Origin of the sequence: Phaeobacter porticola (genome assembly GCF_001888185.1) — a bacterium.
Classification (GTDB): Bacteria; Pseudomonadota; Alphaproteobacteria; order Rhodobacterales; family Rhodobacteraceae; genus Phaeobacter; species Phaeobacter porticola.
Genome location: NZ_CP016364.1, coordinates 3,179,369 through 3,236,821 on the forward strand (window position 1 = coordinate 3,179,369; position 57,453 = coordinate 3,236,821).

Genomic DNA, 57,453 nt, shown 5'->3' on the forward strand with positions numbered 1-57,453 from the left:
GGATCTGCTCACTTGGGGGCGCACTACCGATACCCAGGTCACCTTTCACCGCCTTTTGCAACCTTGCCAGTTCGCTCTTCAGTGCTTTACGCTCCACAAACTCCAGCAGGTGCAGTTCTGTCCGGCTGCTAACTGCGATCATATCGCCTAGCGGCGTGGTGATCCAATCCGCCAGCAACAAGCTATCCCGGCCCAAGCTGCCGGGTGCCTGCCCAAGCAATCTCGCAAAGGCGGCGCGAAACGCGCTGGGGGAGTCAAACTGCGCATCCAACTGCGCGTCTATGACCTTACCGCCGTCAGACAGCACAGTGAACCCTTCGCGCAGGCGGCGTTGCCGCGCCATTTCGAGAAAGGTCATACCGAACTGCCGCTTGAAACTGCGCCGAACAGTCGACAGGTCAAATCCCATGCGCGTAATGTCGCCCTCGCTCCATCGATATTCCGGGCGTTGATCCAACGCGGCCAACAAGGTGGCCACCGCAGGATCCGCGTCCGCCATAGGCTGCAAGGGATGGCAGCGTTTGCAGGCACGAAATCCCGCCTCAATACACTCGCCAACACTGCCAAAAAATTGGCAATTCTCGCGTTTCGGTTTGCGCGCAGGACAGGTCAGGCGGCAGAAGATACCAGTGGTGGCAACGCAGACGTAGGCCTGTCCGTCATAGCGGTCGTCGCGGTGCAGAAGCGCCTGATAAAGCGCATCGTGGTCAGGAAGGTCAAACAACATGAGTTCTGTTTAACATGACCACATCGGTGTGCCGCCGATAATCGGGCGTGTATTTGAAACTGATGAATTCAGTGCATCCCTTGACCGGCCCGCCAGTTATCGCCCGGTCAAGGGATCATGGAGCGGCTAGGCCTCAGCCCACTGCCACACGACACCAGACGGCATCATGGTCAGACAGCGGTCGACCATTCTCATCAATAGACGACACCAGAAGGTTCTCAGTCGAGCGCATGCCGCGGGTACAGAACCAATCCAGCTTCATCTCCCGATCCGGATGTGGCGTGATGAGGCTGGGGCGGGTGGTGATACCGTCGGGCGTGGCGCTCCAGTCATACCCATGAGAACGTGCCAGATCGAACAGCGTTTCGCGCTGCCAATCATAATCGGGCGGCAGGTGGTTGCCGGTGTTCAGATCCCCACCAATCAGGACCGGCATATCCGGCGCAAAGGCATCAATCGCGTGCAGCAGACGGTCGAACTGCGCATGACGATGGGCTGCGTCGGCGTTGCTCTCCAGATGGGTGGACACCACGCAGATCGGTCCCGTCTCAGTTGGCAGAACCGCAGCAATGGCCATACGTCCGCCAAGCCGCGGTTGTTCTGGGTCGGCAGGCACCTCATCGGAGGAAAACCAATGACCGTGATCGTCGAGCCGGATCAGCGTCACCCGTTCGAATGGAACCGTCGACAGAATGGCGTTGCCATGCCATCCAAACAAATTGAAATCATCTGTGCAAAAAGCTTGTTCGGTTGCCCCCCCGAGGTCCAATTCGTGAAATTCCACGCCAAAGACGTATGCCATATCCAGCGCCGTCGCCATCGCTTCGGTGGTGTGGCGCTGACTGGTGCGGGCCATGCCGTGATCAACCTCTGACAGCAGGACAACCTGCGGAGCGAGAGGTTGAATATGGCGCGCCGTGTCCTCCGGGAACAGGCAGCGTTCGACATTCCAGGCCACAACGGAAACCGACGAGGCCAACGTCTCCAAACTGCCCTGCCCGCCCGACTGAAGCGCCGACATCGCCGGAACCTCAGCCATTAAGGCGCGATGCGTCACCGCATTGCGCGGCGCATCCCTGATCCTCGCCTGCATGTCCGGGGTGACCGAGGGCAGTTTGTCCAGAACCCGTGTCATCTTCGTTGGCCGCTTTCGGCGTCAAACAGACAGATTGTTGCCGGATCAACTGTGATCTGATGGTGACCAGGTTGCACCGGAATGTCCTTCAACACATGAATGGTGAAGGGTTGGCCGCCCAGACGCCCATGCAGAAGACGGTGTGCGCCAAGCTCTTCGATCAGCTCCACTTCGATGGCGAGACCGCCTTCACTGACCAATTGAACATCCTCAGGACGGATACCCAGCTTGACGGCACCCGGTGCGGCGCCATCCAATGCCCCCATCGACACACCATCCGACAGGGTGACCTGACCATCCGCAATGGTGGCGTCAATCAGGTTCATCGGCGGCGCCCCCATAAAGGAAGCCACAAAAACTGACGCCGGGTTGTGGTAAATCTCGGACGGGGTGCCGATCTGCTCAATGCGGCCGCCGTTCAGAACAATAATCCGGTCCGCCATAGTCATTGCTTCGACCTGATCATGGGTCACGTAGATTGACGTCACGCCGAGGCGGCGCTGCAACGCCTTGATCTCGATCCGCATCTGATTACGCAGTTTAGCATCGAGGTTCGACAGAGGCTCGTCGAACAGGAACAATGCAGGATCGCGCACAATGGCGCGGCCCATGGCAACACGCTGGCGCTGTCCCCCGGACAATTGCGAGGGTTTGCGGTCCAGATATTCTTCGAGGTTCAGCATCTTGGCGGCTTCGGCCACCTTGCGCTTGATCTCATCCTCCGGGGTTTTGCGGTTTTTCAAACCGTAGGCAATGTTCTTGCGCACCGTCATATGCGGATAAAGGGCGTAGTTCTGGAACACCATCGCGATATCGCGATCCGCCGGGTCGACGTTGTTCACCACCCGGTCGCCGATTTCCAGCGTGCCTTCGGTAATGTCTTCCAAGCCCGCGATCATGCGCAACAGGGTGGATTTGCCGCAACCTGACGGGCCGACCAGAACGACGAATTCGCCGTCCTCGATCTTGAAGCTGGAGGATGTAACGGCCTCAACCCCGTTGGGGTAGACCTTGCGTACAGAATTCAGGGAAACCTGAGCCATAGTGTGAAGTCCTTACTTGTCGGATTCCGTCAGGCCCTTGACGAACCAGCTTTGGAAGAAAATGACGACTGCCACCGGGGGCAGGATGGCAATCACTGCCAGAAGATTTGCACGACCGAACTCTGGCACATTGGTGCCTTCGAGGGTCTGGGTGATCTGTTTGATCCCCCGCACAAGCGTGTACATGTCTTCATCCGTGGTGATCATCGTGGGCCAGAGATACTGGTTCCAGCCAAAGACGAACATAATGATGAACATCGCCGCGATCATGGTCTTGGACAGCGGTACAAGAATGTCGATGAAAAATTTCACCGGCCCTGCGCCATCAATGCGCGCAGCCTCAACCAGCTCTTCGGGGATCGAGCGGAAATACTGGCGAAAGAAGAAGGTCGCCGTGGCCGATGCGATCAAAGGAATGATCAGGCCCTGATAGGTATTCAGCATTCCCAGCTGCTGTACGACCTCGTAGGAGGGCAGAATGCGCACCTCCAACGGCAGCAGCAGTGTGGTGAAGATCACCCAGAACGCCAACGAGGCAAACCGCAAGCGGAAGTAGACGATAGCATAGGCCGCCATCATCCCGATCAGGATCTTGCCAAGGGCAAAACCGATACCCAAGACAAAGGAATTGAACAGCATGCGCGTGCCGGTGTTGGCCCCGGAAAAGCCCGATGCCTCAAACATCGCTTTTTCGAAGTTCTCGTCAAACTGATCGCCGATCTTGAGCTGCGGACCGTATTTGATGATCTCGACATCTGGGATTGTCGTGCTCAGTACTACCAACAACAGTGGCACCAGCATGAACAGCGAGCCAAGGATCAGCACTGTGTGATCCCCAATCACCCCCCAATCGAAAGAGCGGCGCGGTGCGGCGGGTTGTGTTGTATCTGCCATATCAGCCCCCTTCAGGTATAATGGATGCGGCGGTCGATCATGCGGAACTGAAAGACCGTAAGCGCGAGAACAAGAACCATCAGGATCACGGACTGGGCGGACGATCCGCCCATATCATTGCCGCGGAAACCGTCGACATAGACCTTGTAGACAAGGGTCATTGGGTTGTTACCCGGTTCGCCCTTCACCAGCGTATCGATGATGCCAAAAGTATCAAACAGCGCGTAAGTGATATTGATGATCAGCAGAAAGAACCCTGTAGGGGCCAACAGCGGGAAGGTAACATCCCAGAAACGGCCTGTGGCAGAGCGGTTGTCGATCAGGGCCGCCTCGCGCACTGCGCGCGGGATGGATTGCAGCCCAGACAGAAAGAAGATGAAGTTGACCGGGATCTGTTTCCACACCGACACGATGACCATTGCAGTGGCGGTGTCGTTGAAATTCACACCTAGGACAAAGTCCCAGCCAAGATAGCCGGCAAAGCGTGTCAGCGGCCCCCAGCTCTGGTCAAACATGATGAGGCCGATAAAGCCCGCCACTGGCGGCGCCACCGCATATACCCACATCAAAAGTGTACGATAGGTACGTGCCCCCCGCAGAACGTTGTCGGCTTTGACGGCCAGCAGCAGGGCCAGCGCAAGCGAGAAGAAGGTCACGAGAACTGTGAATACAACGGTGAACCTGGCCACTCGACGGTATTCAGAGCTACCCAGAAGATCCGTGTAATTGTCGATACCGACATAGGTCGAACCAAAACCGAAGGGATCCTGTAAGAAAAAGGACGAGTGGATCGCATGGGCTGCGGGCCAGTAGAAAAAGACTGCGATAATGACGAGCTGCGGCAAGAGCAGCAGGATCGGCATCCACTTGGTTGAGAATCCGGCGCGTTTCACGGTGTGCCTCTTCGTTGGAATGCGTGACGGCCGCAGGGGCTGCGGCCGTCACAAATTAGGGGAATCTCCCCGCGATTAACCTTGGGTCTTGGCAAAACGTGCCAGCAGCGCGTTGGCTTCGGACTCGATCGCCTTGAAGGCGTCCTCGACCGATGTCTCACCCGTCAGGATACGACCGTATTCGCGGTTCATAACGTCGCGGATCTGAACATAAAAGCCCATGCGATAGCCCTTGGTGTTGTCACCCGCGGGCAGCGAAAGCTGTTGGATACCAACTTCGGCGGCAGGCGCACGGTCATAGTGGCCGTCAGCCTTTGCCATTTCATAAGCAGCTTCCGTGATCGGAACGTAACCGGTTTCCTTGTGCCAGAAATACTGCACTTCAGCCGAGGTCAGGAAGTCGAAGAACGCAGCAGTTGCTTTGTTTTCTTCAGCATCGTGGCCGGCCATTGCGAAGAGCGACGCACCACCGATGAATGTCTGTGTCGGTTCAGTGGTTACAGTTTCCCAGTAGGGCAACATGGTGGCAGAAAAATCAAACGGTAGGTCTTTCTTGCTCAGCCCACCAAAGGAGCCGGAAGACCCCAACCACATGGCAACCTTGCCTTCTTCAAACGGCGTCTGGTTATCGCCCCAACCGGTGCCGAACCACTCGAAGTGACCGTTCTTTTGCCAGTCGGTAACAGCGGTGAAATGCGCTTTGATGGCGTCGTTATTCACCAGGATCTGGGTATCGACACTGTCATAGCCGTTATTGTTTGTCGCAAACGGCAGGTTGTGGCGCGAATGGAAGTTCTCAGTGAAGATCCAAGGCAGGTGCGATTGCGACAGGGCGGTGTACCCAGCCTCTTTCAGCGCAGGCGCGGTCACGGTCTGGAACTCTTCCCAGGTTTTGGGAGCCGTCACACCGGCTTTTTCCAGCGCCTGAATATTGTAGTACATGATGGGTGTGGAGGAGTTGAACGGCATGCCGATCATCTTGCCATCGCTATCTGCGTAGAAGTAACGAACACCGGCAATATAGTCATTGATGTCGAAATCAACGCCATTGTCGGCCAGCAGATCCTGAACAGGAATGGTTGCGCCCTTAGCGCCAATCACGGTCGCTGCTCCAGCATCAAACACCTGCATAACGTTGGGCTGTTCGCCCGCACGGAAGGCCGCGATACCTGCGGTCAGGGTCTCTTCATAAGTGCCTTTGAAAACCGGGGTGATCTTGTACTCATCTTGGCTGGCGTTGAAGTCGGATGCGATCTGGTTGACGGTATCCCCAAGGGCGCCGCCCATTGCATGCCACCAGGTAATTTCAGTTTCAGCAAAGGCAGCATTTGCAACAAATGCCAGCGTCGCAGCGGTCGTGAACGTAATACGTTTCATCATCAGTCTCCGGTCTGCCGTTGCCCGGTCAGGCGAACGGTCACTATTTTCCACGGCAGCCGACACAGCCATCCATGGTGTTTTTTCGGGTGGCCCCCCCTGGGCCTGTGCGCTCCGCTGCGGCAGCCTGCCCTGTCGTTTTTGCCAGGACCTTGTCCGTTGCACCAGAACTGCACACGTGTTCATATAGGGGCGTTATGTAACGGTTGTGTCAAGGGTTTCGGTGTTTAAGAAAAAAACATCGCGCCTGAAAGGGGCGACAGATGAAACGGCAAGGGCCAACTGGCGGCAAACGCCAAACCCGCGTGACAGCAGCGGATGTTGCTGAAATTGCGGGCGTTTCGAGATCCGCTGTTTCACGGGCCTTCACCGAAGGCGCGTATCTGGATCATGAAAAACGTGAACGTATCCTGCTGGCGGCCCACGAACTGGGCTACCAACCCAATGCCCTCGCGGCCACATTACAAGGGGCGCGCTCTAATCTGGTTGCGGTCTTTGCAGGTGAAATGCGCAACGAATATGACAAGGAGGCCACCGCCGCACTGATCGCGGGTCTGAATGCGGTTGGCAAATGGCCGGTAGTAATTGCCGGTGGCGGCGACCGGGCGCGCGACGCGGTCACACAGGTGCTGCGCTACCCGCTGGACGCCATGATCTTGCGCAGCGGGAGCCTAGCCTCCGAAATTGTGGACCTGTGCAGCAAGCTGCATATCCCGGTCATCGCATCGGGTCGAATCATTGATGCCAATGGCGTCGATAACATCTGTCTACGCAACGACGAAGCCGCACGACTGGCTGCTGACCTCTTTTCCAAGCGCAACCGGTGCCGTGTCGCTTTGGTCGGCGGACCGGGTGAGTTTGGAGCAACTGCAGAACGCCGCAACGGGTTGCTTTCGGGACTGGAGGATCACGGGATCACACTAGCAGGTGAGATCGCCGGAAATTACACCACCGAAAGCGGCTATTTCGCCACTCAAAGATTGCTGGAACTTACCAGCTTCGACGGTATCTTCTGCGCGAATGATGCGATGGCCATCGGCGCACTTGGTGCATTGCAAAACGCCGGGTGTGTCGTGTCCCGAGATGTCTCTGTTGTCGGCTTTGATGATATTGAAATGGCGCGATGGCCAACCATCCGCCTGACCACATTGCGCAATCCGATCAACGACATGGTCTCTGCCGTACTTCGCTGCTTAGATCGCCGATTGGATCACCCGCAAGCGGTTGAAGAAACAGTGCGATTGGATGCCGAACTGATCTTGCGCGATACGCACTAGGGTCACCGTCCGCATATCGCCGCCCTGTCCGTTTTCGCCTCACAGCTTGATCCCTACAAACTGGAACTTGAAAAGGCCTACGTGCGGTTTGAGCGTAAGTCTGGCGTACAGGATGACTACCGCCCAATCGTCAGCTTTGGCATTCACCATGCCGCCGTGACATGCAGGCGCAAAGCCCTTTAGCTAATGTAGTGTTTGCTAGTGAGCGGCCCCACTTGAGTGGTCCAATTTGAAAGTTAGTGCATGGTTGGCCTCTGGTCCACCGGGATGACGGCCTCGGGCGCAGGTGGGCGGTAGCGCACGGTCTTGATATCGACCAAGCGTTCAGCGATGGGGGTAATTTGGGGTTTCATATAGCGTTCCTTGCAATGTCAGGCGGAAGCTATATTTTCCGTTTCCGTGAAATCCGAAGCTCGAAATCCAATTTTTTTTCAAACAGTCTGACATGCGAGCACATTGCATCGTATCCGGAAACGCTGGATTTGGCATGTAAGCGCAAACGCCCGGCATTCAAGCCATGAAGTCGATCCCATTTCAGTTCATGATGGTTCCTGGCCGTTCCAAAACGCATCGAACTCTTCGTTCTGAATATCTGGCGGCAAATCTACTAAGATCGATCGATCGATGATGGAATACTTGTCGAGAGCTTGACGGAGGGGTTCATTTTCAATCCACTGGTTGGCCCATAGGGACTGAGACACTCCATCTTCAAGAAGGCCGCACATTGGCTCCGCGCTGGAAAAATTGATGTAGTTGGGGGCGGCGATCCGCTGCAGCCAAATCTCCATGTAGCCATTATTCGGGATGCGCTTCGTCCGCTGCACGACCAAGGAAAACAACCGCTCCCTTTCATCAGTTTCCAGATACTTCATGATCTTACTGATAGTCGTCGCTACGGCGGGAAAAACCGCTGGAGTCTTCGCTGCAATATCAAGAAGGATAGCGGAAAGCACTATTGGATTTTCAATTTTCCACGCGTTCTTGGGAAGTCGTCGTTCAAGTCGGTCTAAGAATTCTTTGATGAGGAACTTGGTAGCCCCGGAGCCGGGAGATCTGCAGCAAAACCGATGAATGATCAGCAGTTCTTTCTGAAGTGTGGTCTGACGACGAGTAAGTGAAAGAGCGTCGATCTTGTCCTGTTTCACGGCGCCCAGCACGACATTAGATGTTCGCTCAGTTTTCGAGGCCCCCAGCTTCATGCCAAACATATGGAGACATTCCGAAACCGCCTTCAAGCCACCCGCGCAATCCGCATCAGAATTGGCGAATATCCTAAAGTCATCCCTATACCTCAAAATGACGATACCCTTTTTGTCTTTGAGCTTTTCGTCAATATAAGTGTCACAATAGCCAAGGATCAGTTCGGCGAGCAGGTGCGAGAGCAACGATGCTTGAGGGATGCCATTGGTCTGACCCTCTCTTGAACTTCTAATGAGCTCGTCAATCTGGTTCCCAAGTTTCTTCTTCTCGAATCGCCACTTCTTGGCATCACTTCTACCGTAAACCGCCCATGCAATCGCGTGCGTGTAGATCGAGGGGTAACAGTTCGAGACATCAGTCAAACTTACATGGCTATACTGAAGCGACAGCTCGAGTGAGCGCTGTTCAATAGATTTCCACCATTTCAGAATCTGCTGCTTCTTCGGGTTTTCACCTCGGTCTGGAACAACAACCGGCATGGAACAGCATTCCACGATTCCGTTCGAAAAACGGGAGAATCTATCTCGGATTATTTTCCAATTTTCTTCCTGGGTGATAAGATCAATGCACTTGGCGTAAATTACGGGGTGCATTAGCTCGAATGGACGCCAACCGAAATCCCCGTCCTTATTGAACATTAAGGTGTAGTTCAGCCCTTCGTGTTTCATGGGCTTCCAATCGCATATGTCTTTGACCGACATCTCTTCCACCTTAGAAAACGCAAACTCCAGAAGTGGTTGGAGATTGAAGTATGGCGGCAACTCCATGTCGAAGTATGCATCGGTCCGACAAAAATACGATCTGGCCTCATCGGCGGCCATGTCGTTAATGAATATGTTCTCTTCCATTTACTAAGCGTGTCCCGGCGGGCTGCGGTGGCTATCAATCATGCCGCCTCAATTTCAAACCTCATGACTATCAACTAATGAGTGTATGTTTGTCTATTCTTGATGGAAACAGGACGATAGGCCTCATCGGCAACCAAAGACGGTGCGAGCAGATACAGGAAGCAGTAGTGCGCAGTGCGTTCCATCAGCAGCAGCGCCATGAATAGCCGGCATCGCGAGCGATCGACCTTCCGTTCAACCAACCCCCGCGGCCCTTGCACCGCCATGGATGAACCGTAGAATATTACTACGCAGTCCCGGCGCAGTCCTGGACAACAAACCAACGAGGTGCAATCCCGGCCAAACCGCCATCTCATTGTTTTCATTTCAGAAAAATGGTGCCCGGGGGCGGGATGCGGAAAGTTTCCTAAATCAATAACTTAGTGAAAAGTGGGACACTCTAACTTCCCATAGTTTCATTATGTTTTTTGGGAAAACTGTCCCACCTTTATTGGTGGGATTCCGACTTAGCAGGCTCCGGCACATCCTTTCAAAACTGCAAAACGAAATCACCCCCCGGCGGCGACCGAGGGGCGATTGAATTGGCGCACCGAAAGGATGAATAACGATGCCCAACAAAATTACTATCATGAGCGACACGGTGCAAGAGGCCAACCATCTGGCTGCATTAGCGCTGGTCAAGGCGGGCTTTTTTGTTTTCCCCGCTGGCCCGAACAAGCGGCCACTGGTCAAAGATTGGCAGACTAAGGCCACCTCTGCAAAGGCTCAGATTGACCGTTGGTGGTCCAAATGGCCTGACGCAATGCCAGCGCTACCAACAGGCAAGCGCAATGGTCTGGCAGTGTTGGACGTGGACCTAAAAGACGGCAAGGACGGTGGCGCGGCCCTTCGCGACCTTGGCCACGATCCAGATACACTGTCCACGATCCGCGCTCAAACGCCGTCCAATGGCCAGCACGTCTATTTCCGTTGGCCCGAGGGCATGGGCAACAGCGCGTCGGGTTTGCCCGATGGTGTGGACGTGCGGGGCGAAGGTGGTTTTGTGATCGCACCGGGCGCAATCAATGACAAAGGCGCATACGCGCTCACTAGCGGCTCACTGAGCGACGATCTGACCGACTGGCCCGAAGCCCTGTTGCCCCGCCCCAAGGTCGTAGACCACGGCGACGTGCAACCTACAGGCCTGCCATTTGAGACGATCCGCGACGCGCTCATGGCTTTGCCTAATGACGGTGACGAATTTTCGCAGCGTGACGACTGGCTGCGAATTGGCATGGCATTGCACGCCGAAACAGGTGGCGGTGACGAAGGCCGCGACGCTTGGCACGACTGGTCCGGCCAATGGCCCGGGTATGATGACACCGCAACAGACGCAGCTTGGGACTCGTTCAAGTCCGAAGGCGGCGTGACGGGCTTCACCATAATGGCCGAGGCGGAGCAACGTGGTTGGCACGACCTGTCTGCTTTCGATAATCTGGCCGCCGAAGACAAGCTGGCCGAGCTGGACGCGATCCTATTGGGCGAGCCGCAACCCAAGGCCAAGGGAAAGTCCAAACTAACGTTCCTGAGCCCGTCTGACTGTGAGCGTTTGCCAGCCCGGCGCTACGTTGTGAAGGGCCTACTTGCCGAAGGTGACGTGGCCGCCATTGTGGGCGCACCGGGGGCAGGCAAATCGCTACTGGCTCCATATCTCGGCTATGCGGTTGCGCGGGGCGCGGATGCCTTCGGACGGCGCACCCGGCAAGGTGGCGTCTTGTATGTCGCGGCTGAAGATTCCCACGGTATGCGTGCCCGCCTCAAGGCGCTGAAAGACCAATATGGCGACGCGGACAACTTCACACTAGTGGAGGGCGCATCGGACTTATTGAACGTGACCAGCGGCCAGCTCAAGGCGCTTGGCACGGCGGTAAAAGAGAGGCGGCCTGCGCTGATTGTCGTTGATACCATTGCGGCGGGATTCAGCGGCCTAGAAGAGAACGACGCCAAGAGCATGGGTGTCGTGGTGGGGGCAGCCCGTAGCCTGACCCGTTGGGGTGCAGCCGTTGTCTTGGTCCATCACGATACCAAGGCGGGCGACGGCTTGCCCCGTGGCCACTCAATCCTAAACGGCGCACTTGATATGTCGCTACACCTCAAACGTGACGGTACGGTGGTACGCGGCAAGCCAACCAAGAACCGCAACGGCAGCACCGACCAAGAGCTTGCCTTTAGCGTGGGTGTTGTTCGGCAGGGCGTGGATGAAGACGGCGATCCGATCAGCGCGGCGATCTGCGATGAAGAGGACGTTTCCGAATTGCCTGCGAGCAGCAAGCGATTGCCTGCCAGTGCGAAGGCGGCATTGGACATTTTGGGCGACCTCTTAGTGGGGCGTGAATCCATCATCAAATCCGATTGGCGGGCAGCTTGTCTTGATAGCGACGCAGTGTCGGCAGCGGAGAAACCTGACGACCGGGGCAAGGCATTCCGTAGAGCCTTGGAGGAACTGGCCCGCCGTAACCTATACCTTTCCAATGGGGACGAAATCCGTTTGGCCGTGTCCCCCGATAACCGGGCAGAGGGGTTCACCGATGATGACGTTTGAGCATCGGACGGACATCGGACAAGGCCGGACATGTCCGGGACCCGTCCGCTGGCAAGAGGGGGAACACAATCGGACGGACACGGACACACCCCTTAAAGGGTGTCCGGTGTCCGATGTTCCCATGCCCGGGCAATTAGAGAATACCAACAGTGCTGTGAGGGACACGGGTGTGGGGGATACCCGTGGGTCCTCCGTGGGCAATGGCGTCTGCGGGGGTCGCGGAGCCCCGGGCTATCAGCGCGTGAGGGTATTTTTGAATCGAGAAAACAAACCCCCGTGTGGGTTGGCTACCCCCGGTAGTCTACTGAGGACAAGAGCATGAAACTGGAAGACATCGACGCAATGCTACTGGCAGATGAGCCGGACGCCCCCACGGGGGAAACCCTGACAGCGGCGCAGCTCGCCCCATGGCTCGGGCTGACCGTTGGCCGCGTTCACGCTCTTGGCCGCGACGGCGTTCTGCCTCGGACCCCTGACAAGCGCTATCCGCTGCAAGCCAGCGTGGCCGCCTATTGTGAGTTCTGCCGTGGGTTGGCCAAGGGCAAGGCGGCGGACAATGAGCTGGCCGCCGAGAAAGTTCGGCTGGCCCGAGAACAAGCCGACAAGATCGCGCTGCAAAATGCGTCAGCCCGTGGTGAGCTTTTGGACTCCCGTACCGTGGCACAGGAATGGCGTGGCGTTGTCACCGATCTGCGGGCAGCCGTGTTGGCCGTGCCGTCACGGGTGGCCAGCACCTTGGGCTTTGATCGCAAACAGACAGCCGTGCTCGACTCTGAAATCCGCGAAGCTATGGAGGCAATCTCAAATGACCGTTGATCCCCGTTTTGGCCAGCTCCGCCGCGACGCGCTGGCAGCCTTTCGTCCACCTGCAAAACTGGCGCTGAGCGAGTGGATACAATCTGCCGTTTTCCTGCCGTCCAGCTTGGCAGCTCAACCCGGGCGGATGCGGCTCTGGCGGCCTCAAATCGAGATCGCAGACTCCATCGGTGACGATACCGTGGAGCGCGTCACGATCCTTAAATCGGCCCGTGTAGGCGCGACGCAGTTGATGGTCGGGGCCTTGGGTCACTTTGTGCAGAATGATCCTTCCCCGGTCCTGTGTGTCGTGCCCGTGGACGCAGATGCCCGTCACCTTGTCACCACCGTGATTGAACCGACCTTTGGAGAAAGTCCCGAGCTGCGCGCCGCGCTCACCACCGACAAGGGCGGACGCGATACGATGCTGCATCGCCAATTTGCCGGGGGCAGCCTGTCGGTGATCGCCGCACGTTCCCCCCGGGCACTGCGTGCCCGCACCGCCCGCATTCTGTTTGCTGATGAGCTGGACGGCTGGGAAACGACCCAAGAAGGCGACCCGCTGGAATTAGCGATCATGCGGACACACACCTTTGGCAATCGCAAGATCGTACTGGCGTCCACTCCGATTGATGCGGAGACCAGCCGGATTCTCCGGTCCTATGAGCAATCGGATATGCGCGTCTTTGAGGTCCCATGCCCGGGCTGCCATGATCCGCACGAAATCCTCTGGAAAGACATTCGCTGGCCAGCCGACAAACCCGATGAGGCCTATTGGTGCTGCCCGTCCTGTGGCAGCGTGGTAGAGGATCGCCAAAAGCCCATGATGGTGGCAGAGGGTCGCTGGCGTGCCACACGCCCCGAAATGGAGGGGCACCGGGGCTATAAGCTGACAAGCCTGACCAGCACCTTGCCCAACGCAGCATGGCCCCGACTAGCAGCCGAGTTCTTGCACGCTAAGCGCAGCCCGGCCACCCTCAAGCCGTTTCTCAATACCGTGCTGGGCGAGCCTTGGCGGGGTGAAGGCGACGACCTAGACGCCGCCAACCTGCAAGCGCTGGGGCGGCCATTCTAGCTAGACGCCATTCCAGCCGATGTGCTTGTCCTGACCGCTGGAGCCGATGTGCAGCAAGATCGCGTGGAGATCACGTTCACAGGCTGGACCAAAGACGACGACATGCGCGTGCTGGCCCATGAGGTCATCTGGGGCAGTCCAACTGAAAATGAGACGTGGGCCGAGGTAGACGACGCCTTAAAGCGGCAATTCATGCATCCGCTGGGCGGCGTGTTGATGGTGGACGCCGCGATCATCGACTCCGGGAACTGGGCGGATCAGGTCTATGCGTTCTGCCGTCCACGGGCAGCACGTCGCATATTGCCGGGGAAAGGCATGGCCGGGTTCGGTCGCGCATCTCTGGCCTTCTCTGCCAGCCGGAAAGTCCGCCTTGGCCTAATCGGTGTGGACGGAATCAAGCAACTACTGCACCAGCGCCTTTCCCACGATGAAACGATCCTCTTTTCGGATCATCTCGGCGGGGATTACTTCGACCAAATCCGCGCCGAGCGGCTTGTCACTAAGTATTCGCGCGGGCACCCGGTGAAACGCTGGGAAATCACCAGCGGGCGGCGGAATGAAGCCTTAGACACGCTCACTTATAGCTACGCTGCCCGTGGGTTAGTTGGGACGGATTTGGTCCGCCGCGAAGCCGACCTCGCGCGAGTGACAGGTTTCTTAAAACCCGCTATGGTCGCAAGATCAAAGTGGCTGGAGAATTAACTCGCATTCAATTTAAACGAAGAGGTTAGTAAGTGGCAAAAATTGTAAACCCTATTCTATTTTCAAATTACTTTGGAATTGATCCTAACGAAGTCGATAAAGCTGGCTTGATTGATCCTTTTTTGAATGTGGATTTAGAACTGTTCATAGACCCAATTTTGTTAGAGCAATGTAGTAATAGTGAAATTTCGAAATCAGGGTTGAACGATTTTCGCAAGCATTTTTCGAACATAATTCGTCTGCTTGCAATTTCGAAATCTGAAAACGACGCGGCGTGGAATGCCGCCAAAAAGCTTCTAGATTTGGATGAGCCGTCGGAAAATGGTTTAGGTTATGGAGGTGCATCTCGCTCAGGTAGCTCTAGACCAGACGAAATTCAGACGATGATTCTAAAAACTTCCAAAGAGGTAGTTGATCTTGGGTCAAACGACCCTGAAATGATTTCGCTCATGGGCTTTTTTGAAGAAGGTGTTGGGCCTGATACAATTAGTGATTTCACAACCCGAGTGATCTACGGGAGTTTGTCGAAGATCACTTCGGACTTTTGCAAATCTCAGGGCATCAAAACTAAGGTTATTGATGTGGAAAATCCGGGGATCAGTTTACCGATATTCGTCGACACAAAAGGAAATGAAAAACCATTTTTGTTGGTTCCAAAGGATATAGTGCGAAATCTCCCGATTGCCAACGATTGGTCTGACGTTCGCGAAGCGGCTATGAAAAACGCTCAAATCCGCGACAAAGTAAATCAAATGCTTGCTGGCATTGCGCAACCGACGGTTACTGATACCAAGCACGCGCTGCGCGGAGCAGCACTTTCATCTGCTCAAGCATTCGAGCATTTTCTTACTTCGGTTAAGGACAATGCAAGTAGTTATGATCCTGCGGAGGATGCTCTGGGTTATTTCAGTTTTATAAAGATGCTGTCATCTGACATGACAGGTTACGTGGACACATCGAAAGTCGATCTAAGCATTGGTCCAGAAGCAATTAAGCAGGTTGTTCTCGATGCGATTGCTCTATTTGCAAGACATGTTGAAGTGGGGGACTTGTGGCGCGAACTCTGGGCGGACGGAAAACCAAAGAAAGAACGCGCGGCACAACTCATCTTCCAAGCAATTGCGGATGCATATTGCAAAGCCAACGACATTGATATGTCTCCAGAAGCGAACATGGGAGGTGGGCCAGTGGATTTTAAGTTCTCTACTGGCTACGAAGCGCGGGTTCTCGTTGAAATAAAAAGAGACACGGGTACGGTAAAGCATGGCTACGAAACACAGCTAGAGCACTACAAGAAGGCTTCGGAAACGTTTTTTGGGATATTCGTTGTTATTGACTATGGCAAGATGGGCAACAAGCTTGACACTATAAATCAGATTCGAAACCGTCGGGTGGCCGCTGGTGAGCGTGCCTCAGATATTATTGTCATCGACGCTACTCCGAAAGAATCGGCGAGCAAACGTAAGCACTGAAATACGTAAGAAAACGCCCCGGGATTGTTGGGACCAACCAAAACCTCGGGGCGCTTCACAAAGGCGTTCATCGTTCTGACCCGATGAGGCCTATTCCGGTTGTCGTGGGCTTGTGGAACCGGAAAGCACTCACAAACCCACGACGGTTCACCAACAGGGCTGACACTCCCCGCGAATCAATCAATATCCGATTTATCAAATCGGAGTCAACATATTGAATATATGTGACTTTTGGTTGTCGGTGACTTTTAGTTGACCTTGTGAATTATTCCCGAATCGGTAGATTTCTCGCCAACAGAACCTGACAAGGGAGTGGCGAGATGTGCGATTCAGAAAGTACATATGGCGGGGCGCAGATGGTCCCCGAGATTGATGGTGAAACCAAAGGACTGACCACGGGCCAAATAGCCCGAGCGCTGGCAGAACCCGGTTTCCCAGTGAGAAACGCAACCGCGATCTTTCGTGCGCACGCCCAAAAGGGGCTCGTGCATCCATACGGCAAAGAGCGCTCAGGCACGAAAAGCTACCTCTACCGCGCGGACCAAGCTGTGATCGCAGCGGTATTGCACCGTGTTGCCGAGGCAGCCATTGGCGACAACCGATTGCGCCACAAAATCTCTAACACCCTGCACATGTGGGACGCCAGCGAGTTGACCCCAGATGCACCGCGCAGTCCCGCAATGTGGGCACTGGTGGAATATTTGAATGGCAAACGCGGTTTTGCTTTTGAGATCAGGACAACACGCAATGAGCGCGGCACGGTTGATTACGATTGCCGCTTGCGTCATGCGAAATCAGCCACGGGCACCAACTTCCGGTTGGCTGACAATTGGCACGTTCGCTCGGCCTTTGTCCTGCATATGGACGATGTGCTGGCACACCTGACCCGCGCACGCGAATTGGCAAACTAATGTCTATTCTCGCCCGCCTCTTTAATCGCACCGACGCCAAGCCCCGGGTCCGCCAGCTTGATGCAGCAACAGGTGGCCGCCGTGGTGGTGGTCTCGGCTCATTCGGGCCTATCAATCCCGAGATTGGCGCGGGTGCGGCGGTTACACGGTCGCGGGCGCGGTATCTGGCCCACAATAACCCATTTTTGAATAATGGCGTGTCTAACTGGGCCGCCGCTCTTGTCGGCACTGGAATCCGCCCAACGGCGCGATCTGACGACGCCGGGACGCGGGCGCTTGCGGGTGGTCAGTTTGAGACATGGGCGGATGACGCAGACCATGCGGGCCGCACCGACTTTTGGGGAATCCAGAGAGACATAGCCCGGCACCTTGTCATTGATGGCGAGGCGCTGGTCATTATGCACGACACCGACGCAGGCTTGCGCTTGCAAGTGGTCCCACCTGAGCAACTGGACGAGTCCAAGTCAGGCGTATTGAGCGATGGCCGCGAGATCGTGTCTGGTGTGGAGTTTGACGTCCAAGGTCGCCGCGTGGCTTATTGGATTTTGCCACAAAAACCCTCTTCGATTTATGCAGAATATGCGCCCCCGGTTCGGGTAGACGCGGCGGACGTATTGCACGTCATGCAGCCCTTAGCCGTTGGACAGGTGCGCGGGCTTTCATGGCTTGCGCCTGCCGTGCTGTCTGCATCCGAACTGGACCAGCTTACAGACGCGCTCTTGGTATCGGCCAAAGTGGCCGCGATGCACGCCGGATTCGTTAAGGATCAAACCTCTATGGGTGGCGCGGGTTCTGCCTTTCCCGAAGCTGACGGCCTGTCAGATATTAGTTTGGAGCCCGGGGTGGTTCGCGTGCTGCCCGGCGGCACTGACATCTCATTTAACAACCCCGAACAACTAAAAGACGCGCCTGCCTTTGTGCGGATGAACCTGCAAGCCTTGGCCGCTGCTCTTGGGTTGCCAGAGCATTTGTTGAGCGGCGATCTGACCAATGCCAATTTCAGTTCCCTCCGCGCTGGCCTGATCCCGTTCCGTGCCCGCGTGGAGCAATCCCAATATGGCACGTTGACCCCCCAATTCTTGCGCCCGATCTGGCGGCGTTGGCTGGCCCTTGAGGTCTTGTCCGGTCGCGTTGAGCTGAGCCCCGAGATTGGGGCCGAGTGGATCATGCCACGACCTTTGCAGGGCCTTGACCCAATCAAGGAATACGGCGCGATCAAAGAAGCCTTGGCGCTTGGTCTTATGAGCCGCACGCAAGCAATCAATGAGTTCGGCTGGAACGCAGACGATATGGACCGCGCTATTGCGGCGGATCGTGCCCGGGAAGCTGACTTTGGCCTCAACTTCTCAGCTGGGGAGTCGTCCAATGAGTGAGCAAGGCAAATTTCACGACAAGTACGTGCAGCAGTTAATCAAGGGTGCCTCTGACAAGATCACCGGCCCGCGTGTGACCGCTAATATCCGCAACGCCAACTGCGTCCGCTGCCCGCAATCTGGCGAGCTGGCAGGGCGCAACTCCGATCAATTCAGACGCATGGAGGTGCGCTTTGCCCCTAGATGAGACGCTGATCCGCGCAGCCACAACGCGGCCCAACTCATACGATCCCGAAACGCGCAGGGTATCCGCCGTGATCGCAACTGCAAACCCGGTCCAGCGCCGGGATGCCCGTGGAACGTATCTCGAAATTCTTACCGCTGACACGCTTGATATGTCGGCAGTTCAAGGCTTGCCCGTCCTTGATAGTCACCGCACGGCGTCCGTGCGGGACCAAATTGGGCGGGTCAGGTCCATCACTCTGGAAGGCGATCAAGTGATCGCAGTTTTGGAGCTTACCTCTGCCGAAGATGCCGCACCAGTGGTGCAGCGGATCGCAGACGGGACCGTTAGCGGGGTGTCCATCGGATACCACGTTGCGGGGTGGACCGAAAAACAAACCGCGCAAGGCCGGGTCAGAACCCCGACTGCATGGCGGATTACCGAAACGACCCTGACAAGCAACCCGGCGGACCCCGCCGCACGTCTAAGGCAACAAGAGGAGTCCCCTATGCCTGATCCTGTAATTGATCCCCCCGTAACCCCAAGTGCTGAAGAGCTGGAAACGCAGCGCCGTTCCGACATTCGCGGGCTTGTACGCAGTGCGCAGCTCGGCGATGATCTGGCCGACCAGCTCATTGACCAGAATACGGACATGAACGCAGCCAAGGCCGCGATCTTTGACGCAATGCAGACGCGGCAACGCTCTGCCCCAGTGATCCGTGTCCATGGTGCAAATGACGACCCGGCCACGATCACACAACGGCAAGCCGACGCTCTGCACATCCGCATGGCGGGTGGCGAACCTGCCCCCGCGGTCCGGCAGTACATGGGCGAAAGCCTCTTGGACATGGCCCGTGGCAGCCTTGCCCGCTCTGGTGTGTCCACCCGAGGCATGAGCCCCGATGAGACGTTCACCCGGGCCGCTGAGCATACCACCAGCGACTTCCCCAATCTGGTATCCAACGCCATGAACAAGACGGCGTTGCAGTCCTATCAGGCAGCCGCGTCACCGCTCAAAACGCTTGGCCGCCAACGGTCTTTGTCCAACTTCAAAACGGCGTCTTCGATCCGTCTGGGCGAAATGGGCCGCTTGGAAGAGCTGAGCGAATCTGGCGAAATCACGGCCACCAGTCGCGCCGAAAACGGTGAGTCCATGAGCCTGACCACCTACGCCCGGGGCCTTACGGTTTCCCGTCAGCTCTTGATTGATGATGACCTTGGGATACTTGGCGACATGACGGCTGCCTTTGGTGAAGCCGCCGCACAAACCGAAGCGGATATTCTGGTGGACCTCATCACCAGCAACCCAAACCTGAGCGATGGCACGGCGGTCTTTGACGCAAGCCGGGGCAACCTGTCCGGCACGGCAACCGCCATTGGTGACGCTGGCGATCAGGCGGCGGTGGAAGAGGCTCGCAAGGCTATGCGTGGCTACAAAGGGTTGGACGGCAAGACGCTTATCAATGTTGCGCCCAAATACCTTTTGGTGGGTCCTGAGACAGAGTCGGCAGCCGAAAAGCTCTTGGCTCAAATCTACCCGGCCACCGTTGGCAACGTGAACGCCTTCGCATCCAAGCTCAGCTTGCTTGTGGAGCCACGTATCACCGACTCACGTTGGATGGTCTTTGCCGATCCGGCCCGATTGGCCGCAATCCAGTATGGTTATCTCAGCTCGGCGCAGGGTGTTCAAATCCAGCGCAGTGAATCGTGGTCCACCCTTGGCATGAAGTTCCGGGCGTTCTTGGACTTCGGCGCAGGCTGGCTGGAAAGCCGTGCCGCTTATCTGAACGAGGGCAGCTAATGGCCCTGACGGTCGCAAAACTGACCCAAGCACGGGACGCCTTGATGGAGTCCCGTGCAAACGGTGCCCGGTCTTTCACAGACCAGAATGGCGAGCGGGTGGAGTTCAAATCGGACTCCGAAATGGCCAAAGCTCTTGCCGCCCTTGATCGTGAAATCGCGGCGCTGTCCGGACGAGCCGCGCCCACAACCCTGCACTTCGCAACCTCGAAAGGAACAACCTAATGCGCAATTATATCCAACCCGGCGATTCCATCACCGTGACCGCAACAGCCGCTGCCAGCTCTGGCGACGGCGTGCTTATGGGCTCGCTCTTTGGCATTGCCTCTGGCGACGCCGCAATCGGCGACAATCTGGTGCTCACAACTACGGGTGTCTTTGAAATGCCAAAGCCCTCTACTGATGACCTTGCCGTGGGCGATGACCTCTACTGGGATGATGCCAACGGGCTGGTCACGAATGACGACGACACCGGAAGCAACCCGTTTATCGGACTCGCAGTATCGGTGGCGAGTAATCCGTCCGGCACCGTCAACGTAAAGCTGGGCTAAGATGATGTCCGCCGTCTCCATACATACGCGCACTGCACTACCGCTGCCCACACGGCGGGGGCTGTCGCGCGTGGAGGCGGCGGAATACATCGGAGTCGGAGCGTCTAAATTTGACGCTATGGTGACGGATGGACGGATGCCAAAGCCCAAGAAAATAGACGGGCGGCGGGTCTGGGATGTGCGTTTGCTGGACCAATTTTTTGACACCTTGCCGGGTGGGGACGATTCGGACCACAATCCTTGGGATAATTAGATGTCCGAGGATTCTATGCAATTCCGTTTGAAATATGTTGTGGAGGATGTGGACAGGCACGGAAACGTGCGTCTCTATTTCCGCCGCAATGGCCGGAAGGTCCGCTTGCGCGGCCCTGCCGGATCACCCGACTTCCTTACCGACTATCGCCGCGCGGCGAACCCGCCCAAAGAGGCTGAGGCCCAAACTGCAAAGGTGGGCCGTGTTGTGCCTCGCAGTATTCGCTGGCTTTGCGTCCAATACTACAAAAGCGCAATGTTCACCGAACTGGACCCCCGGACTCAGAAGGTCCGCCGCTCGATTATGGAACGCTTTTGCCAGAATAAGAACGATGGCGACAAGCCTTTCGCGCTTTTGCTGCCCCGTCATATCCGCGTTCGCCGCGATGAAATGGCCGACCGCCCCGAGGCGGCCAACAGCATGGTGAAAGCCTTGCGCCAGCTTTACCGCTTCGCACTCCGCTATGACCTTCACGATGACAACCCGGCGGATAAGGTGGAATACCTGAAGGGCAATCCCGACGGCTTTCATTCGTGGTCTCTAGCCGAAATTGAGAAATTTGAGGATGCCCATGCGATTGGGACACCAGCCCGCCTTGCGCTCGCTCTGGCACTCTACACGGGGCAACGTCGCGCCGATTTGGTGATGCTAGGCAAGCAACACGTCCGCGACGGCTGGCTGATCTTCACTCAGCACAAGGGCCGGAACAGTAAGCCAGTGCGGATGGAAATCCCGGTCATTCCTGCATTGCAGCGAGTTATCGACGCCACGCCCACAGGCGATCTGACGTTCCTTGTGACTGCCTTTAATCGCCCGTTCACGTCCAACGGCTTTGGCAATCGCTTCCGCAAGTGGTGCGGCGAAGCCGGGCTTAAGAATTGTTCCGTTCACGGATTGCGCAAGGCCGCCGCTGCACGACTGGCCGAACTTGGCTGCACGGAACAGGAGATCATGGCAATCACTGGTCACACCACCAGCAAGGAGGTCACCAGATACACCCGAGCAGCGAGTCAAAAAGCACGAGCGGAAAGCGCTCTTCGCCGTTTCTCAGGAGAACAAAACTCGGACAAAAGTGTCCCACTTTTAGCGGGGATAATATCTGGTGGGACAAAAACGTAACCTAACTATCTGATAAGAAATACCAAAAAGAAAGGATGGTGCCCGGGGGCGGAATCGAACCACCGACACGAGGATTTTCAATCCACTGCTCTACCCCTGAGCTACCCGGGCACGGGAAGGCTGTTCGCCTTGGGTGTGGGCCTTCTATGACGTGCACATGACCGTGTCCAGAGGCTTTTTCAAAGAAAATAGCTAATGTTTGATTTCAGGCGATTTTTGGAACTCTTCCAGAGCGTTTTCAATATCTTCCGGGTCAGTGCTAGGGGTTGCGTATGCGCCGGTAAACCATTTCGCGAGGTCGATGTCTGCGCAACGGCGCGAACAAAAGGGACGATAGTCGACCCGTGTATTCTCGCCACATATCGGGCAACTCACGCGAACACCTCGGACAAGGGAATACGGCCGCGTTTGCGTTGCAGTTCAAAATGCCCAAGCGTAGTCCAGCCGACCAGAACTGTATCCTCGCTGTCGGTGCGAAAGCTGGCGCGCAGCGCCGTTTCAAACGCACGGCGGTCCTTTTTGGGCATTGGAGCGGGGTCTATCACAATTTGGCCGCCAAGACCACGCACCCGCAGCGCGCGGGCCAGTGATTTTGCGCAGGCCAAATTGGCCTTAACACCCGCTGCAAGCGAAGTATCCGCGCCAGTATTCACATCCACAGCAATCAGCGCACGGGTTTGCTCAATAAACAGAAAAGCGCCACTGGCCATAGGCTCACGAATACCCTGAGCGATCTCTAGCGCATCCAACACACCCGACCTTTCAAAGCCCCCGGAATCGCGCTCTACGTCCGCAGGGCCGGTCCAGTCACGCCAAGCGAGCAAATGAGGCGTATCCCCTTCTGCGAGCACCTCAGGACCGCTGCCAGTATCCTCTATCACCTGTTTGGCCAAGGCGACCATGGCAAGGATGTCATCTTCGATCTCATCTCCATCCGCGCCTTCGCAAGCAGAGCGCAGGATCAAACCAAAGCCACAGTCACCCATACCTTCATGAGCAATTTCCAACAAACGATCACGTTCGCCCTCATCGCGGATGGACCGCGAGATATTTAGGCCAGGCGCCTCGGGTGTGACGATCGCATAACGGCTTTTGAAGAGAAGTTTTTGCGAGACTGGCAGCGCTTTGCCAGGTTCCGCGTAACCGGTCAGCTGAACTAGCAAGTCCTGGCCCGGTGCCAACCCCTTGACCTGTCGCAAAAAAGCAGGGCCATCAGGGGTCGTCAGAAACATGCCCCCCTGCCCCTTGACGGGGCGGTCGGCACGGGCGCGATAAACAGTTCCCGGTGCAGGCGCATCGCTGTCGACCAGGAAATCCTCGAGCACACCATCCACCATCAGAGCCGCGGATTCGCGCCCCTCGATATGATCCAAAATGATCGTTTGGCCCTTCATGCCGCGTTCTCCTTGTTCTGTACCCAGCCGGCCCCGTGTAGCAGGGTGGCGGTTTCGGCCAATGGCAGGCCAACAATTCCAGTAAACGACCCGCTGATCCAAGGAATAAGCGCGCCAGCTGGGCCTTGAATAGCATAGCCACCAGCCTTGCCACGCCAGTCATCAGTGGCCAGATAGGCATTCAATTCTTCGTCCGACAGCCGCTTCATCTTGACGGCGCTGATCACATCGCGCGTCCAGATCCGGTCACCTCGACGAACCGCCACAGAGGTAATGACCCGATGACGGCGCCCTGAGAGTGCGAGCAGAAATTGCGCGGCCTCGGCGACATCCGCAGGTTTGCCCATGATACGACGTCCAAGCGCCACTGTCGTATCAGCGCAAAGGATCAAATCGTCAGGGCCCGCAGTGATCGCTTCAGCCTTCTGACGCGCGATGCGAGCACAATAAACGCGGGGCAACTCACCCTTTTTGGGGGTTTCGTCTATATCCGGCGGACATACTGCATCTGGTGTGATTCCAAGCTGCGCCAGCAGATCGCGCCTGCGAGGGCTACCCGAACCCAAAATGAATGCCATATCCGACCCTCTCATTTGCGCGCGGCGGATCTCAGCCGCTACCGTCATGCTTTGTCGCTGTCATACCGGCTTCACCCTGTCAGAAAAACCCTGACATCGTGATCGACAGAAATTAACAAAACAAAAGCCCGGCAAAACGGCCGGGCTTTGGTCATTTGGTGGATACAGCGCTTACTTGAAGCGGTAGTTGATCCGCCCTTTGGTCAAATCATAGGGGGTCATCTCGACCTGCACCTTGTCGCCAGCCAGAACACGGATGCGGTTTTTGCGCATCTTGCCTGCCGTATGTGCGATGATCTCATGGCCGTTTTCAAGCTCGACCCGAAACGTCGCATTCGGCAGGAGTTCCTTCACGACACCGGGAAATTCGAGCGTATCTTCCTTGGCCATGTTGTCTCCATTTTTGCGTTTTCCCACCACTTTGCGGGACGTGCGCCTAAATGAGCGCTTTTTCCCTGATTTTCAAGGGCGCAATCACCGCAAGGAGAACATTGTGATAGAATTCTGCGGCTCGGGGCGCTCATCCCAATGGGTTCGATTGCGCACAACGCCGTTGCGGCGAACTTCGGCGATGGTCTGGATGTTCACGTCTGCATATGTCCAACCCGCCTGATTCAACACCCCTTCGGCCAACACACCAGTGGCTGGAAAACCGGTATCGGGCGGGCCAAAAACCCCACCCATTCCGGTGTTTTGGTCCACGGCCTCTGACCAATCTGCCGCCCCGACGAGAGAGGCCATAACGGAGACGCATTGGTTTTCAAGCGCCCGCGCCATCGCCCCGATCCGAACCCGCCAATAGCCGGCCAAAGCTTCGGTACAGGACGGAACCAGCAGGATATCTGCCTCGGCCAGTGCGCGGGCCAGTAAGGGGAATTCACTGTCATAACAGATCAGAATGCCGATCTTGCCCAAGTCAGTTTCAAACAAGGTCAGCGGCCCCCCCCCGGTGATGTTCCAGGGGGCGCGTTCAAACATAGTCATGATTTGCTTGTCTTGTGCACCCATCTTGCCATTCGGCGCATAGAGCACCGCGCGGTTGACCGGACGCAACCGACCCGCAAAGACTGGGGCCGAGGCACCTAAAATATGGACGCGATAGTCCGCAGCAAGACGCAGGTGCAGGGCGTCAACCTTTGGCATCAGGTCTGACACCGCGTATAGCGAGCGCTCGAGATCACCGGCCACTTCTCTCCCTGCCAATGTCGCCAATTCCATCGCGCCATATTCCGGAAAGACCAGCAAATCGGCGCCCTGCCCTGCCGCATGACTAACCCAGCGGGTCAACTTGGCCTCATAGGCAGCCCAATCATCGAACCAATCCAGCGGATAGGCCGCCGTTGCAATTCTCATCTCAAACCCTCACAGATCCCGCATCCAGAAACGTAGTTTTTTGCGGCTTTCACGTTCATCCCCTACATCCCTCCAGGAAAACTCAGCCTCAACATCCGGCATGGGCGCATAGCCGCGCTTGGTCCAGAACACATCATGGGAACGGTAGTCAGCGGGGCGCAGCGGATGGGTATCGGGGCGAATCACAGCGCAAAAAGCGCTTTTGGCAAAGCCTAAGGATTGCGCGTGCGTTTCTCGATGATCGAAGAAAGCATGTCCCAAACCCTGACCACGATACTCAGGCAACAAGACACTCTCGGCGCAGTAAAACACCGCCCCCATGTCGCCAGCGAAGCCATGCAATTGGCTTGCATCACCGTGATCGACTAGTGGCATGCCCGTCGCCGCGCCGATGATCTTGTCGCCATCATATGCCGCGACAAGAATCGCATCCGCTGTGTCACGGTAGGCGCGCAAATACTGCTGCTCATATTCCGCGTCCCCCTCATAGAGATAAGGAAAGGCACGAAATACCTCAATCCGAAGCGCCGCGAGATCAGGCAGCGCCGTCTCTAACGCAGCACCGGTGAGAGAGCGGGCTTCCAGCATCATCAGGCTGAGACCTGCGCCATCCAGTCAGCAAGATTATAGTAGGTCGTCACGCGGGTGATCTTGCCATCTTTGAGGTCAAAGAATGATCCGGCAGGCAGGCGATAGCTCTGTCCTGATGCTTTGGGCAGGCCCTCATCGCTTTGCAGATAGGTGCCGTTTACAATATATTCGGCCGCCGCACGGGTGCCGTCTTCGATCGAGAAAATCGCCATATCGGTCAGTGTTTCTCCGTAGCACAGGCTCATGTGTGCACAGAATTCAGCAAACAGCGCTTTGCCATTGCGGATTTTGCCTTCGTTCACATGATGCGCCACATCATCTGACAGACAGGCCAACATGGCCTCGGTGTCATTGGCGTTGAACGCCTCAAAATAGCGGGTGACAGTGCTGTTCATTTTGTCTCCAACGGATTCCCCCAGCGCTCTGTGAGGCGCCGGATGATCTGGGTGCGGGTTTGCCTATAGCTGTCTAGCTTGGCCTCCCGCGTCTCGCCCAGTCCAGTTGGGTCCATAATTGGCCAATATTCGACATCGAGGTGAAAAAAACGGGTCAGTTCCAGCGCTCGGCGCTGACTGGCGGGGGATAGCGCCACAACCAGATCAAAAGAGGACAGATCATCGCCCCATTGCTCCATCTCATCAAATGATCGCGAACGATGACGAGACAGCTCCACACTGATTTCCTGGCAAACGGCGATGCAGAATCCGTCGATCTCCATGTCATTCTTAACGCCGACCGACTGTACATATGTGCCAGAGCCGTAGAATTGCTTCATGATCCCCTCGGCCATGGGGGATCTGACCGCGTTGTGGTCACAGCAGAACAAGATCGACTGTGGCAACTTGCTCACGCTTCAGACCCCAAAATGCAGGACGCAAATCAGGGTAAAAAGGCGGCGGGCAGTGTCAGTATCGATTTCTGCCTTACCCTCCAGCCGCTCTTGCAGCACACGGCTGCCCTCGTTGTGGATACCTCGACGGGCCATATCGATGGTTTCAATCTGGCTGGGGGGCAAGGTTTTGACAGCGGTAAAATAACTCTCGCAGATCTGGTAGTAATCCTTCACCACCTGACGAAACGGCGACAGGGACAGGTGAAATTCCGCGGCCTTCTCTCCGGCTTCGGAGGAAACATCAAAAACCAAACGTTTATCGCGGATCGCAAGACCCAGATGGTAAGGTCCCCCCGGCACATCACGTTCTGCATGTCCCGGCAGCGCAAAGCTGTTGTCTTCAATCAGGTCAAAGACCGCGACCCGGCGCTCTTGCTCGATCTCGGGGGTCGGCGGTGGCAGGTTACGGTCGTCGAGGTCGATTTGGCTGATGCGGCTCATGGGTCAGATCTCTGTGCGCGGGACATATTGATAACTGACTAGCCGATGGCAGATGCCACGGCAATCCAGCCGACACAGAACTGCCGTAACGATGGGACCTGTGCCACAGTCAAAGTCGCCCATCTTAGCGTAGCGAACACCAAGGCAGGCCATACGCATTAGTGGTTCAGGCGATCAAGCCGCGCACGGATCGACAGGCCATGGGCCTCCAGGCTCTCGCTTTTGGCCAAGGTCTCTGCCGCGGGGCCGATGGCGCGCAAGGCTTCGGGGGTGATTTCGCTCAACGTGGTACGTTTGAGAAAGTCCATGACTGACAACCCTGATGAGAACCGAGCAGATCGTGCAGTGGGCAACACGTGGTTTGGCCCACCAATATAGTCACCGATGGCTTCAGGCGTGTACTGTCCCAGGAAAATCGCGCCAGCATGCACTGTCTTTTCGCTCAAGGCGCGCGGATCCGCAACGCAGAGTTCAAGATGCTCGGGTGCTATCCTGTTAGAGAGGCGCGCGGCCTCGTCCATGTCCGCCACCGTGATCACCGCACCGTAGTCGCGCCAGCTAGGGCCCGCGATGGAGCGACGTTCCAATGTCTGCAACCGGACCTCAACCGCATCAGCAACCGCACGTCCAAATTCAGCATCATCGGTGATCAGGATCGACTGCGCGCTCTCGTCATGCTCCGCTTGGCTCAGCAGATCCAGCGCAATCCAGTCTGGATCATTGTCGGTGTCTGCAATCACCAAAATCTCGGAGGGGCCCGCGATCATATCAATGCCAACCTTGCCAAATACCCGCCGTTTTGCTGCGGCGACAAAGGCATTGCCGGGCCCGGTGATCTTATCCACGGGCGCGACGGTTTCGGTACCATAAGCAAGCGCAGCAATGGCCTGTGCTCCACCGACTCGGTAGATTTCATCGACTCCGGACAATTGTGCCGCCAGCAAAACCAGCGGATTGATCTGACCGTCTGGCGTCGGCACTACCATCGCCAAGCGTTCAACGCCGGCAACCTTGGCTGGCAGCGCATTCATCAGAACCGAAGATGGATAGCTTGCCAATCCGCCGGGCACATATAAGCCCGCTGCAGAAACCGCCGACCAGCGCCAGCCAAGCGAGGCGCCAACATCATCTGTCCAGGCGGAATTTTCGGGCATCTGGCGTTGATGATAGGCACGGATGCGCTCTACTGCCAATTCCAATGCGACGCGTTCGTCGTCCGAGACCTGCTGTGCGGCAGCCTCAATCTCAGGGTCCGATATTTGCAACTCATCAGCCGTCAGCGTCAGACGGTCAAATTTCGCGGTCAGGTCGATAAGGGCCGCATCGCCACGGGCGCGCACATCCGCAATGATATCAGCAACAACCGCATCCACATCAGGGCTGTCTTCACGCTTCGCTCCCAGAAGGGCTGCAAAGGCCTGGTCGAAATCCGCGTCGGACGCGTTCAGAAAAACGGGCATTATGGCTCTCCTTTGAGCCTGCAATATAGCCCCCTGTCCGCAGTCTCAAGATGCTTGCTCGGTTCAAGTGATCAGCCCAGCACCTGCTGCGCAAAGTTTGCCACGTCATCCGGCGCCAGCATGTCGTCCAGCGGGCAAAGCATCAGCACGTCATGGCGCGGCCTGCCATCGACCACAACCGAGCGGGGGCGCACACCAAACGGCCGAAAGCCAGCTTGTCGATAAAGCGCTTGAGCGGATGTGTTCTCCAGGTCAACGCAAAGCTCTACCTGCCGCAGCCCCTGCTCCGTTGCATGAACCAGCATGCGCCCCAGCAATGCCTTGGCCACCCCCTGTCGCTGAAAACCCTCTGCCACATAGAACGGCCCAAGATCCGCCGTATGGGACATCCGCATCAGTCCATTTTTTCGCAAGGCTGCAAAGGCCACCAGCTGCTCCCCCCAAAAGGCGCCCCAGTAATCTCCGCGCTCACAACCATTGATAAGGACCGCGTCCGGTATCCCGTCGGCCTCTTCCGCGGTCAACAGAAACGACAGCGGAAAACGAGTCAGCCCCTCGCGCCAGAGGCTCCGAAGGGCTGCAATATCCGCAGCCGTCAGGCTGCGCAGTGTCGCGGTCCGGGTCATACACCGTGGTGGGGAGCACTGCCCGACGGGGCATGATAGGGGCGTGTCACATCGCGCAGTGTGACCTCCAGCGCCTCAACCGAAAGACGAATAGCCCCATCACCGGCAAGGGTCAGGACGATATGGCCGTCACCGTCAGCCCCCGGCTCAAACGTCAGCGACAGCAGCGACAGCACCAGATCCTTTTCTTTGCGGTCGATCCCTTGCGAGGCAACCGATAGAACCTGATCAATAACCAGAACGCTTTGCACCCGTTCATAAGGGCGGCCACGCTGTTCGGCTGCGGCCTTATCCTCCCAGCGGAACCGGTTCAGAAGCAAGGCAAAGCGCCGCTCGGCTGGACGCCAGGTTATTTCCGTCACCGGGAATACAGCATCTTGGGCCAGGCTGGCGATGATCTCCAGATCCTCAGCACTCAGCGCCCCGAGGTTCAGCGGCGCCTCCCGGCCGTCATGAAAGGTTGCATCTGCCATCACTGATCCTTGATACGTTCGATCTTTGCGCCGACTGCGGAAAGTTTGCCAACGACATGCTCATAGCCGCGATCCAGATGATAAACACGGCTGACCGTGGTTTCACCTTCGGCTGCAAGACCCGCCAGGATCAATGAAACCGACGCACGCAAATCTGTCGCCATCACAGGTGCACCTTTTAGAGTTTCCACACCTGTGACCTTGGCGTGCCCGCCCTGGACATCAATCTGCGCACCCATACGCATTAGCTCTGGCGCATGCATGAACCGGTTTTCGAAAATTTTCTCTTCCAGAACGCTAGTGCCTTCGGCGGTGCACATCAGCGCCATCATCTGCGCCTGAAGATCTGTAGGAAAGCCGGGGAAGGGCTCGGTCACCACATCAACTGCCTTAACGCGATTGCCGCCGCGGCGCACGGTCAGGCTGTTCTCATTTTCTGTGATCTCAACACCTGCAGCCTCCAGTTTGTCGCAGAAGGCTTCGATCAAAGAGCGTCTGCCGCCCAACAACTCGACCTCTCCCCCGCAGATCGCCGGGGCCAGCATATATGTGCCCAGCTCGATCCGGTCCGTCACAACCGGGTGCGTCGCGCCATGCAGGCGATCAACCCCCTGGATCACGATGGTCGAGCTGCCTTCACCTTCGATCTGTGCCCCCATTTTGCGCAGGCATTCGGCCAGATCGACGATCTCTGGTTCGCGTGCGGCATTGTTGATCACGGTGGTTCCCTTGGCCAGCGTTGCCGCCATAAGGGCATTTTCGGTCGCGCCAACAGACACCAGTGGGAAATCAATAGTGCCCCCTTTAAGCCCCCCTCGCGGAGCTTTAGCATGCACATACCCATCCTTCAGCTCTAGCTCTGCACCAAGCGCCTCAAGCGCCTTCAGATGCAAATCCACAGGGCGCGCGCCAATAGCGCACCCGCCAGGCAACGACACAACCGCATGACCATCCCGCGCCAGCATCGGCCCCAGCACAAGGATAGATGCGCGCATCTTGCGCACAATGTCATAGTCCGCTGTGTGGTTGTGAATATCATGGCTGGACATGGCCAAAACCTGACCGTCCTGCAATGTCGAAACCTCAGCCCCGAGCGATTGCAGAAGGGTTGTCATAGTGCGAATGTCTGACAGACGCGGTGCGTTTGTCAGCGTTAGGGGATCTTCGCTCAGCATGGTTGCCGGCATCAACGTCAGGCAGGCGTTCTTTGCCCCTGCGATGGGAATCTGCCCCTTTAGCGGGCCATTCCCCGTCACCAAAATCGAATCCATCTGCCCTTACTCCTTGGGATTGCCTGCTGTGCCGTCGTCGCCGCCGTCTTGGTCCGCCCGCGCTTTTGCCTGAGCCTTGCGACGGCCCATATTCGCCTTAAGTGCGGCCTTCAACCGTTCTTCCCGCGTCGGCGCAGAACGGCTGCTTTTTGCTGTTTTCTTTTCTGCCATACCCCTTCTGTATCGGAGTGCGAAAAAACCGTCCAGAATGCTCTTGCACCCCCGAGAATTTAGTCCTAAAAGCCCCTCACCGGCGCTGCTGTAGCTCAGAGGTAGAGCACTCCCTTGGTAAGGGAGAGGTCGAGAGTTCGATTCTCTCCAGCAGCACCAGAAAATTCCCTCATAGATCAGCGCCTTAGGCCGATACCTGACAAACGGTATATTGCCCGGCATACAGTTATTTGGGCGCGTTTTGCGCGCGCATGTCGTGCTGCAGGGTTAAACCGGATCAGCCCAAAAGCCCGCCGCCGAATAGCGCTTCTCGCCGCCTCTGATTCGCGGCCTCTCAGCCCTCGACCTTCTGCCGTCGGATCGGCGCTGTGAATCGGCATGCGAAATTGACCCACTTAGGTGGGTTATGAGCGAGTAAAATTGACCCACCTGTTTCGTTAACATCCGCGCTTCAAGTGCGGAGGAAAGAGCAGGTGTTATTGATGGAAAGTGTATCGAAGATCCGTCTGTGGGTGCTGGTTGAAGGGCGCAGTATCCGGTCTGTTGCGCGGGCGACGGGATTATCGCGCAACACGATCAAGAAGTATTTGAAGGATGAGAGCCCGCCGAGCTACCAGCGCCAGGCTCCACCGGTTCGGCACAAACTGTGCAACGGGTTTGATCTCCGGCTTCAGGAACTGTTCGATCAGGACCAGAAGCGACCACGTCGGGAGCGGCGAACGGCCCAGAAGCTTTATGAGCAGCTCGTGGTGGAAGGCTACACCGGGTCCTATTCTCCAGTTCAGCGATTTGTCCGCGATCTGAAGCGGGCTGGCGCCGGTTCTGGCGATGCTTTTATCCCCCTGCATTTTGCTGCTGGTGACGCCCTTCAGTTTGACTGGAGCGAAGAACGGGTTGTCCTGGGCGGCGTTGAACAAAAGATCTAGGTTGCCCATTTCCGCCTGTGCCACAGCCGCAAGCCTTTGGTGATCGCCTATCCCGGCGAAGCCCAGGAGATGGTTCTGGATGCTTTTGTGCAGGCACTGTCTTTCTATGGCGGGGTTCCACGACGGGTGATCATTGATAACCCCAAGACCATGGTGACCTATGTGTCCCGCTCGAAGGACCGGATATTCCATCCCCGGTTCCTGGCTCTGATGAACCACTATGTGATGGAACCTGTTGCCTGCACGCCCGCAGCGGGTTGGGAGAAGGGGCAGGTCGAGAACCAGGTCCAGTTTTTGCGCGGCCGGTTGTTTGTGCCCAAGCCTGCCTTTGAAGATCTTGATGCGCTGAACAACTGGTTGCGCCTGCGCTGTGAAGAACTGGCCAATCGTCCCCATCCCGAACAGCAGGATCGCACGATTGCCGAGGTGTTCGAAGACGAACGCGCCGAGCTGCGCCCCTTGGGTCGGCCTTTTGACGGCTATGTTGAGAAGACGGTTCGTGTCCGATCCACTTGCCTGGTTCAATATGCCAGCAACCGCTACAGCGTCCCGTCCCACTTTGCCGGTCAACATGTGTCGCTGCGCGCTTATGCGGGCCGGATTATGCTGGTGTCGGGCCAGGATATCATCGCCGAGCATAAGCGCCGCTTCACCCGCAACGTCAGCTACTTTGAACCCTGGCACTATGTTCCTCTGCTGGATCGCAAGCCCGGCGCCCTACGCAATGGCGCACCCTTCGTGGACTGGCAACTGCCTGAGGCCATGCACCAGATCAGGGAACATTACATGGCAGACAAGGGCGGGGATCGGGAGTTCGTTGATCTGCTTCTGCTCGTCCAGGATCACGGGATCGAGGTTGTCGAGATGGCTTGTGAACTGGCCGTGGCACAAAACACCCTCCGCCTGCCCGCCATCATCAACCTGATTAACCAGTTGGTGGAGCCGGTCATCACGCCGCTCAGCGAAGCCTATGCCTATCCGCAACTGACCCTGCGACCCGAGGCCGACTGCAAGCGCTATGAGATCCTGTGCTCGACTGAGGAGGTTGCCGCATGAACGCCCTGATCGACCAACTGACCGCCCTGAGGTTGCACGGAATGGCAGCTTGCGCACATGATTTGCTGTCCGCGCGCAAGCCACCAAGTCTGACCACAGCGATAAAGCAACTGATCGACGCGGAGACTGTAGAGCGGCGGGCGCGCTCTATCCAGTATCAAATGAGGATCGCGAAGTTCCCCCATCATAAGGACTTCGCCACCTTCGATTATGGTGCTGCCGCCATCACCCAGACCCAGATCGAACCGTTCTGCACAGGGCAGTTCACCCAAGAGGCGCACAACCTCATCCTGGTGGGCGGAACCGGCACCGGCAAAACCCATATCGCCATCGCTTTGGGCACCACCCTGATCACCAACGGCAAGAAGGCACGCTTCTTCAACGCCGTCGATCTGATCAACGCCCTGATCAAGGAACAGGCCGAGGGCAATGCCGGGAAGATCATCCGGCAACTCTCGGCTCTGGATTGCGTCATCATCGACGAGCTGGGCTACATCCCGTTCCCCAAGTCTGGCGGAGCATTGCTGTTCCATCTGATCAGCAAGCTCTACGAGAAAACCAGCGTCATCATCACCACCAACCTGGAGTTCGGAGAGTGGGTCTCGGTCTTTGGCGATGCCAAGATGACCACCGCGCTGCTGGATCGCGTCACCCACCATTGCGCAATCATCGAAACCGGCAACACGTCCTATCGCTTTGCTCAGAGCAAAAGCCGCAGAGAAAAGTAACCGTCCCGAAAGCAAAGCCCCCAGACGGACTCGCTATATGAGGGCGGCCCGCCTGGGGGCTTTGCGCCACATGGGGTGGGTCAATTTTAAATGCTGAAACCGGGTCAACTTTGAACGCTCATTGACACGCAATCCGCTCAACATGAGCCGCGAAGAATGGCAGCAATCCAAGCGAGCAAAGCAGGACCCGCGCTTGGTAAAAGCGATGTTTCGCGACTGCTGGCGGTCTTCCGATTCAGAGAAGGCTTTGAAGGAAGCTCTTGCAGAACGAGGTTACACATTGGCGCGCGGGGACCGAAGGGGCGTCGTTGCCGTTGATTTTCGTGGTGAAGTTTTTGCCTTGGCTCGTTATGCTGGCGTCAAATCCAAAGACGTCAAAGACCGCATCAAAGAGCCTGAAAAACTGCCCTCGGTTGATCAGGCGAAGGCCAAAATTGCTGCGCGGATGACGCAGCAATTGAAGCGGTATGTGAAAGAGGCCGAGTCTGGTCACAGGCGTCTTTCACCAAGTTTAGAAATGCGACGTCAAAAACTTGTCGAAGCGCAACGTGCTGAACGAAAAGAAATCGAGAAGAAACACGAAGCCCGTAACATCCAAGAAACAAATGATCGCGCAGCTCGGCTCCCCAAAGGTCTTGGTGGCCTGTGGAGCCGCATGACCGGTAAATACGGGAAGATAAAAAGGCAGAATGAGTATGAAGCGTGGGAATCCCACCTTCGCGACCGCGAAGAAAAAGACGCCCTCATCGCCAAGCAGTTGGACGAACGCCAAGCTTTGCAGAAATCCATTCTTAACGTTCGCGCTGAACGCAGCGCGGAGTTGAACGAACTCAACACAGAGATTGCTGCCTATTTGAAAATGGATGGCAAAGCGCCCGGTTCACGACGAGTGTTTGAGGGCGTCTCAAAAGGAGCACAGGTTCGAGAGGATATAAAAAAGAACAAGAATCGCGATAATCCCAGCAATGGACTTGAAAGGTAGGCGATAGTTTGGACAGGTCAGTCGACTGAATGAATCCTTAAGTAAGGATCGCCATACAGCGTCATTGCCAAAGTTCGTTTCGGATCCCAGCTTGTGTTGTTAGCAATAGAGAGGTTCCCAGCGTGATAGGCATCGATTAAAAGAGAGCCACTGTTCCATTCTTTTAAAAATCCGTCGAGCCAGGGTCTTGCGATGAAGAAAGGGATTGGCCAAGCAGGAGCAATGACGGCAGAGCTCCCACGGATTAGAAACTGCCTTGCTAATCCGATTGCCATGCCTGTTTCAGGATGAGGGTCTACCCGCCCTCCAGAACAAATAAAGAGTATGGCTAAACGAGACGGTTTTATTGTGCTCGTTACTTCAGAAACATTCTTGAGCATATGTGAATCATCACTGATTGACCGGAAATATTTATTTGATTCCGCTAGGCCTCCGTGCGCAGCGATGATTGCAACATCTGAGGTTCCAAATTGTTCCGACGGCTGGCCTGTTGTTTCTAAGGGTATCTGATTTTCCTTAAGAATATCGACCAGTTCGCCCTTCATCAGTGACAGAGGAGCTGTGTCATCTTGAATGTCAGAAGCTGGTATCCACATACGCGCGCCACCCGCGCCCTTGCGGTCCAGCGCCCGACTCGCGGTCAACCATTCCAACGAAGGAACTGTGGCAATAGCGTGTGAAAACCCAGCATACGACCCTTCAACTCGCAACAAGTTAGGAGGAAGTCGGCTTAACTTTGCGTCGGAAACAACAATGCACTTCTTTGGTAGCTTCGTAAGTCCTAGTCCTTCTAAGCTTGCCGCCATCATATCATGGCTAAACTCTTGATCGTCTAACATGTAATTTCTTGGAAAATCTTCGCTCCACTTACTCAAAGCATCTACTGAAAATGTTTTCTCTGGCTCTAAGCATACATCATCTACGTTACCATTATTGAATTCTATCGTTGTTATCTGGTTCTCCAGCAGCGCCATCCCAACAATCGCAAAACCTTCGCCACTTAATTTTTCAGCCGCCACTTTAGGTCGGTCTTCTTTATCTAACAGGCGTTCGACAACCAGCGGCGTTCCGTCCAACGACATAACTTTGATTGCACGATCAGCCGACGCTTCAACTGCATAGATCAATGACATCGGGTCAACATCGCTGACAGCCTGCTGAACAAGGCGACATGCCATGACTCGGATATGTCGCACGTCGTAGCCTGTATCTTCAACATAGCGTGCTGGACTAATTGAAGATGCCACAGCAGCAATATCTGCTAAAGTTGGATGCGGTCCAGCCGCATTTACCAACGACTTTTTTGAATCTGGTAATTTGGAAATCAAGCCTTCAATAAGCAGTTCAATTTCCTTTGTGTCAGTAACCCCTTTTTCAAAAGCTAAACCGAGCAAAGCACTTAAAATCATAGAAATCGGCAATGGGTCATCACTACGTTCAGTGACAGCCAGAGCGTTTTTCATCGCCTTGTCCATTAGCTGATCTAACTCATCCGTACTTCCTCCACGCGACTGAAATGTGCTTAAAGCTGCCTGAAGCTCAAACATGTCCACTCGGTATCCGTCCCTATCTAGTACGCCCATGGCCCCAAGTGCTTGGCGGGACAAATCGAGAAGAGAGGTGCCCAACTCTGACATGCCTGAATCGCGAAGGAGCCGAAATAATAGATTGGTTTCAAACCACACTTGGTCCCAGGTAGCATCCCCCGAGGCTTCAAAAGCCGCTCCGAGCGCAACGAGCGCTTCCGACCTCATTCCAAGGCGGGCGTAGATATCTGCAAAAGTAAAAAGTGCCTGACGACGCCTTTCAGGCCGCTCTCCCGCTAGTTTCAACGCCTGCTCCGCAATATCTCTGGCAGATTGCGTTCTTCCAGACGAAGCCAGTCGACTCCCGATAGTCCTTAGAACCGACAAGTCTTCGTCTGGTTCAGGAGAGAGTGGAGCCACTGCACACGCAACTAAGGCGTACATTTGAAGGACCTTCTCGTCGCCATCATCCTGCATTATAGCACCATGATGATCCACTAACTTTACCAAAGCGGAGAGGAATTGATCTGCAGGAACATCCAGCTGCTCGGATGGCAGTATCTGTTCACCCACGATTAAGCGTCCATACCCAGCGGTTTCCAACCACTGCATGACACCTTTGAAGTGCGGCATTACCTCATCAATCTCTATTGCAGGCTTTCGATCAGATATCTTTGGTCTCGGACGTATCGCTGATGGAACATTTGCCCGTTTGAGCACTGCAATCATGAGTGTGGCGTAACCTGTTCCACCCATAATATTAGGGGCAAAAAGGTCCGCGATTCTTACACGCAATCCACCATTACTTGCATTTTTTCCAAGGCTAGAAAGCGCAATATCAAGTAGCTTCTCAACAGCCTGATCATCTGGCAATAGCTCACCAGATTGCACCGCGCGCTCTGCTATGCGGATTAAGGAATTTACCTGGGGGATTGAAATATCTGCCCCACGTTGGAGCAAAAACTGAAATGCTTCGATGCGCCTTCCTGATCTTTCTAAAGCACGGGCGAGATCAACCACAACCACTTCGGCCTTTTCTTTCATTGCGTCCGAAATAGACACTAATGCCTCCGACGGCGTCCAATTGGTACCATCAGTTTCCTGCGCCAAAAGTCCAAAATATTCTGACCTAACAGAGTCTGCTTTGCTGGGTAGCTTAGAAAAAATTTCAGAGGCCAAGCTAAAATCAGCGTTTTGAGAAGCCAAATCTGCCTCGTATCGGTGAAGCATTTCAGAATTGGGATACAGTCGACTGTACGGTATCCTTATCTTTTCAATAAGCCCGCTTCGTCCAATTCTCAAGGCCGTGTTAAACGCAATTACGAAGTCAGTCTCGCTACGGATTTGATCAACCACCTTGCTGATAAGACTTTCTGCAAAGTCATCCGCATCAGCCGCTTCAGCTATTCGAGCGACATGTAAGAGTCTATCGAAGGTTAGGTCATCTAAAAGACTTCGATTTTCTTTTAGTAGTGTTTGAATTTCCGTGAAATATTCGCCGATGTTAAGTAATTCAAGCTTGGTTAGGACACGAGTCAAGTCAGAGATGTCCTGATCTTCATCGACATCACGAATTACTGCGCCAAGCTTTCCGGCTTTAGCGGCTTCATGCCATTTCTCCACCCTAGTGATTACTGCATCCACGTCCTCTGCGGGTACATCCAAAGCCAAAACGCCAGCGTCTTCAATTGAGAACAAAATATCTCTATTTTTTGGGCGGGATGGCAGATAGTCGCCAAGGTGAAGCAGTACATAAGAGTTGTTTTGCGCACATAATTTATTAGTTTCTAGAAGCATTTGGTGAACATGCGCAGACCATTCATCTTCGGCGGTTTCGAATGCGGGATCTTTTCTTGTTTCGATAAAACGGTAATATTTTGCGTCTACAACAATAATTCCCGTTCTTGGAGGGGCCTCAGCCAATAATGTGAGCAACGCATCGCCATCAAAACTAACCGTACTAACCAGTGTGAGAAAATCTAAGTTTTCAGCAACAATATCTTTTGTTGCTTCCCCACCCGACATTAAATCATACGCTTCTGCAAAGCCCTTGTTCAAACCCAATAAAATTGCGTCAGCAATATCGCCATGTTTGGGTGTTAAGACTACCCAAACTGCGTCGGCCTTCCGATTTCCGCTTTTGTCGCCTAAGGCTGCAAAGTATGCGCAAATTTTGCCCAGCAGGTTTTGCTCAGAGTCACGACCGACTGCGAGTATGTCTAACTTACCCCAATCCAAAGCGTTGGAACAGATGAGCTCCATGAAATTTTTCTGATCAATATTCACGTCTTCATTGCTTTCCAATTTTAATATTCATCCTTCAGAAAATCCAGTTTCGCATTTGGCGCTAGCCGCAGGTTTTCTAATTTTTTTCTTTCAATAATGGGAGGGTTGGAAGCAGAGCATCAATCGCCACTCTAACGTCGGCGAGCATCGGCAATGCCTCTTTTTCACGCTTCCAAAGCGATGCAAAATCGCTTGCGGTTTCTCGCGCGACATCAAGAACCATTTTCTTGGGCAGCGCGGCTTTCGCGGCAAGATGGGAAATTTCATCTTCATCAAAGGCCGCAAAATCCCGAACGCGGCTATAATTCAGTGCGAAGCTGTCACCCTTAATGTAGGGAACTGTTGATACAAAATCATAGGCTGGCGAAAGAGCGGCGGTGCGTCGATCAGGATAGATCAGCGACCAGTTTTTGAGATGCATGTCCCCGTTGCCAATCAACGTGCTGAAAGTCAGGCGACGTATGAACTCTCGGATGTCTTCGTCCGATCCCTCCGCCGCGATGACAGCAGCAATATTGCGCATGCTCGCTTTTTTATATTTGTCTTCGCCATAGACGCCAAAGACTTGCGCGAAGTCCTCTATATGCACACGCTCTCCGCTAGGATGCCGGTCAAAGCGCTCGATCACGAAGGCCTTAGTTCCAAAGCGATCAGTGCCGTCAGGCAGATTTGCGATACTATCGATATCGACCAGATCAATACGAGGCACGTCCATGCCGAGCATGCTGGCCAGCCGCATCATCGAGAATTCGTTTTCAGGGACACCCATGTATTCCCGTGACGGCAGCTTGACGATCCAGTCACCGCCGATGCCCGACGCGGGAATAGTCAGCCCACCACTCGCGCCCTCAACGGCTGAGAATTTCAGTTGAACACCCGCAAGAGAGAACCGAAGCATGTTGTCTTTGGACTTTGGCGCGTCTTCGCCTTCGATATTCGCAGCCTCTGGTGGCCAGATTTCGCCGTCCGCCGGTTTGATTGTTATCGCACCGGGAAGGTCGCGCCCTAACGCCCAAAGCAAAAAGAATTCACGCTCGGCATTAACCCCTGCTTGCTCTGCGAGGTATTTACGCAAGTGCCCCTCCGGCAAGAGATTTGAAAAGAATGGCATGACCTGTTTTTGGACAGGCTTAAATTCGGTGCGCAACTCGCCAAACTCATCCTTGAAGAACAGGCCAAGTGTCGGGCGGTCAGAGTTCTCAATATATTCTTCATTGAACGCGAAAAGGCTGCGATCCCCCGCGACGCGTGTCAGCGTTCCGATGGTCTCTCCATAAAGCTCAACATTTAGAACAGATACATCAGCCATCACTATCATCCTCGTCCAGACTATAGGCTGGTCTACTGGTTGGCTCATCAATCATGTATGACAGGACGCCGTGTGCTAACATATTTCGAAGACGCTGAGCGTCTTTGGCAATTCTTTCGAGGCTCTTTGGGCCTCCTGAATTCTCGACAGCTTCAAGTGCAGTTCGAATACCTTTGATCGCATCAGCATCTTTCAACATATCGCGAAATTCGTTCATTTCTTGAAATTGCTTTTGCAGCGTTTCCACCGCAGAGCTCTCATGCAAAGCCTTGGGTAATGTATCAAGAGCGCGTTGCGCGCGCGCAAGCTCGCGCAGAGCATCATTGTTGCTTTGCGGTTTATGACTGCCCGTACTGCGCACAATCGACCTGACTGCCGGTGCCGATTTTCTTGGTATCATCGTCAGTTCAAGGTCAAGCGCATGAGCCAGTGACGCAAGGCTTGAGAGTCGCAGGTCAACCGCGTTGCTCTCGATCTTTGAGATATGCGATTGCGGCACGCCTGAGCGGGCGCTAAGCTCTCTTTGACTTAACCCCTTGTTTTCGCGTGCCGACTTCAGGGAAGCGGCGATGTTTTCGCTAGCGTAACTCATTTTCTGATCTACTTTCACATATCAAGAACTACTCTTGATGTATAATAATGTATCATATCTTCAACACGCCAGGCAAGTTATGATCTACAAATATAGATCAGGATAAAGCCTTGATATATAATAATAGATCAAATTTCTGCACCTATAATGCAAAAGGTGTCCCGTGTCCGAGGACACGGGACGAAACCCCGCTGGCAGGATGCGCTCTAAAAGAGCGACATCTGACGCGAGGCCTCTTCTCGTTTTTTCCATGCCGCGCTGTCGGCTTTATGGTCGAGCCAAGCGAGAACATAAGCTTCAGGCCCGCCATGCTCTTCAACGTTTCCATCAGGCAAGAAATGTGAGCGGTAGCCGGTTTCTGTGATGGGGATTTGCGCGTCGTTCATGGCGGTGATCTCCAAATGATCAAAGTCTGAATTCCAGCGACGCCTCCGAAAAACGATGCGTATCGTTACGCCGCGCCAGTCAATCTGGCAGGTGATGGGGGCGCTCATGCGCGCCCCGCATCGTCAGAAGGTTCGGACGTGTCTTCAAGCGGCAGGCGCAGAACGATACGGCCATTAATCGGCATAGTTTCAAGCTGAAGCGTATAGCCCTTAGCGTCTTTGTGCGACCATGCAGCTCCGACTTTGTTCCAAAAAGATTTGTCGCCTTTTTGGACGACATGCCAGGCCAGATAGTCAGGTGCCTTATGCTCTTGGTTTTGGTTTTCGCGTGCCATGATGTTTCTCCTTTGTTTCGGTTGGCTTGCTAACGCGCTCCCAAAGACCGGATGCAAAAGATCAGATGTCATTTCCAACACGGGTGAGCGGCACGCGAACTGGTGCGGGCAGGATATTGAAAGCTGATCTGCGTCCGGTCAGGGATACAAAGCGTCTCTATGCAAGCCACCTCAGACAAAGGCGTCAGAACAGCCAGCGGCAGAAAACCAGCCCAAAGCACTGCATCGCCAGCAAGGCCATACAGTCAAGAACGTCCAAATTTTCCAAAGGATAGAACCAAGCACGCAGTCGCACAGCGTCAACAGCAAACAGCATCAAAACGCCCTGATCAGGCCGACCAACGCCAGCCCTGCCGCCAGACACCGCATCAATAATGCGCCGCGTTTTTGAGCGATCCACCAACAGCCAAGCAAGACAGACCAACCGAACCATCAAGCGCCTTTGATGTGTGTGGGCCGAAAGGCCCTGAGTGGTTCGGGGCCTCCTTTTTGAGTGGAGGATCACATGAAACTCGTCTCACGATTTGAAGCAGCATCACGCAGTACAGCGGAATTGCATGGCCTTTTCAAAGAAGCGTTCAACGCTTTTGCTGCCGCGCCACGCGGCTCAGAAGATCGCCAAGCAGCTTTAAGTTCTTTGGAAAACATTGAGGCCGAACTGGCGTCACGCACGCTAGGGCTCTAAAATAATTTTGGTGGGCCGGAAGGCCTGCCAAAATTTTTACTTATTGATCATTGCCAGGAATGCACAGTTTCAAAAGCTCCTGAGCTTGGAGCAATGAAGAAACTGTCACCAAGTCTCTCGTTTGGCTAATCGGTATTTGAAGGTCGTCAACGGCACGGTTCAAATCTGCCGCCGAAACTGCGTCGAGCCCCAATCTGAAATCCAACACGAGTTTTTTCTTCTGTACGGCAATTTCAACATCAAGTGTAAGATCATTCAGCGCGCCGGAAACATGTGGGTCTGGGGTTGAATCGATCTTGGCTTGTGCTGCTCTAATGAACTCGCTGTAAACTGTAGGCACTCATAACTCCTTAAGAAGAAACATTTTTACCGAATTAATTGATGTTACGTCAAGAAAATTCATAGCAGTTCGCTTGAAGCGTAACTGTAAGCGGCCAAGCCACTCGGCTTGGCCGCAGATTTTGGAGCCCCCATGGAGCGGCTATGCCGCCGCTCCTGCTCTTTCCTCTTCACTCTGAAACCCGTTCAAGAAATCAGCCGCGCGCTGTGCATGCGCTGCTGCGCTAAAGATCGCGCGCTTGTCATCTTTCAAAACTTTGAGCCAGCTCTGAATATAGGCCGCATGATCGGTGCCAGGTTCCGGCGTCAATGCCAGATCGGCGCAAAGAAACGCTGCGCCAAGCTCGGCAACCAGTTCCTCGCGTGCATAACCTTCATCACCCCATTTCTTACGCCCAAATTCACGATCAAGACGGCTTTTGTGCTTTGTCCAGTGGGTCAGCTCATGCGCTAAAGTGGCATAGTAGGCTTCAGGGCTGCGGAAGCTCTCAAAAAACGGCATCTGCACATGATCGCTGCCGCCAGAATAAAAAGCGCGGTTTCCGCCGTGGCGAACATCTGCGCCCGTCTTGGCAAAAAAGCCGTCCGCATGATCAATCCGCAAAACAGGATCAATGACCTTTGGGGGCTCGGCGTAGTAATGATCGGGCAAGCCTTCGATCTGCTCCACGTTGAACACTGAATAGCCCTTCATGAAGGGAATCTTGCGTTCTGCCTCGCCGCCGTCGCTGGTCTCTTCGGTCTTTGTGATCGTGTTGGCATATACGACCAGATTGCCGCGCTCGCCTTTTTTGACGTGGGCCTCAAACTCCTGGGCTTGCTTGAATGTCATCCAGTAGGGCGATGCATAGCCGCCTTCCATCGCTGCACCCCACAGCATCAGAATGTTTATCCCGCTATAGGGCAAACCGTTATGAGGTAGCGGCTTGATGATCCGCCCATCTGTGTTTGCAGAGCTCCAAGGCTTCAGCCAAGTGAGCTCGCCTTGCTCCAAATCTTTAATGATCTTGTCAGTTACTTTCTGATAAATGTCTTTTTTCATTGGCTTTTCCTTTCCTAGATAGCCGGTTGCGCATGCAACTGGACTAGGCCCGCGCCAATGAGCGGGGGATGGCGGTCAAGACCCGCACGGCGTGAGGGGGATCACCCGCCCTGCACAAACGACGAAGGAGTGCGGAAGGACGGGGATACACGCTGTGCGCGCCCTAAAGGGCGTTCAGGTCTTGATGGCCTGGGGGTCGCAGGCCCCACTTCAACGAAGAAAAAAATCAGCTTCTCAGGGCTGACCAAATAAGCGTAAGGGATCGAAGCCGGATGGCTGAAACGGCGCAGCGGGTTCGGTTCACGAGAGCCCGATCCGAAGGATACGTGCAGAAAACACAAAATATTGACTGTAGTGGGAAGAAAATCGCAAGATGAGCTCTTATTTTACCGGTACAGTCGTTAGCCGGTCAACGGTGAGTAGGGTCCAAATGGGCAAGAAGGAAATCACGAGAGATAATCATTACGTACCGATCTGGTACCAAAAAGGGTTTATCACAGGCAGCCGTAAGAAGCTTCACTATCTAAATCTCGCTCCGGACGAAATCCAGTTGCCAGACGGGCGCACGAAACATCACCGTAATTTGTTCGAGAGCCATCCCTCACAGTGCTTTTACCAAACAGATCTGTACAGTACGTTCTTTGGCAGTAACATTAATGACGAAATCGAAAAGAAGCTTTTCGGGGATATCGACCGTCTCGGCGCACCTGCGATTTCAGCTTTCTCAAACGATGATGTTTCTACCTGGCACCGACACTTTCAGGATTTGTTTCTGTACTTAGATGCACAGAAAATTAGGACGCCAAAGGGGCTGGACTGGATACGCTCACGCTATCCCAAGCTCGATCAAAATGCGCTGATGATGGAAATGCAGGGTGTTCGCACGATCAACTGCACTATCTGGAGCGAAAGCGTGCGAGAAATCGTATCGGCTCGAAATTCAGGTGTGAAATTCATTGTCACCGATCATCCAGTGACAATCTACAACCCAGCCTGTCCACCCGAACACGATCTCTGTCGCTATCCAGCAGAACCTTCTATTACCCTAAAAGCATCGCAGACCTTGTTCCCGCTGGATCAGGATCATTGCCTGATCCTTACGAATCTGGAGTACGCTCAGGAACCGGAGGCGACCGAACCGTTGGAGAAACGTACCTTCGCTCGGCAAATTCGTGAGTCACTCGTTCGCACAGATAAATTCATCAAAACCCGCGAGCTGAGCGATCAAGACGTCATATCCATCAATCATGTGCTGAAGTCACGTGCTCGCCGCTATGTTGCCGCCAGTCAGAAGGAATGGTTGTGGCCAGAACGTGATTTTGAAGGGAGCTGGAAGGATGTTGGTGAGTTGCTGCTGCCTCCAGCAGATGGCCTTTGGCAATTTGGCGGTGAAACCTTCGTGGGCTATGAAGATGGTAGTGTGCACTATCAAGATGCATTTGGCCGAACCAAGCCAAAATCAGATACTCTGATCAAAAACATCAAGGAGTCTAAAATTGGTGCGAACGACTCCTGCGGCTGTGGGTCAGGACGAAAGTACAAAAAATGCTGCCGTGGAAAGCCTGAGAAGCAACGGACATCTTGGAAAAGCCTTAGCATACGCGAACGCAATCTTGGATTTTTCAGGGGGGTAAACGCAATCCTCGGTACGGATTCAGGAAAGGACTGGCAAGATGTTCGCAAAGAATTGGATGAGGAAAAGGTAAAGGAAATTCACGAACTTCATGGGTATCTTTGGCCAGTTGACACGGACATTTTCGAACTTCTGCCCAAGCCAGATGGAATGACACGAGCTGTCTATTCGGGATTTATCGACCCGCGCACAGCTCCTTTTACTGTATCCAACGCCTGCCTATATTTCGGCGAAGTGTTGATGCAGAATCCGTTCGTAAATCCTAATCAAATGAAAAAAGAATTCAGTCCAGTAGAGAACCCGCATAGCTACCTGACACAGACACTCAAGCACTTGATGATATTTTTTCAACTCGCGCCGCTTATCGAAAGCGGACACGTCAATCTATTTCCGGACCCATCTTCCTTGGACCCGTCCTTACAAAACTATGCTATGGGTTTAGCCGAAAGGCGGTCAAAAGAAATCCCGCTATCTGAACGCGACTTAGATATCTACAGGCGCATACAAGAGGAGGATTTTCATCACACGCTTTGCATGCTGCGCAAAGGCAGTCAGGAGAATATGCTACGGCAAGCAGACCCTGATGCATCAGAGGAACACATAGGGTATTTCATCAACCATCTTGATCGAATGCGTCAAGACGACCCGCTCGTCCTCTTACGTGACGGCGTCTACGATGCGAGTCAGGAAGCCGGGCAGCTTTCAATGTTCCAAACTGTGCCGAACTTCGAGCTGCTCCTTTTCATCGCGCAAGCCACTGGTGCGTTCGTTGTCACAGACAGTCACCATCGCTGGACAGAGATGTGCGCTGCAAGCCACCGCGACGCAGGAATCGTGTTACCACGTATTCCCAATACATCTAATTTTGCAGCCACAACCAACATGCCGCTCTGTGAGGATGTGCAGGCGGTCAGCGTTATGCTTGATGGTGGAAAGTTGGGTGCCCACCGGAAATGGATCGATGAGCTCTACCGACAACTCCGGGATCAAAAGACTAAACCTTCCGACACAGAGCTGTTGGCGGGTTTGAAGGATGCAACGGTGGCGGTGCAGCGCGATTTTACAGACAATCACACCAAAGGAATAAGTGTTAGAATGAGATATGCCGCCCCTGCCGGTGGTATGTACCACAACCACGTCCAACGCCTGATGGTTCGCTGCGGGATTGAAGATCGTCCCGACCGCGCGCCTCTCGCAGTTCTTATGGATTTTGGTGAAGAATAGAAAAACCGAGGTGGTGTGGCTTACTTAGCCAGCCTCATCATTCCCAAGTTGGCGCTCAAGGGACTGACGAACAAGTCCGATTACGTAGGGTATTTCTTCATGCTTGCTCATCCGAAACTCTACATCCCCGTTTCCCCAGCGTCCCAGACCAGAAACGTCGCGGCAAATGCCTCTCGGATCACTGATTTCGGCGAACCGCATATTCAAGGATATGCGAAGCTGCTTTGCCTGTGGGACAACATCGACAAAATTGGTCTCGGCCTTGTAGGCGACGTAAAGTTTCAGAAATTCCTCACTAACGCACGGGTCAAGCGCCAACACTTCTTTTCGCAACGCAACGAACAAGTCGTGCATTGGTCCGGAAACAAGATGCGGATGATCCTCGATCGAATAGGTATCCTTGGCGATGGTCTTCGGGCGGTAGGCAACAAGGGTTTCAGGGGCGAGTTCTGGTGCTGGCCAAACGTCCAGCGCCTTTTTGGCAAGTTGAGAAGCACGGTTTTTGATCGCTGCCTCATTCCATTGATCCAAGGTACCTAGACCGGCATTTACTTTCAGCGGGCTTTCTTTGAAGCCGCCCTCCATGTCTCGCTTGGCGACGAAGGGCTTGTCGCTGTATTCCGAATTGTATCCAGTAAGCGTCAAGTTGCCGAGCGTATGCAGCCATGATTCATGTACGCGTTGCCAATCTGGCCCCAGCGCGGTCTGCCAGGACGACGAGAGGTCTTCGTTCTGTGGCATGATGTGCTCGATGGTGTATTCCTCCACAGACACACGTTCCTTGCGCCCAAAGTTTTCGAAGCGGCGCAGCCAATAGGATTTACTGCGGAAATTGTAGAGGTCTCGGTTCTGAATATCCCGCTCGAATTCCTCGTCTTTGGGGAAGCGGCGATAGGAAGGAAGGGTCAGGAAGTGCGCCTTGATACTCTCGAGGTATCGATCTTTTTTGAGCGCCTTGGTAAAGGTCGCAAAGGACTTGTTCATCGAATTAGTCGGGATGGAGCAGATGGCGCGGCGGAACACATAGGCCTCGATCAGGCGGATCGTTTCGGCGAACTCTTCCTTGCTCAAGGCTTCGACGGCGTAATCTTGATAGAGTTCCAGCAGAAACGGGTAAGCGACATCAACCTTGAGCTCGCGCAAATCATGAAAGGCAAGTTTAAGATCAGGATCGTTCTCAGCTCCCAAAGCCATCGCGCAGAAATAGCGTGCATAGTCACGGATTTCTTTTACTAGGGGTTCTACGCCTGCATCCGTCGCACCGATGTTCCGCGCATGTGCTTTGAATGCTTCGTATACTTCATTAAGGCGAGGAATGTCGCCAGTTTGGACGGTAAGATAATGGCGCATAAAACCATCGAAATGGGTGTTATAGGCTTCTTGACCGAAGGCAACTTCCATAGGTCTCCAAAATTGTTCGTAGAGCCGTGTTTGTAGCACCGGCTCCAGCCCCATCAGGATAAAGTTTCGGATCAGATCGGCCTGACTGAGCTCACGGCCCGTCGAATTCATGCTTTCGAAAATGAGCTGTGGGTTATCTTGTTCGCGGTTAAGCGAGATATCAACGACTACCAACTTGGCCAATCCATTACAGATCGCGCTTAAGTCATCCTTACTACTGGCAATTAACTCTTCAAACAGTTCGAAATTCTGCCTCACTCGGATGGAATGGTTTTGCGGCTGCTCGCTTTCACCAACGATGGCAGTCAAGCTGGCCTTGTCAGTCTGCGATAGCAAAAGCTTGTAGTGACGCTCGCCTGTTTCCTCTGGGTTAAGCAAATAATAGTTGCGTAGTTTTCGGGCAGAGAACCCGTCAACCGGTTCTTCCTCACCGAGCGCATTCGCTAACGCTGCTATTAGAAGGGTGACGGTCGTCAGTCGTTGCTGTCCATCGATGACTAACTGGGGCGATTGAACTGTGTTGTTGGAAAGGCCTTCTTCTATATAGACGATTGAGCCGATGAAATGTACCGAAATAGCATCATTCTTGCCGGTGCGGATGATATCATCCCATATCTGGCGGCACTCTTTTTCGGTCCACGAGTAAGTTCTCTGATAAATTGGGATCACGAACTGTGGTGATTTTTTTAGAAATGCTAGAAGTTTTGCTTCGGTTGCTTTCATTAATTTATTTTTCCCTATTTTTCGACCTAAAGTACTTTTATTGTTGGTTACATCTCGGCATTTTGTTCCAGACCGACGCCTTTTCGTACTACTCTCATTCAAACGCTTAGCGCAGCTCCATGCCTCTTAAGCCATTTTTTTCGCTCCACAAAGTCCGGGAGGATTTTATCGACCTCATTCCAAAATGCGTCTGAGTGATTTTGGACGTGCATGTGACAAAGCTCGTGAACAACAACGTAATCTATGACCTTCGGCGTCGCCATCATGCACTTCCAATTAAAATTAAGCTTGCCGTCTCTAGAGCAACTTGCCCAACGGTAAGCCATGTTACCTATCGAAACGCTCTTTGGCATAACCCCTACTTTTGGAGCGAAGAACGCGACCCGATCATTGATCCGCCGTGTTGCCTTCGCTGCATAGAACGTCTCAAACGCCTTCCTTGCGGCATCAACTCCATGTTCATCAATCAAGCTACGTTTTAAGCAAAACCGCCCTTCTTTGAGCTTCAGGTCACACTCCTGATCTGTCTGGAGAGAAAGCCGGTAGGATCGACCGAGATAAAGGAATGCCTCGCCGTTGACCCATTCCCTGACTACCGCTGTCGCGTTTAAATCCCGCCATTCAGCTAGATTTCGATAAATCCAAAAGCGCTTGCTGGCTACAAGCTCGTCAACCTGCTCGTGGGTTAGTTTCGCGGGTGGACGCACAACGACCTGACCATCACGTTCGATTACGATGTCAGTGGTTTTTCTCTCTGTACCAGGCAAGAGGTGATAATCGATGTCGCCAACGCGTCTAGGAGTCATCGAGCAGCACCTCCTGATACGTCATTCAATAGGTCATTATGCCTGTTTTTTGCCAGTTTCATCACCTCGATAGCTATGCGTTCTCGGTTTGACTTGAGTTCAGGTATTTCTGTGAGAGTGAGCGCCGTTTTAATTTCGCTGCGCGTTTTCTTCTGCTTGTCTGCATTGTTCCAAAAATCGATGCTGCCGATACTGTCCTGCATCGTCGCGACAATGGTTTCCATAAGGGTTTTCATTCTTGGCTTCGCGCTGGTTGGTACCACGCCATCTTCAAAAGCCTCGTTTGCAATATGCTCGTAGAAGGTTGTTGCTTCCTTGCTCATGCCGTCTTGTCCAGACTTCCTGCCATGCTGCGCTTCAGCACGGATTTTTTCGAGGTCATCTGTGAGCTTTACCCAGTCGTCTTGGTGCTTGTTCAAAAGGTTTTCAACTTTCTCAGACAAGCTTTTGTAGAATGCAGGATCTTCATCGTTGTGAACGGTGCAATGCTTCCGAATTGCATGTTCCATTTCGCTCGCCTTGGCCTCCTCATTACCCTCGGAATGCTTATTGAGGTTCAAGATAAAATCTTCAGCCAAAAGTTCGACGGGAGCGACTTTTGGGTTGATTCCAAGGCTGATTAGATGCTCGTTGATAAGTTGCCTTACCTTTTCACCGGCATCACTGTCAATGAGCGTTCAAAGTTGACCCGGTTTCAGCATTTAAAATTGACCCACCCCATGTGGCGCAAAGCCCCCAGGCGGGCCGCCCTCATATAGCGAGTCCGTCTGGGGGCTTTGCTTTCGGGACGGTTACTTTTCTCTGCGGCTTTTGCTCTGAGCAAAGCGATAGGACGTGTTGCCGGTTTCGATGATTGCGCAATGGTGGGTGACGCGATCCAGCAGCGCGGTGGTCATCTTGGCATCGCCAAAGACCGAGACCCACTCTCCGAACTCCAGGTTGGTGGTGATGATGACGCTGGTTTTCTCGTAGAGCTTGCTGATCAGATGGAACAGCAATGCTCCGCCAGACTTGGGGAACGGGATGTAGCCCAGCTCGTCGATGATGACGCAATCCAGAGCCGAGAGTTGCCGGATGATCTTCCCGGCATTGCCCTCGGCCTGTTCCTTGATCAGGGCGTTGATCAGATCGACGGCGTTGAAGAAGCGTGCCTTCTTGCCGTTGGTGATCAGGGTGGTGCCCAAAGCGATGGCGATATGGGTTTTGCCGGTGCCGGTTCCGCCCACCAGGATGAGGTTGTGCGCCTCTTGGGTGAACTGCCCTGTGCAGAACGGTTCGATCTGGGTCTGGGTGATGGCGGCAGCACCATAATCGAAGGTGGCGAAGTCCTTATGATGGGGGAACTTCGCGATCCTCATTTGATACTGGATAGAGCGCGCCCGCCGCTCTACAGTCTCCGCGTCGATCAGTTGCTTTATCGCTGTGGTCAGACTTGGTGGCTTGCGCGCGGACAGCAAATCATGTGCGCAAGCTGCCATTCCGTGCAACCTCAGGGCGGTCAGTTGGTCGATCAGGGCGTTCATGCGGCAACCTCCTCAGTCGAGCACAGGATCTCATAGCGCTTGCAGTCGGCCTCGGGTCGCAGGGTCAGTTGCGGATAGGCATAGGCTTCGCTGAGCGGCGTGATGACCGGCTCCACCAACTGGTTAATCAGGTTGATGATGGCGGGCAGGCGGAGGGTGTTTTGTGCCACGGCCAGTTCACAAGCCATCTCGACAACCTCGATCCCGTGATCCTGGACGAGCAGAAGCAGATCAACGAACTCCCGATCCCCGCCCTTGTCTGCCATGTAATGTTCCCTGATCTGGTGCATGGCCTCAGGCAGTTGCCAGTCCACGAAGGGTGCGCCATTGCGTAGGGCGCCGGGCTTGCGATCCAGCAGAGGAACATAGTGCCAGGGTTCAAAGTAGCTGACGTTGCGGGTGAAGCGGCGCTTATGCTCGGCGATGATATCCTGGCCCGACACCAGCATAATCCGGCCCGCATAAGCGCGCAGCGACACATGTTGACCGGCAAAGTGGGACGGGACGCTGTAGCGGTTGCTGGCATATTGAACCAGGCAAGTGGATCGGACACGAACCGTCTTCTCAACATAGCCGTCAAAAGGCCGACCCAAGGGGCGCAGCTCGGCGCGTTCGTCTTCGAACACCTCGGCAATCGTGCGATCCTGCTGTTCGGGATGGGGACGATTGGCCAGTTCTTCACAGCGCAGGCGCAACCAGTTGTTCAGCGCATCAAGATCTTCAAAGGCAGGCTTGGGCACAAACAACCGGCCGCGCAAAAACTGGACCTGGTTCTCGACCTGCCCCTTCTCCCAACCCGCTGCGGGCGTGCAGGCAACAGGTTCCATCACATAGTGGTTCATCAGAGCCAGGAACCGGGGATGGAATATCCGGTCCTTCGAGCGGGACACATAGGTCACCATGGTCTTGGGGTTATCAATGATCACCCGTCGTGGAACCCCGCCATAGAAAGACAGTGCCTGCACAAAAGCATCCAGAACCATCTCCTGGGCTTCGCCGGGATAGGCGATCACCAAAGGCTTGCGGCTGTGGCACAGGCGGAAATGGGCAACCTAGATCTTTTGTTCAACGCCGCCCAGGACAACCCGTTCTTCGCTCCAGTCAAACTGAAGGGCGTCACCAGCAGCAAAATGCAGGGGGATAAAAGCATCGCCAGAACCGGCGCCAGCCCGCTTCAGATCGCGGACAAATCGCTGAACTGGAGAATAGGACCCGGTGTAGCCTTCCACCACGAGCTGCTCATAAAGCTTCTGGGCCGTTCGCCGCTCCCGACGTGGTCGCTTCTGGTCCTGATCGAACAGTTCCTGAAGCCGGAGATCAAACCCGTTGCACAGTTTGTGCCGAACCGGTGGAGCCTGGCGCTGGTAGCTCGGCGGGCTCTCATCCTTCAAATACTTCTTGATCGTGTTGCGCGATAATCCCGTCGCCCGCGCAACAGACCGGATACTGCGCCCTTCAACCAGCACCCACAGACGGATCTTCGATACACTTTCCATCAATAACACCTGCTCTTTCCTCCGCACTTGAAGCGCGGATGTTAACGAAACAGGTGGGTCAATTTTACTCGCTCATAACCCACCTAAGTGGGTCAATTTCGCATGCCGATTCACACATTAAGGACAAGATGCACGCTTTGGAGAACCGCAGGGTAGAACTTGAAGCCTTGTTGGAGGACGTGGAAGAATCGCCCCCGCTCCTGCATCCAAACATGTCTCACAGATATCGTGTCCAAGTGGGGCAGCTGATAGAAACATTGAATTCGCAAGAGCATCGCGCCGAAGCGATTGATGCTGTTCGATCCCTCATCGAGAAGATCGTGCTGACACCTGACGAAAGCGAAAACCGTCTGGTGTCTGATCTTCACGGCAGTCTGGCTGGAATACTGGCTCTGTCAGACGAAACGAAGTCCAAATCGCAACTAACCAACGCTGCAATCGAAGCGCACAAGGCCGCTCTAGGTCTTGTCCAAAACGACGAAAGCGCCCCGGAGGGCGCTTCGCAGGTTAAGTTGGTTGCGGGAGTAGGATTTGAACCTACGACCTTCAGGTTATGAGCCTGACGAGCTACCGGGCTGCTCCATCCCGCGACAGTTTGGTTGGGCTATTGCTTACGCTATTTGAGCCCATTTGTTTGTCCTATCGCTGATCGTTGCGGTTGAGGACTATTGCAGTATTGCGGGTAGCACTACTGCGTTTCCCCTTCAGGGTTATTTGGTCTGAAGGGTATTCTTTAGTAATATCGTTTTAGAGTTATGGATTTTACTAGGTTTGGCGGTGACCTACTCTCCCACGCCTTAAGACGCAGTACCATCGGCGCAACAGTGCTTAACTTCCGGGTTCGGGATGGGACCGGGTGTTTCACTTGCGCTATGACCACCAAACCGAGAAAAATCCATTTTTCGACGATCTATTATGAGATCGTCGAGATACAATCGACATGAAGTCCAAGTTTTGTGTTTTGCTTTTGGTTCTTGTGTCACTGTCTGTTACTGGAACAGATCAAGCCTATCGGGCGATTAGTACCGGTCAACTGAATGCATTGCTGCACTTACATCTCCGGCCTATTGACGAGGTGGTCTACCTCGGCCCTCAGGGATACCTTGTTTTGAGGGGGGCTTCCCGCTTAGATGCCTTCAGCGGTTATCCTGTCCGATCATAGCTACCCAGCACTGCTATTGGCATAACAACTGGTCCACCAGTGGATCGTTCACCCCGGTCCTCTCGTACTAGGGGCAACTCCTCTCAAGTATCCTACACCCACGGCAGATAGGGACCGAACTGTCTCACGACGTTCTAAACCCAGCTCACGTACCTCTTTAAACGGCGAACAGCCGTACCCTTGGGACCTGCTCCAGCCCCAGGATGAGATGAGCCGACATCGAGGTGCCAAACACTGCCGTCGATATGGACTCTTGGGCAGTATCAGCCTGTTATCCCCGGCGTACCTTTTATCCGTTGAGCGATGGCCCTCCCACTTGGGACCACCGGATCACTATGGCCGACTTTCGTCTCTGCTCGACTTGTCAGTCTCGCAGTCAGGCTGGCTTCTGCCATTGCACTCAACGAGCGATTTCCGACCGCTCTGAGCCAACCTTCGCGCGCCTCCGTTACGCTTTAGGAGGCGACCGCCCCAGTCAAACTACCCGCCACGCAGGGTCCCGGATCCGGATAACGGACCGCGGTTAGATATCAAGAGTGCGAAGGGTGGTATCTCAAGGGAGGCTCCACCGGAACTAGCGTTCCGATATCGATGCCTACCACCTATCCTGCACGTCACAATCCTGATACCAGTGCGAAGCTGTAGTAAAGGTGCACGGGGTCTTTCCGTCTAACCGCGGGAAGCCTGCATCTTGACAGGCAATTCAATTTCGCTGAGTCGATGTTGGAGACAGCGGGGAAGTCGTTACGCCATTCGTGCAGGTCGGAACTTACCCGACAAGGAATTTCGCTACCTTAGGACCGTTATAGTTACGGCCGCCGTTTACCTGGGCTTCAATTCGGAGCTCTCACCCCTCCTTTTAACCTTCAGGCACCGGGCAGGCGTCAGACCCTATACGTCGTCTTGCGACTTCGCAGAGCCCTGTGTTTTTAATAAACAGTCGCCACCCCCTGGTTTGTGCCCCCAGCTCCAAGTTGCCTTGGAACTGGGCCTCCTTCTCGCGAACTTACGGAGGTATTTTGCCGAGTTCCTTCAACATCGTTCTCTCAAGCGCCTTGGTATTCTCTACCAGTCCACCTGTGTCGGTTTAGGGTACGGTCTCATGGAGGGCTATTTCCAGGAACTGATCAGCAGCCCATTCAATCCGATAAGGATGAACTACCTTCACAATCCGTCACATCCTCCTGGCCTAGGAATATTAACCTAGTTCCCATCGTCTACGCATTTCTGCCTCGACTTAGGGGCCGGCTTACCCTGCTCAGATTAGCTTTAAGCAGGAACCCTTGGACTTTCGGCGAGAGTGTCTCTCACACTCTTTGTCGCTACTCATGTCATCATTCTCGCTAGTGATCTCTCCACGGGATCGCTCACGCGCCCGCTTCATCGAAAGCCTCGCGTCTCCAATGTGCCCGAGGACACTAAGGAGACATGAGACTATGTCACACTACGCTCTGCTACCATGCACTATGTGCATCCTAAGCTTCGGCTCATGGCTTGAGCCCCGTTACATCTTCGCCGCAGGACGTCTTAATTAGACCAGTGAGCTGTTACGCTATCTTTAAAGGATGGCTGCTTCTAAGCCAACCTCCTGGTTGTTTTGGACATCCCACCTGCTTTCCCACTTAGCCATGAATTAGGGGCCTTAGCTGTAGGTCAGGGTTGTTTCCCTCTCCACTACGGACGTTAGCATCCGCAGTGTGTCTGCCATCTAGTACTCCCGGGTATTCGGAGTTTGGTTAGGATCAGTAAGCCTGTGGGGCCCCATTACCCATCCAGTGCTCTACCCCCCGGGGTATTCGGATGACGCTCTACCTAAATAGATTTCGCAGAGAACCAGCTATCTCCGAGTTTGATTGGCCTTTCACCCCTAGGCACAGCTCATCCCGATCTTTTTCAACAGATGTGGGTTCGGTCCTCCAGTGCATGTTACTGCACCTTCAACCTGGCCATGCCTAGATCACTCGGTTTCGGGTCTGATCCCACAAACTCATTCGCCCTATTAAGACTCGCTTTCGCTGCGCCTACACCTAACGGCTTAAGCTTGCTTGTGAGACCAAGTCGATGACCCATTATACAAAAGGTACGCTGTCAGCCCTCAAGGGGCCTCCAACTGATTGTAGGCGTTCGGTTTCAGGTACTGTTTCACTCCCCTCGTCGGGGTGCTTTTCACCTTTCCCTCACGGTACTGGTTCGCTATCGGTCAGTAAGGAGTACTTAGCCTTCGAAGGTGGTCCTCCGATCTTCAGACAGGATTTCACGTGTCCCGCCCTACTTAATACGTCCTATCATGCTTCATATACGGGGCTATCACCCACTATGGCTGTGCTTCCCAACACATTCTATTCACACTCAAGGCTCGGCTGGTCCCCGTTCGCTCGCCGCTACTAGGGGAGTATCATATTGATTTCCTTTCCTCCGGGTACTTAGATGTTTCAGTTCCCCGGGTTTGCTCTTAAAACCCTATGTATTCAGGTCTTAAGTACCTGATTAAGCTCATTATTGATGTCCTACCGCTTCGCTACTTGAGGACAGGCCTCTCATAGCAAACTGCAGAGTCACAATAACAAACTGTCAGGTGGGTTCCCCCATTCGGAAATTCATGGATCAAAGCTTATTCTCAGCTCCCCATGACTTATCGCAGAGTATCACGTCCTTCATCGCCTCTTACTGCCAAGGCATCCACCAAACGCCCTTCTCGCGCTTGATCTGGTCCAGAAAAAGACAGTGACCTGCCACGCCGCAGAAGCTGGTAAGAAACTACGGCTTTATTCTGAACCAAAAGCATTACTTTCCCGCTCACTTCATAAGAAGTGAACAATGGCTCATAAACCTTGCGGAATATGAACCGGGTTAGTGTACTTGACTTGGACAACACTGTGGTTTCAATCCGGCAGACCTTCGCGCGCCCGAGGAAAAGGGCGGAATGCAAAGGCTCGCATCAGACCACCGAAGCAGTCATCAGCACCAAACTGAGGTCGATCCCTTACGCGGGTGACCAACAGTGTTGTTGATTGTATCTCTCTAAACGATGTCAATGTGATCAACCTTCCCGAAGGAACATCGATCCGGTCCGATTGGACGGTTAAACATCACAGGATGCTTAACGATCAAATCGTATACTGAAGAATGGTGGGTCGAGGAGGACTTGAACCTCCGACCTCACGCTTATCAGGCGTGCGCTCTAACCACCTGAGCTACCGACCCATTCTATGTAGGGCCTTCGCATGAGTGGTGGAGCCTAGGAGGATCGAACTCCTGACCTCCTGAATGCAAATCAGGCGCTCTCCCAGCTGAGCTAAGGCCCCTTGCTGATCCTGCCAAAGGGCAAAATCATGACAGTTCTGAAGAGATATGAGGACGGCCTGGTCCGGATGTGATCAGTTTTGATTACTGATCTTATGCTAAGTGTATCACGAGACAGAGCAAGCTCTGATCTAGCTAGATACATCCTTAGAAAGGAGGTGATCCAGCCGCAGGTTCCCCTACGGCTACCTTGTTACGACTTCACCCCAGTCGCTGAGCTCACCGTGGTCCGCTGCCCCCTCCGAAAAGGTTGGCGCACGGCCTTCGGGTAAACCCAACTCCCATGGTGTGACGGGCGGTGTGTACAAGGCCCGGGAACGTATTCACCGCGTCATGCTGTTACGCGATTACTAGCGATTCCGACTTCATGGGGTCGAGTTGCAGACCCCAATCCGAACTGAGACAGTTTTTTGGGATTAACCCATTGTCACTGCCATTGTAGCACGTGTGTAGCCCAACCCGTAAGGGCCATGAGGACTTGACGTCATCCACACCTTCCTCCCGCTTATCACGGGCAGTTTCCCTAGAGTGCCCAGCCGAACTGCTGGCAA

At 54.5% G+C, this 57,453-nt stretch carries 51 protein-coding genes, 5 tRNA genes, 3 rRNA genes and 1 pseudogene (2 of these 60 only partly in view); 19 read left to right on the forward strand and 41 right to left on the reverse strand.

Annotated elements, in window-relative coordinates:
• The 6 genes from PhaeoP97_RS15205 to PhaeoP97_RS15230 all read right to left on the reverse strand — a co-directional run.
• A protein-coding gene (locus tag PhaeoP97_RS15205) for a bifunctional transcriptional activator/DNA repair enzyme AdaA (RefSeq protein WP_072505795.1) crosses the window boundary here: on the reverse strand, nt 1-727 show its 5' portion. 344 nt of this gene lie to the left of the window's left edge; the window shows 727 of its 1,071 coding nt (coding positions 1-727); the start codon lies at nt 725-727; its stop codon lies off the left edge, out of view.
• 133 nt (nt 728-860) lie between these two features.
• A complete protein-coding gene (locus PhaeoP97_RS15210) occupies nt 861-1,862 on the reverse strand; it encodes an endonuclease/exonuclease/phosphatase family protein (protein ID WP_072505796.1) in 1,002 nt (333 codons plus the stop codon).
• Nucleotides 1,859-2,905 (reverse strand): ABC transporter ATP-binding protein, encoded by a 1,047-nt coding sequence (locus PhaeoP97_RS15215; protein ID WP_072505797.1) that lies wholly within the window; start codon nt 2,903-2,905, stop codon nt 1,859-1,861. Before PhaeoP97_RS15215 ends, PhaeoP97_RS15210 begins: the two co-directional genes overlap by 4 nt.
• Nucleotides 2,906-2,917: 12 nt before the next feature.
• Nucleotides 2,918-3,799 carry an ABC transporter permease subunit gene (locus PhaeoP97_RS15220; protein WP_072505798.1) on the reverse strand — a complete coding sequence of 294 codons (882 nt, stop codon included), beginning with the start codon at nt 3,797-3,799 and terminating at the stop codon, nt 2,918-2,920.
• A gap of 11 nt (nt 3,800-3,810) precedes the next feature.
• Nucleotides 3,811-4,692, reverse strand: coding sequence for an ABC transporter permease subunit (locus PhaeoP97_RS15225; protein WP_072505799.1), 882 nt, complete (start codon nt 4,690-4,692; stop codon nt 3,811-3,813).
• Between the two features lie 75 nt (nt 4,693-4,767).
• The gene (locus PhaeoP97_RS15230; protein WP_072505800.1) at nt 4,768-6,069 is read right to left on the reverse strand and encodes an extracellular solute-binding protein; all 1,302 of its coding nucleotides are present in this window, start codon (nt 6,067-6,069) and stop codon (nt 4,768-4,770) included.
• Nucleotides 6,070-6,332: 263 nt separating this feature from the next.
• Here PhaeoP97_RS15230 and PhaeoP97_RS15235 point away from each other — a divergent pair, with 263 nt between their 5' ends.
• Nucleotides 6,333-7,346, forward strand: coding sequence for a LacI family DNA-binding transcriptional regulator (locus PhaeoP97_RS15235; RefSeq protein ID WP_072505801.1), 1,014 nt, complete (start codon nt 6,333-6,335; stop codon nt 7,344-7,346).
• A gap of 539 nt (nt 7,347-7,885) precedes the next feature.
• On the opposite strand, the gene PhaeoP97_RS15240 is transcribed toward PhaeoP97_RS15235, so the two are convergent.
• Complete coding sequence (locus PhaeoP97_RS15240) at nt 7,886-9,394, reverse strand: RNA-directed DNA polymerase (RefSeq protein WP_072505802.1); 1,509 nt, start codon at nt 9,392-9,394, stop codon at nt 7,886-7,888.
• Between the two features lie 607 nt (nt 9,395-10,001).
• On the opposite strand from PhaeoP97_RS15240, the gene PhaeoP97_RS15245 reads away from it, so the two are divergent.
• The 11 genes and pseudogenes from PhaeoP97_RS15245 (at nt 10,002) to PhaeoP97_RS15300 (ending at nt 22,189) form a co-directional block, all read left to right on the forward strand.
• Nucleotides 10,002-11,975 carry an AAA family ATPase gene (locus PhaeoP97_RS15245; protein ID WP_072505803.1) on the forward strand — a complete coding sequence of 658 codons (1,974 nt, stop codon included), beginning with the start codon at nt 10,002-10,004 and terminating at the stop codon, nt 11,973-11,975.
• A gap of 318 nt (nt 11,976-12,293) precedes the next feature.
• Nucleotides 12,294-12,791: a hypothetical protein gene (locus PhaeoP97_RS15250; RefSeq protein WP_083570392.1), complete on the forward strand. Its 498-nt coding sequence runs from the start codon at nt 12,294-12,296 to the stop codon at nt 12,789-12,791.
• Nucleotides 12,792-12,918: 127 nt separating this feature from the next.
• Nucleotides 12,919-14,547, forward strand: a pseudogene (locus PhaeoP97_RS20665) (phage terminase large subunit family protein).
• Nucleotides 14,548-14,579: 32 nt separating this feature from the next.
• Nucleotides 14,580-16,019, forward strand: coding sequence for a hypothetical protein (locus PhaeoP97_RS15260; RefSeq protein ID WP_072505804.1), 1,440 nt, complete (start codon nt 14,580-14,582; stop codon nt 16,017-16,019).
• Between the two features lie 320 nt (nt 16,020-16,339).
• Nucleotides 16,340-16,930, forward strand: a complete 591-nt coding sequence (locus PhaeoP97_RS15265) for a hypothetical protein (RefSeq protein ID WP_072505805.1) — start codon at nt 16,340-16,342, stop codon at nt 16,928-16,930.
• Nucleotides 16,930-18,303: a phage portal protein gene (locus tag PhaeoP97_RS15270; RefSeq protein ID WP_072505806.1), complete on the forward strand. Its 1,374-nt coding sequence runs from the start codon at nt 16,930-16,932 to the stop codon at nt 18,301-18,303. Before PhaeoP97_RS15265 ends, PhaeoP97_RS15270 begins: the two co-directional genes overlap by 1 nt.
• Nucleotides 18,296-18,490 carry a hypothetical protein gene (locus PhaeoP97_RS15275; RefSeq protein ID WP_072505807.1) on the forward strand — a complete coding sequence of 65 codons (195 nt, stop codon included), beginning with the start codon at nt 18,296-18,298 and terminating at the stop codon, nt 18,488-18,490. The genes PhaeoP97_RS15270 and PhaeoP97_RS15275 overlap by 8 nt, the downstream gene beginning before the upstream one ends.
• On the forward strand, nt 18,477-20,267 hold the full coding sequence (locus tag PhaeoP97_RS15280) for a prohead protease/major capsid protein fusion protein (RefSeq protein WP_083570394.1): 1,791 nt from the start codon (nt 18,477-18,479) through the stop codon (nt 20,265-20,267). The genes PhaeoP97_RS15275 and PhaeoP97_RS15280 overlap by 14 nt, the downstream gene beginning before the upstream one ends.
• Nucleotides 20,267-20,491, forward strand: a complete 225-nt coding sequence (locus PhaeoP97_RS15285) for a phage head-tail joining protein (protein ID WP_072505808.1) — start codon at nt 20,267-20,269, stop codon at nt 20,489-20,491. The genes PhaeoP97_RS15280 and PhaeoP97_RS15285 overlap by 1 nt, the downstream gene beginning before the upstream one ends.
• Complete coding sequence (locus PhaeoP97_RS15290) at nt 20,491-20,817, forward strand: DUF2190 family protein (protein ID WP_072505809.1); 327 nt, start codon at nt 20,491-20,493, stop codon at nt 20,815-20,817. Before PhaeoP97_RS15285 ends, PhaeoP97_RS15290 begins: the two co-directional genes overlap by 1 nt.
• Nucleotides 20,818-21,070: 253 nt before the next feature.
• Nucleotides 21,071-22,189: a tyrosine-type recombinase/integrase gene (locus PhaeoP97_RS15300; protein WP_072505810.1), complete on the forward strand. Its 1,119-nt coding sequence runs from the start codon at nt 21,071-21,073 to the stop codon at nt 22,187-22,189.
• Nucleotides 22,190-22,225: 36 nt separating this feature from the next.
• Here PhaeoP97_RS15300 and PhaeoP97_RS15305 read toward each other — a convergent pair.
• The 15 genes from PhaeoP97_RS15305 to PhaeoP97_RS20350 all read right to left on the reverse strand — a co-directional run bounded on the left by PhaeoP97_RS15305 (nt 22,226) and on the right by PhaeoP97_RS20350 (nt 31,439).
• Nucleotides 22,226-22,300 (reverse strand) — tRNA-Phe (locus PhaeoP97_RS15305).
• An 81-nt stretch (nt 22,301-22,381) separates the two neighbouring features.
• Nucleotides 22,382-22,564 (reverse strand): DNA gyrase inhibitor YacG, encoded by a 183-nt coding sequence (locus PhaeoP97_RS15310; RefSeq protein ID WP_072505811.1) that lies wholly within the window; start codon nt 22,562-22,564, stop codon nt 22,382-22,384.
• Nucleotides 22,561-23,583, reverse strand: coding sequence for a ribonuclease E/G (locus tag PhaeoP97_RS15315; RefSeq protein WP_072505812.1), 1,023 nt, complete (start codon nt 23,581-23,583; stop codon nt 22,561-22,563). The genes PhaeoP97_RS15310 and PhaeoP97_RS15315 overlap by 4 nt, the downstream gene beginning before the upstream one ends.
• Nucleotides 23,580-24,161 (reverse strand): Maf family protein, encoded by a 582-nt coding sequence (locus tag PhaeoP97_RS15320; protein ID WP_072505813.1) that lies wholly within the window; start codon nt 24,159-24,161, stop codon nt 23,580-23,582. The genes PhaeoP97_RS15315 and PhaeoP97_RS15320 overlap by 4 nt, the downstream gene beginning before the upstream one ends.
• 171 nt (nt 24,162-24,332) lie before the next feature.
• Complete coding sequence (infA, locus tag PhaeoP97_RS15325) at nt 24,333-24,551, reverse strand: translation initiation factor IF-1 (RefSeq protein ID WP_005978431.1); 219 nt, start codon at nt 24,549-24,551, stop codon at nt 24,333-24,335.
• Between the two features lie 84 nt (nt 24,552-24,635).
• A complete protein-coding gene (locus PhaeoP97_RS15330; protein WP_072505814.1) occupies nt 24,636-25,514 on the reverse strand; it encodes a carbon-nitrogen hydrolase family protein in 879 nt (292 codons plus the stop codon).
• A 9-nt stretch (nt 25,515-25,523) separates the two neighbouring features.
• Nucleotides 25,524-26,105 carry a GNAT family N-acetyltransferase gene (locus PhaeoP97_RS15335; RefSeq protein WP_072505815.1) on the reverse strand — a complete coding sequence of 194 codons (582 nt, stop codon included), beginning with the start codon at nt 26,103-26,105 and terminating at the stop codon, nt 25,524-25,526.
• Nucleotides 26,105-26,500, reverse strand: a complete 396-nt coding sequence (locus tag PhaeoP97_RS15340) for a ketosteroid isomerase-related protein (RefSeq protein ID WP_072505816.1) — start codon at nt 26,498-26,500, stop codon at nt 26,105-26,107. Before PhaeoP97_RS15340 ends, PhaeoP97_RS15335 begins: the two co-directional genes overlap by 1 nt.
• Complete coding sequence (locus PhaeoP97_RS15345) at nt 26,497-26,955, reverse strand: arsenate-mycothiol transferase ArsC (protein WP_072505817.1); 459 nt, start codon at nt 26,953-26,955, stop codon at nt 26,497-26,499. Before PhaeoP97_RS15345 ends, PhaeoP97_RS15340 begins: the two co-directional genes overlap by 4 nt.
• A gap of 3 nt (nt 26,956-26,958) precedes the next feature.
• Complete coding sequence (locus tag PhaeoP97_RS15350; protein ID WP_072505818.1) at nt 26,959-27,438, reverse strand: UPF0262 family protein; 480 nt, start codon at nt 27,436-27,438, stop codon at nt 26,959-26,961.
• A gap of 158 nt (nt 27,439-27,596) precedes the next feature.
• Complete coding sequence (gene hisD / locus PhaeoP97_RS15355; protein WP_072505819.1) at nt 27,597-28,898, reverse strand: histidinol dehydrogenase; 1,302 nt, start codon at nt 28,896-28,898, stop codon at nt 27,597-27,599.
• A gap of 71 nt (nt 28,899-28,969) precedes the next feature.
• Complete coding sequence (locus PhaeoP97_RS15360) at nt 28,970-29,524, reverse strand: GNAT family N-acetyltransferase (RefSeq protein WP_072505820.1); 555 nt, start codon at nt 29,522-29,524, stop codon at nt 28,970-28,972.
• The gene (locus tag PhaeoP97_RS15365) at nt 29,521-29,997 is read right to left on the reverse strand and encodes a DUF2948 family protein (RefSeq protein WP_072505821.1); all 477 of its coding nucleotides are present in this window, start codon (nt 29,995-29,997) and stop codon (nt 29,521-29,523) included. The genes PhaeoP97_RS15360 and PhaeoP97_RS15365 overlap by 4 nt, the downstream gene beginning before the upstream one ends.
• Nucleotides 29,997-31,268 carry a UDP-N-acetylglucosamine 1-carboxyvinyltransferase gene (gene murA, locus PhaeoP97_RS15370; protein ID WP_072505822.1) on the reverse strand — a complete coding sequence of 424 codons (1,272 nt, stop codon included), beginning with the start codon at nt 31,266-31,268 and terminating at the stop codon, nt 29,997-29,999. Before murA ends, PhaeoP97_RS15365 begins: the two co-directional genes overlap by 1 nt.
• A gap of 6 nt (nt 31,269-31,274) precedes the next feature.
• A complete protein-coding gene (locus PhaeoP97_RS20350) occupies nt 31,275-31,439 on the reverse strand; it encodes a hypothetical protein (RefSeq protein WP_157891264.1) in 165 nt (54 codons plus the stop codon).
• An 84-nt stretch (nt 31,440-31,523) separates the two neighbouring features.
• Between PhaeoP97_RS20350 and PhaeoP97_RS15375 the strand changes: the two genes are divergently transcribed.
• The 5 genes from PhaeoP97_RS15375 to PhaeoP97_RS15390 all read left to right on the forward strand — a co-directional run bounded on the left by PhaeoP97_RS15375 (nt 31,524) and on the right by PhaeoP97_RS15390 (nt 35,131).
• A tRNA-Thr gene (locus tag PhaeoP97_RS15375) sits at nt 31,524-31,598 on the forward strand.
• Nucleotides 31,599-31,921: 323 nt separating this feature from the next.
• Nucleotides 31,922-32,365, forward strand: coding sequence for a hypothetical protein (locus PhaeoP97_RS20540; protein ID WP_217525901.1), 444 nt, complete (start codon nt 31,922-31,924; stop codon nt 32,363-32,365).
• Between the two features lie 39 nt (nt 32,366-32,404).
• A complete protein-coding gene (locus tag PhaeoP97_RS15380; protein WP_237029020.1) occupies nt 32,405-33,421 on the forward strand; it encodes a Mu transposase domain-containing protein in 1,017 nt (338 codons plus the stop codon).
• Entirely contained in the window at nt 33,418-34,149 is a 732-nt protein-coding gene (gene istB, locus PhaeoP97_RS15385; RefSeq protein ID WP_072503358.1) for an IS21-like element helper ATPase IstB, read from the forward strand. Before PhaeoP97_RS15380 ends, istB (PhaeoP97_RS15385) begins: the two co-directional genes overlap by 4 nt.
• 142 nt (nt 34,150-34,291) lie before the next feature.
• Nucleotides 34,292-35,131, forward strand: coding sequence for a hypothetical protein (locus PhaeoP97_RS15390; protein ID WP_192849665.1), 840 nt, complete (start codon nt 34,292-34,294; stop codon nt 35,129-35,131).
• Nucleotides 35,132-35,148: 17 nt separating this feature from the next.
• On the opposite strand, the gene PhaeoP97_RS15395 is transcribed toward PhaeoP97_RS15390, so the two are convergent.
• The 5 genes from PhaeoP97_RS15395 to PhaeoP97_RS15415 form a co-directional block, all read right to left on the reverse strand.
• A complete protein-coding gene (locus PhaeoP97_RS15395) occupies nt 35,149-38,961 on the reverse strand; it encodes a hypothetical protein (protein ID WP_157891265.1) in 3,813 nt (1,270 codons plus the stop codon).
• Nucleotides 38,962-39,019: 58 nt separating this feature from the next.
• Nucleotides 39,020-40,252, reverse strand: coding sequence for a type II toxin-antitoxin system HipA family toxin (locus PhaeoP97_RS15400; protein ID WP_096740461.1), 1,233 nt, complete (start codon nt 40,250-40,252; stop codon nt 39,020-39,022).
• A complete protein-coding gene (locus PhaeoP97_RS15405; protein WP_072505824.1) occupies nt 40,245-40,844 on the reverse strand; it encodes a helix-turn-helix domain-containing protein in 600 nt (199 codons plus the stop codon). The genes PhaeoP97_RS15400 and PhaeoP97_RS15405 overlap by 8 nt, the downstream gene beginning before the upstream one ends.
• Before the next feature lie 206 nt (nt 40,845-41,050).
• A complete protein-coding gene (locus PhaeoP97_RS15410; protein ID WP_072505825.1) occupies nt 41,051-41,338 on the reverse strand; it encodes a hypothetical protein in 288 nt (95 codons plus the stop codon).
• Nucleotides 41,335-41,565, reverse strand: coding sequence for a hypothetical protein (locus tag PhaeoP97_RS15415; RefSeq protein WP_072505826.1), 231 nt, complete (start codon nt 41,563-41,565; stop codon nt 41,335-41,337). The genes PhaeoP97_RS15410 and PhaeoP97_RS15415 overlap by 4 nt, the downstream gene beginning before the upstream one ends.
• A 505-nt stretch (nt 41,566-42,070) precedes the next feature.
• Between PhaeoP97_RS15415 and PhaeoP97_RS15425 the strand changes: the two genes are divergently transcribed.
• Nucleotides 42,071-42,250, forward strand: coding sequence for a hypothetical protein (locus PhaeoP97_RS15425; protein WP_072505828.1), 180 nt, complete (start codon nt 42,071-42,073; stop codon nt 42,248-42,250).
• A gap of 40 nt (nt 42,251-42,290) precedes the next feature.
• Here PhaeoP97_RS15425 and PhaeoP97_RS15430 read toward each other — a convergent pair whose 3' ends face one another.
• On the reverse strand, nt 42,291-42,590 hold the full coding sequence (locus PhaeoP97_RS15430; protein ID WP_072505829.1) for a hypothetical protein: 300 nt from the start codon (nt 42,588-42,590) through the stop codon (nt 42,291-42,293).
• 141 nt (nt 42,591-42,731) lie between these two features.
• A complete protein-coding gene (locus PhaeoP97_RS15435) occupies nt 42,732-43,631 on the reverse strand; it encodes an ArdC family protein (protein ID WP_072505830.1) in 900 nt (299 codons plus the stop codon).
• 430 nt (nt 43,632-44,061) lie between these two features.
• Between PhaeoP97_RS15435 and PhaeoP97_RS15440 the strand changes: the two genes are divergently transcribed.
• Nucleotides 44,062-46,488: a DUF4238 domain-containing protein gene (locus PhaeoP97_RS15440; RefSeq protein ID WP_072505831.1), complete on the forward strand. Its 2,427-nt coding sequence runs from the start codon at nt 44,062-44,064 to the stop codon at nt 46,486-46,488.
• Between the two features lie 24 nt (nt 46,489-46,512).
• Here PhaeoP97_RS15440 and PhaeoP97_RS15445 read toward each other — a convergent pair whose 3' ends face one another.
• The 12 genes from PhaeoP97_RS15445 to PhaeoP97_RS15500 form a co-directional block, all read right to left on the reverse strand.
• Nucleotides 46,513-48,612 (reverse strand): DUF262 and DUF1524 domain-containing protein, encoded by a 2,100-nt coding sequence (locus PhaeoP97_RS15445; protein ID WP_072505832.1) that lies wholly within the window; start codon nt 48,610-48,612, stop codon nt 46,513-46,515.
• A gap of 98 nt (nt 48,613-48,710) precedes the next feature.
• A complete protein-coding gene (locus tag PhaeoP97_RS15450) occupies nt 48,711-49,418 on the reverse strand; it encodes a M48 family metallopeptidase (protein WP_072505833.1) in 708 nt (235 codons plus the stop codon).
• Nucleotides 49,415-49,927, reverse strand: a complete 513-nt coding sequence (locus PhaeoP97_RS15455; protein WP_217525907.1) for a hypothetical protein — start codon at nt 49,925-49,927, stop codon at nt 49,415-49,417. Before PhaeoP97_RS15455 ends, PhaeoP97_RS15450 begins: the two co-directional genes overlap by 4 nt.
• Nucleotides 49,928-50,209: 282 nt before the next feature.
• Nucleotides 50,210-50,941, reverse strand: a complete 732-nt coding sequence (istB, locus tag PhaeoP97_RS15460) for an IS21-like element helper ATPase IstB (protein ID WP_072503358.1) — start codon at nt 50,939-50,941, stop codon at nt 50,210-50,212.
• A complete protein-coding gene (locus PhaeoP97_RS15465) occupies nt 50,938-51,954 on the reverse strand; it encodes a Mu transposase domain-containing protein (RefSeq protein WP_237029020.1) in 1,017 nt (338 codons plus the stop codon). Before PhaeoP97_RS15465 ends, istB (PhaeoP97_RS15460) begins: the two co-directional genes overlap by 4 nt.
• Nucleotides 51,955-51,993: 39 nt before the next feature.
• A complete protein-coding gene (locus PhaeoP97_RS20545; protein WP_217525901.1) occupies nt 51,994-52,437 on the reverse strand; it encodes a hypothetical protein in 444 nt (147 codons plus the stop codon).
• 513 nt (nt 52,438-52,950) lie between these two features.
• Nucleotides 52,951-53,027 (reverse strand) — tRNA-Met (locus tag PhaeoP97_RS15475).
• 179 nt (nt 53,028-53,206) lie between these two features.
• A 5S ribosomal RNA gene (gene rrf, locus PhaeoP97_RS15480) occupies nt 53,207-53,321 on the reverse strand.
• A gap of 114 nt (nt 53,322-53,435) precedes the next feature.
• Nucleotides 53,436-56,306, reverse strand: a 23S ribosomal RNA gene (locus PhaeoP97_RS15485).
• A 420-nt stretch (nt 56,307-56,726) separates the two neighbouring features.
• A tRNA-Ile gene (locus PhaeoP97_RS15490) sits at nt 56,727-56,803 on the reverse strand.
• Between the two features lie 25 nt (nt 56,804-56,828).
• Nucleotides 56,829-56,904: transfer RNA gene (locus PhaeoP97_RS15495), tRNA-Ala, on the reverse strand.
• A 149-nt stretch (nt 56,905-57,053) separates the two neighbouring features.
• Nucleotides 57,054-57,453: ribosomal RNA gene (locus PhaeoP97_RS15500) — 16S ribosomal RNA — on the reverse strand (it continues 1,066 nt past the right edge of the window).
• Together the 16S, 23S and 5S rRNA genes with 3 tRNA genes alongside form the textbook arrangement of a ribosomal RNA operon.

Bases quoted from the DNA above. Each gene is read 5' to 3' on its own strand.
- PhaeoP97_RS15210 (WP_072505796.1), bottom strand. From the start codon at position 1,862: ATGACACGGGTTCTGGACAAACTGCCCTCGGTCACCCCGGACATGCAG.
- PhaeoP97_RS15215 (WP_072505797.1), bottom strand. From the start codon at position 2,905: ATGGCTCAGGTTTCCCTGAATTCTGTACGCAAGGTCTACCCCAACGGG.
- PhaeoP97_RS15220 (WP_072505798.1), bottom strand. From the start codon at position 3,799: ATGGCAGATACAACACAACCCGCCGCACCGCGCCGCTCTTTCGATTGG.
- PhaeoP97_RS15230 (WP_072505800.1), bottom strand. From the start codon at position 6,069: ATGAAACGTATTACGTTCACGACCGCTGCGACGCTGGCATTTGTTGCA.
- PhaeoP97_RS15235 (WP_072505801.1), top strand. From the start codon at position 6,333: ATGAAACGGCAAGGGCCAACTGGCGGCAAACGCCAAACCCGCGTGACA.
- PhaeoP97_RS15240 (WP_072505802.1), bottom strand. From the start codon at position 9,394: ATGGAAGAGAACATATTCATTAACGACATGGCCGCCGATGAGGCCAGA.
- PhaeoP97_RS15245 (WP_072505803.1), top strand. From the start codon at position 10,002: ATGCCCAACAAAATTACTATCATGAGCGACACGGTGCAAGAGGCCAAC.
- PhaeoP97_RS15250 (WP_083570392.1), top strand. From the start codon at position 12,294: ATGAAACTGGAAGACATCGACGCAATGCTACTGGCAGATGAGCCGGAC.
- PhaeoP97_RS15265 (WP_072505805.1), top strand. From the start codon at position 16,340: ATGTGCGATTCAGAAAGTACATATGGCGGGGCGCAGATGGTCCCCGAG.
- PhaeoP97_RS15270 (WP_072505806.1), top strand. From the start codon at position 16,930: ATGTCTATTCTCGCCCGCCTCTTTAATCGCACCGACGCCAAGCCCCGG.
- PhaeoP97_RS15275 (WP_072505807.1), top strand. From the start codon at position 18,296: ATGAGTGAGCAAGGCAAATTTCACGACAAGTACGTGCAGCAGTTAATC.
- PhaeoP97_RS15285 (WP_072505808.1), top strand. From the start codon at position 20,267: ATGGCCCTGACGGTCGCAAAACTGACCCAAGCACGGGACGCCTTGATG.
- PhaeoP97_RS15290 (WP_072505809.1), top strand. From the start codon at position 20,491: ATGCGCAATTATATCCAACCCGGCGATTCCATCACCGTGACCGCAACA.
- PhaeoP97_RS15300 (WP_072505810.1), top strand. From the start codon at position 21,071: ATGTCCGAGGATTCTATGCAATTCCGTTTGAAATATGTTGTGGAGGAT.
- PhaeoP97_RS15315 (WP_072505812.1), bottom strand. From the start codon at position 23,583: ATGAAGGGCCAAACGATCATTTTGGATCATATCGAGGGGCGCGAATCC.
- PhaeoP97_RS15320 (WP_072505813.1), bottom strand. From the start codon at position 24,161: ATGGCATTCATTTTGGGTTCGGGTAGCCCTCGCAGGCGCGATCTGCTG.
- infA (WP_005978431.1), bottom strand. From the start codon at position 24,551: ATGGCCAAGGAAGATACGCTCGAATTTCCCGGTGTCGTGAAGGAACTC.
- PhaeoP97_RS15330 (WP_072505814.1), bottom strand. From the start codon at position 25,514: ATGAGAATTGCAACGGCGGCCTATCCGCTGGATTGGTTCGATGATTGG.
- PhaeoP97_RS15335 (WP_072505815.1), bottom strand. From the start codon at position 26,105: ATGATGCTGGAAGCCCGCTCTCTCACCGGTGCTGCGTTAGAGACGGCG.
- PhaeoP97_RS15340 (WP_072505816.1), bottom strand. From the start codon at position 26,500: ATGAACAGCACTGTCACCCGCTATTTTGAGGCGTTCAACGCCAATGAC.
- PhaeoP97_RS15350 (WP_072505818.1), bottom strand. From the start codon at position 27,438: ATGAGCCGCATCAGCCAAATCGACCTCGACGACCGTAACCTGCCACCG.
- hisD (WP_072505819.1), bottom strand. From the start codon at position 28,898: ATGCCCGTTTTTCTGAACGCGTCCGACGCGGATTTCGACCAGGCCTTT.
- PhaeoP97_RS15360 (WP_072505820.1), bottom strand. From the start codon at position 29,524: ATGACCCGGACCGCGACACTGCGCAGCCTGACGGCTGCGGATATTGCA.
- PhaeoP97_RS15365 (WP_072505821.1), bottom strand. From the start codon at position 29,997: ATGGCAGATGCAACCTTTCATGACGGCCGGGAGGCGCCGCTGAACCTC.
- murA (WP_072505822.1), bottom strand. From the start codon at position 31,268: ATGGATTCGATTTTGGTGACGGGGAATGGCCCGCTAAAGGGGCAGATT.
- PhaeoP97_RS20350 (WP_157891264.1), bottom strand. From the start codon at position 31,439: ATGGCAGAAAAGAAAACAGCAAAAAGCAGCCGTTCTGCGCCGACGCGG.
- PhaeoP97_RS20540 (WP_217525901.1), top strand. From the start codon at position 31,922: ATGGAAAGTGTATCGAAGATCCGTCTGTGGGTGCTGGTTGAAGGGCGC.
- istB (WP_072503358.1), top strand. From the start codon at position 33,418: ATGAACGCCCTGATCGACCAACTGACCGCCCTGAGGTTGCACGGAATG.
- PhaeoP97_RS15390 (WP_192849665.1), top strand. From the start codon at position 34,292: ATGAGCCGCGAAGAATGGCAGCAATCCAAGCGAGCAAAGCAGGACCCG.
- PhaeoP97_RS15400 (WP_096740461.1), bottom strand. From the start codon at position 40,252: ATGGCTGATGTATCTGTTCTAAATGTTGAGCTTTATGGAGAGACCATC.
- PhaeoP97_RS15405 (WP_072505824.1), bottom strand. From the start codon at position 40,844: ATGAGTTACGCTAGCGAAAACATCGCCGCTTCCCTGAAGTCGGCACGC.
- PhaeoP97_RS15410 (WP_072505825.1), bottom strand. From the start codon at position 41,338: ATGAGCGCCCCCATCACCTGCCAGATTGACTGGCGCGGCGTAACGATA.
- PhaeoP97_RS15415 (WP_072505826.1), bottom strand. From the start codon at position 41,565: ATGGCACGCGAAAACCAAAACCAAGAGCATAAGGCACCTGACTATCTG.
- PhaeoP97_RS15425 (WP_072505828.1), top strand. From the start codon at position 42,071: ATGAAACTCGTCTCACGATTTGAAGCAGCATCACGCAGTACAGCGGAA.
- PhaeoP97_RS15435 (WP_072505830.1), bottom strand. From the start codon at position 43,631: ATGAAAAAAGACATTTATCAGAAAGTAACTGACAAGATCATTAAAGAT.
- PhaeoP97_RS15440 (WP_072505831.1), top strand. From the start codon at position 44,062: ATGGGCAAGAAGGAAATCACGAGAGATAATCATTACGTACCGATCTGG.
- PhaeoP97_RS15445 (WP_072505832.1), bottom strand. From the start codon at position 48,612: ATGAAAGCAACCGAAGCAAAACTTCTAGCATTTCTAAAAAAATCACCA.
- PhaeoP97_RS15450 (WP_072505833.1), bottom strand. From the start codon at position 49,418: ATGACTCCTAGACGCGTTGGCGACATCGATTATCACCTCTTGCCTGGT.
- PhaeoP97_RS15455 (WP_217525907.1), bottom strand. From the start codon at position 49,927: ATGGAACATGCAATTCGGAAGCATTGCACCGTTCACAACGATGAAGAT.
- istB (WP_072503358.1), bottom strand. From the start codon at position 50,941: ATGAACGCCCTGATCGACCAACTGACCGCCCTGAGGTTGCACGGAATG.
- PhaeoP97_RS20545 (WP_217525901.1), bottom strand. From the start codon at position 52,437: ATGGAAAGTGTATCGAAGATCCGTCTGTGGGTGCTGGTTGAAGGGCGC.